The sequence below is a fragment of the Paenibacillus sp. J31R30 genome (genome assembly GCF_059692115.1).
Genome location: NZ_JCAUAV010000009.1, coordinates 173,015 through 224,963, shown reverse-complemented (window position 1 = coordinate 224,963; position 51,949 = coordinate 173,015). Strand labels below are relative to the sequence as shown.

At 43.1% G+C, this 51,949-nt stretch carries 46 protein-coding genes (1 of these 46 only partly in view); 36 read left to right on the top strand and 10 right to left on the bottom strand.

Going from position 1 to position 51,949, the window contains the following annotated elements; genetic code table 11:
• Positions 1 to 39 precede the first annotated feature (39 nt).
• Together AC58QO_RS25280 and AC58QO_RS25275 are read left to right on the top strand one after the other, a co-directional pair.
• On the top strand, positions 40 to 6,963 hold the full coding sequence (locus AC58QO_RS25280) for an immunoglobulin-like domain-containing protein (protein WP_497270396.1): 6,924 nt from the start codon (positions 40 to 42) through the stop codon (positions 6,961 to 6,963).
• A gap of 130 nt (positions 6,964 to 7,093) precedes the next feature.
• Entirely contained in the window at positions 7,094 to 8,107 is a 1,014-nt protein-coding gene (locus tag AC58QO_RS25275) for an S-layer homology domain-containing protein (RefSeq protein WP_497270394.1), read from the top strand.
• Positions 8,108 to 8,246: 139 nt separating this feature from the next.
• Here AC58QO_RS25275 and AC58QO_RS25270 read toward each other — a convergent pair whose 3' ends face one another.
• A complete protein-coding gene (locus AC58QO_RS25270) occupies positions 8,247 to 8,933 on the bottom strand; it encodes a hypothetical protein (protein ID WP_497270392.1) in 687 nt (228 codons plus the stop codon).
• A gap of 200 nt (positions 8,934 to 9,133) precedes the next feature.
• Between AC58QO_RS25270 and AC58QO_RS25265 the strand changes: the two genes are divergently transcribed.
• The gene (locus AC58QO_RS25265) at positions 9,134 to 10,210 is read left to right on the top strand and encodes an HD-GYP domain-containing protein (protein ID WP_497270390.1); all 1,077 of its coding nucleotides are present in this window, start codon (positions 9,134 to 9,136) and stop codon (positions 10,208 to 10,210) included.
• Positions 10,207 to 10,509 (top strand): response regulator transcription factor, encoded by a 303-nt coding sequence (locus AC58QO_RS25260; protein WP_497270389.1) that lies wholly within the window; start codon positions 10,207 to 10,209, stop codon positions 10,507 to 10,509. The genes AC58QO_RS25265 and AC58QO_RS25260 overlap by 4 nt, the downstream gene beginning before the upstream one ends.
• A gap of 125 nt (positions 10,510 to 10,634) precedes the next feature.
• Here the strand turns inward: AC58QO_RS25260 and AC58QO_RS25255 are convergent, their stop codons facing one another.
• On the bottom strand, positions 10,635 to 12,242 hold the full coding sequence (locus AC58QO_RS25255) for a right-handed parallel beta-helix repeat-containing protein (protein ID WP_497270387.1): 1,608 nt from the start codon (positions 12,240 to 12,242) through the stop codon (positions 10,635 to 10,637).
• Between the two features lie 301 nt (positions 12,243 to 12,543).
• Here AC58QO_RS25255 and AC58QO_RS25250 point away from each other — a divergent pair, with 301 nt between their 5' ends.
• Together AC58QO_RS25250 and AC58QO_RS25245 are read left to right on the top strand one after the other, a co-directional pair.
• Entirely contained in the window at positions 12,544 to 13,578 is a 1,035-nt protein-coding gene (locus tag AC58QO_RS25250) for an LCP family protein (RefSeq protein WP_497270385.1), read from the top strand.
• Positions 13,579 to 13,606: 28 nt separating this feature from the next.
• The gene (locus AC58QO_RS25245) at positions 13,607 to 14,125 is read left to right on the top strand and encodes a site-specific integrase (protein ID WP_497270383.1); all 519 of its coding nucleotides are present in this window, start codon (positions 13,607 to 13,609) and stop codon (positions 14,123 to 14,125) included.
• A gap of 207 nt (positions 14,126 to 14,332) precedes the next feature.
• Here the strand turns inward: AC58QO_RS25245 and AC58QO_RS25240 are convergent, their stop codons facing one another.
• Positions 14,333 to 14,704, bottom strand: a complete 372-nt coding sequence (locus AC58QO_RS25240) for a helix-turn-helix domain-containing protein (RefSeq protein WP_497270381.1) — start codon at positions 14,702 to 14,704, stop codon at positions 14,333 to 14,335.
• A gap of 88 nt (positions 14,705 to 14,792) precedes the next feature.
• Here AC58QO_RS25240 and AC58QO_RS25235 point away from each other — a divergent pair, with 88 nt between their 5' ends.
• The 19 genes from AC58QO_RS25235 to AC58QO_RS25145 all read left to right on the top strand — a co-directional run bounded on the left by AC58QO_RS25235 (position 14,793) and on the right by AC58QO_RS25145 (position 36,081).
• Positions 14,793 to 15,269, top strand: a complete 477-nt coding sequence (locus tag AC58QO_RS25235) for a hypothetical protein (protein WP_497270380.1) — start codon at positions 14,793 to 14,795, stop codon at positions 15,267 to 15,269.
• 16 nt (positions 15,270 to 15,285) lie between these two features.
• Entirely contained in the window at positions 15,286 to 16,047 is a 762-nt protein-coding gene (locus tag AC58QO_RS25230; RefSeq protein ID WP_497270378.1) for a tyrosine-protein phosphatase, read from the top strand.
• 173 nt (positions 16,048 to 16,220) lie between these two features.
• Entirely contained in the window at positions 16,221 to 16,955 is a 735-nt protein-coding gene (locus AC58QO_RS25225) for a YveK family protein (RefSeq protein WP_497270376.1), read from the top strand.
• Positions 16,936 to 17,616 carry a CpsD/CapB family tyrosine-protein kinase gene (locus AC58QO_RS25220; RefSeq protein WP_497270375.1) on the top strand — a complete coding sequence of 227 codons (681 nt, stop codon included), beginning with the start codon at positions 16,936 to 16,938 and terminating at the stop codon, positions 17,614 to 17,616. Before AC58QO_RS25225 ends, AC58QO_RS25220 begins: the two co-directional genes overlap by 20 nt.
• 271 nt (positions 17,617 to 17,887) lie before the next feature.
• A complete protein-coding gene (gene galU, locus AC58QO_RS25215) occupies positions 17,888 to 18,775 on the top strand; it encodes a UTP--glucose-1-phosphate uridylyltransferase GalU (protein WP_497270373.1) in 888 nt (295 codons plus the stop codon).
• Positions 18,776 to 18,818: 43 nt separating this feature from the next.
• On the top strand, positions 18,819 to 19,694 hold the full coding sequence (locus AC58QO_RS25210; protein ID WP_497270371.1) for a glycosyltransferase family 2 protein: 876 nt from the start codon (positions 18,819 to 18,821) through the stop codon (positions 19,692 to 19,694).
• Between the two features lie 19 nt (positions 19,695 to 19,713).
• Positions 19,714 to 20,886: a glycosyltransferase family 4 protein gene (locus AC58QO_RS25205; protein ID WP_497270369.1), complete on the top strand. Its 1,173-nt coding sequence runs from the start codon at positions 19,714 to 19,716 to the stop codon at positions 20,884 to 20,886.
• A gap of 23 nt (positions 20,887 to 20,909) precedes the next feature.
• On the top strand, positions 20,910 to 22,841 hold the full coding sequence (locus tag AC58QO_RS25200; protein ID WP_497270367.1) for a polysaccharide biosynthesis protein: 1,932 nt from the start codon (positions 20,910 to 20,912) through the stop codon (positions 22,839 to 22,841).
• Positions 22,831 to 23,448 (top strand): sugar transferase, encoded by a 618-nt coding sequence (locus AC58QO_RS25195; RefSeq protein WP_497270365.1) that lies wholly within the window; start codon positions 22,831 to 22,833, stop codon positions 23,446 to 23,448. The genes AC58QO_RS25200 and AC58QO_RS25195 overlap by 11 nt, the downstream gene beginning before the upstream one ends.
• Before the next feature lie 38 nt (positions 23,449 to 23,486).
• Entirely contained in the window at positions 23,487 to 24,659 is a 1,173-nt protein-coding gene (locus tag AC58QO_RS25190; RefSeq protein WP_497270363.1) for a DegT/DnrJ/EryC1/StrS family aminotransferase, read from the top strand.
• 36 nt (positions 24,660 to 24,695) lie between these two features.
• On the top strand, positions 24,696 to 25,769 hold the full coding sequence (locus AC58QO_RS25185) for an EpsG family protein (RefSeq protein ID WP_497270361.1): 1,074 nt from the start codon (positions 24,696 to 24,698) through the stop codon (positions 25,767 to 25,769).
• An 11-nt stretch (positions 25,770 to 25,780) separates the two neighbouring features.
• Entirely contained in the window at positions 25,781 to 26,845 is a 1,065-nt protein-coding gene (locus tag AC58QO_RS25180) for a glycosyltransferase family 1 protein (protein ID WP_497270359.1), read from the top strand.
• Positions 26,846 to 26,881: 36 nt separating this feature from the next.
• A complete protein-coding gene (locus AC58QO_RS25175; RefSeq protein WP_497270357.1) occupies positions 26,882 to 30,001 on the top strand; it encodes a lipopolysaccharide biosynthesis protein in 3,120 nt (1,039 codons plus the stop codon).
• On the top strand, positions 30,001 to 31,284 hold the full coding sequence (locus AC58QO_RS25170; RefSeq protein WP_497270413.1) for a nucleotide sugar dehydrogenase: 1,284 nt from the start codon (positions 30,001 to 30,003) through the stop codon (positions 31,282 to 31,284). Before AC58QO_RS25175 ends, AC58QO_RS25170 begins: the two co-directional genes overlap by 1 nt.
• Positions 31,285 to 31,312: 28 nt before the next feature.
• Positions 31,313 to 32,458 (top strand): glycosyltransferase, encoded by a 1,146-nt coding sequence (locus tag AC58QO_RS25165; protein ID WP_497270355.1) that lies wholly within the window; start codon positions 31,313 to 31,315, stop codon positions 32,456 to 32,458.
• 43 nt (positions 32,459 to 32,501) lie between these two features.
• Positions 32,502 to 33,443: an SDR family oxidoreductase gene (locus tag AC58QO_RS25160; RefSeq protein ID WP_497270353.1), complete on the top strand. Its 942-nt coding sequence runs from the start codon at positions 32,502 to 32,504 to the stop codon at positions 33,441 to 33,443.
• A 34-nt stretch (positions 33,444 to 33,477) separates the two neighbouring features.
• Positions 33,478 to 34,590 (top strand): ATP-grasp domain-containing protein, encoded by a 1,113-nt coding sequence (locus tag AC58QO_RS25155; protein ID WP_497270351.1) that lies wholly within the window; start codon positions 33,478 to 33,480, stop codon positions 34,588 to 34,590.
• Between the two features lie 85 nt (positions 34,591 to 34,675).
• Positions 34,676 to 35,755, top strand: a complete 1,080-nt coding sequence (locus tag AC58QO_RS25150; RefSeq protein WP_497270349.1) for a GNAT family N-acetyltransferase — start codon at positions 34,676 to 34,678, stop codon at positions 35,753 to 35,755.
• A 107-nt stretch (positions 35,756 to 35,862) separates the two neighbouring features.
• A complete protein-coding gene (locus AC58QO_RS25145) occupies positions 35,863 to 36,081 on the top strand; it encodes a hypothetical protein (RefSeq protein ID WP_497270347.1) in 219 nt (72 codons plus the stop codon).
• Between the two features lie 167 nt (positions 36,082 to 36,248).
• Here AC58QO_RS25145 and AC58QO_RS25140 read toward each other — a convergent pair whose 3' ends face one another.
• On the bottom strand, positions 36,249 to 36,677 hold the full coding sequence (locus AC58QO_RS25140) for a DUF2621 family protein (RefSeq protein ID WP_497270345.1): 429 nt from the start codon (positions 36,675 to 36,677) through the stop codon (positions 36,249 to 36,251).
• A 122-nt stretch (positions 36,678 to 36,799) separates the two neighbouring features.
• On the opposite strand from AC58QO_RS25140, the gene AC58QO_RS25135 reads away from it, so the two are divergent.
• A complete protein-coding gene (locus AC58QO_RS25135; protein ID WP_497270343.1) occupies positions 36,800 to 37,927 on the top strand; it encodes a deoxyribonuclease IV in 1,128 nt (375 codons plus the stop codon).
• Positions 37,928 to 37,962: 35 nt separating this feature from the next.
• Complete coding sequence (purU, locus tag AC58QO_RS25130) at positions 37,963 to 38,862, top strand: formyltetrahydrofolate deformylase (protein WP_497270341.1); 900 nt, start codon at positions 37,963 to 37,965, stop codon at positions 38,860 to 38,862.
• Positions 38,863 to 38,915: 53 nt separating this feature from the next.
• Here purU and AC58QO_RS25125 read toward each other — a convergent pair whose 3' ends face one another.
• Both AC58QO_RS25125 and AC58QO_RS25120 read right to left on the bottom strand, forming a co-directional pair.
• Positions 38,916 to 40,151 carry a DUF1501 domain-containing protein gene (locus AC58QO_RS25125; RefSeq protein WP_497270340.1) on the bottom strand — a complete coding sequence of 412 codons (1,236 nt, stop codon included), beginning with the start codon at positions 40,149 to 40,151 and terminating at the stop codon, positions 38,916 to 38,918.
• A gap of 16 nt (positions 40,152 to 40,167) precedes the next feature.
• Complete coding sequence (locus AC58QO_RS25120; protein WP_497270338.1) at positions 40,168 to 41,475, bottom strand: DUF1800 domain-containing protein; 1,308 nt, start codon at positions 41,473 to 41,475, stop codon at positions 40,168 to 40,170.
• A 184-nt stretch (positions 41,476 to 41,659) separates the two neighbouring features.
• Between AC58QO_RS25120 and tkt the strand changes: the two genes are divergently transcribed.
• Together tkt and ppnP are read left to right on the top strand one after the other, a co-directional pair.
• A complete protein-coding gene (tkt, locus tag AC58QO_RS25115) occupies positions 41,660 to 43,681 on the top strand; it encodes a transketolase (RefSeq protein ID WP_497270336.1) in 2,022 nt (673 codons plus the stop codon).
• Between the two features lie 78 nt (positions 43,682 to 43,759).
• Complete coding sequence (ppnP, locus tag AC58QO_RS25110; RefSeq protein ID WP_497270335.1) at positions 43,760 to 44,077, top strand: pyrimidine/purine nucleoside phosphorylase; 318 nt, start codon at positions 43,760 to 43,762, stop codon at positions 44,075 to 44,077.
• Between the two features lie 80 nt (positions 44,078 to 44,157).
• On the opposite strand, the gene AC58QO_RS25105 is transcribed toward ppnP, so the two are convergent.
• From AC58QO_RS25105 to AC58QO_RS25095, 3 genes are all read right to left on the bottom strand, one after another.
• Entirely contained in the window at positions 44,158 to 44,475 is a 318-nt protein-coding gene (locus tag AC58QO_RS25105; protein WP_497270333.1) for a hypothetical protein, read from the bottom strand.
• A 31-nt stretch (positions 44,476 to 44,506) separates the two neighbouring features.
• A complete protein-coding gene (locus AC58QO_RS25100) occupies positions 44,507 to 45,049 on the bottom strand; it encodes an ImmA/IrrE family metallo-endopeptidase (protein WP_497270331.1) in 543 nt (180 codons plus the stop codon).
• Between the two features lie 193 nt (positions 45,050 to 45,242).
• A complete protein-coding gene (locus AC58QO_RS25095; RefSeq protein ID WP_497270329.1) occupies positions 45,243 to 45,647 on the bottom strand; it encodes a helix-turn-helix domain-containing protein in 405 nt (134 codons plus the stop codon).
• Positions 45,648 to 45,812: 165 nt separating this feature from the next.
• Here AC58QO_RS25095 and AC58QO_RS25090 point away from each other — a divergent pair, with 165 nt between their 5' ends.
• From AC58QO_RS25090 to AC58QO_RS25080, 3 genes are all read left to right on the top strand, one after another.
• Positions 45,813 to 46,241, top strand: coding sequence for an ArpU family phage packaging/lysis transcriptional regulator (locus tag AC58QO_RS25090; protein WP_497270327.1), 429 nt, complete (start codon positions 45,813 to 45,815; stop codon positions 46,239 to 46,241).
• 232 nt (positions 46,242 to 46,473) lie between these two features.
• Positions 46,474 to 46,872, top strand: coding sequence for a phage holin family protein (locus AC58QO_RS25085; RefSeq protein ID WP_497270325.1), 399 nt, complete (start codon positions 46,474 to 46,476; stop codon positions 46,870 to 46,872).
• Between the two features lie 142 nt (positions 46,873 to 47,014).
• Entirely contained in the window at positions 47,015 to 47,146 is a 132-nt protein-coding gene (locus AC58QO_RS25080) for an N-acetylmuramoyl-L-alanine amidase (protein ID WP_497270323.1), read from the top strand.
• Between the two features lie 106 nt (positions 47,147 to 47,252).
• On the opposite strand, the gene AC58QO_RS25075 is transcribed toward AC58QO_RS25080, so the two are convergent.
• The gene (locus AC58QO_RS25075) at positions 47,253 to 48,536 is read right to left on the bottom strand and encodes an NAD(P)-binding domain-containing protein (protein ID WP_497270321.1); all 1,284 of its coding nucleotides are present in this window, start codon (positions 48,534 to 48,536) and stop codon (positions 47,253 to 47,255) included.
• Between the two features lie 203 nt (positions 48,537 to 48,739).
• On the opposite strand from AC58QO_RS25075, the gene AC58QO_RS25070 reads away from it, so the two are divergent.
• From AC58QO_RS25070 to AC58QO_RS25055, 4 genes are all read left to right on the top strand, one after another.
• Positions 48,740 to 50,095, top strand: a complete 1,356-nt coding sequence (locus AC58QO_RS25070) for a glucose-6-phosphate isomerase (protein WP_497270319.1) — start codon at positions 48,740 to 48,742, stop codon at positions 50,093 to 50,095.
• 165 nt (positions 50,096 to 50,260) lie between these two features.
• A complete protein-coding gene (locus AC58QO_RS25065; RefSeq protein WP_497270317.1) occupies positions 50,261 to 50,902 on the top strand; it encodes a YigZ family protein in 642 nt (213 codons plus the stop codon).
• A gap of 64 nt (positions 50,903 to 50,966) precedes the next feature.
• Positions 50,967 to 51,626, top strand: coding sequence for a TetR/AcrR family transcriptional regulator (locus AC58QO_RS25060; RefSeq protein ID WP_497270315.1), 660 nt, complete (start codon positions 50,967 to 50,969; stop codon positions 51,624 to 51,626).
• Between the two features lie 125 nt (positions 51,627 to 51,751).
• On the top strand, positions 51,752 to 51,949 hold the 5' portion of the coding sequence (locus AC58QO_RS25055) for a DUF1128 domain-containing protein (protein WP_497270313.1). 27 nt of this gene lie beyond the right edge of the window; 198 of the gene's 225 nt are visible here — the first part of the coding sequence; its start codon is at positions 51,752 to 51,754; the stop codon falls past the right edge of the window.

The following is a 51,949-nucleotide window of genomic DNA, read 5'->3' as shown; positions in this document are numbered from 1 at the left end:
GCAGCTGGCAATGAAGCGTCTGTATCACGTACGGTGAACGTGGTCGACCAAGCCGATGCCCACAGCTTCATCGCCAACGGAAGCAGCACACCTGTGAAGAGCGCATCAACCAAAGTTACGGTCGAAGGAAACGTAACAGGTCTGCAGTATCAATGGACGCAAAGTACAGATGCGCCAACTGGCACATGGACGCCATTTGCAAGCGACGACACCCTAATCAAAACCGGTGGAGACGGCACTTGGTACCTGCACGTGAAGTATATGAAGGGCAGCAAAGCGAAAAGCTTCGTTTCTGAAAGCTTCCTGCTCGACAACACCTTGCCTGAACTGACTTTGACAGGTGACGCTATCGTAGAAGTCGAGCTTGGCGGAACATTTAGTGACCCAGGAGCTACGACGGAAGCGGGTCTCGCAGTCACGCAAACAGGGACTGTGGACACGAATGTGGAAGGTTCATATACGATTGTGTACCACACGGTAGATGCAGCTGGCAATGAAGCGTCTGTATCACGTACGGTGAACGTGGTCGACCAAGCCGATGCCCACAGCTTCATCGCCAACGGAAGCAGCACACCTGTGAAGAGCGCATCAACCCAAGTAACGGTCGATGGAACAACGGTGACAGGCCTGCAGTACCAATGGACGCAAAGCACGGATGCGCCAACCGGGACATGGACGCCATTTGCAAGCGGCGATACCCTAACCAAAACTGGTGGAGACGGCGAATGGTACCTGCACGTGAAGTATATGAAGGGCAGCAAAGCGAAAAGCTTCGTTTCTGAAAGCTTCCTGCTCGACAACACCTTGCCTGAACTGACTTTGACAGGTGACGCTATCGTAGAAGTCGAGCTTGGCGGAACATTTAGTGACCCAGGAGCAACGACGGAAGCGGGTCTCGCAGTCACGCAAACAGGTACTGTGAACACGAATGTGGAAGGCGCGTATACGATTGTGTACCACACGTCGGATGCAGCTGGCAATGAAGCGTCTGTATCTCGTACAGTGAACGTGTTCGATCAAGCCGATGCCCACAGCTTCATCGCTAACGGAAGCACAGCGCCTGCGAAGAGCGCATCAACCAAAGTGACGGTCGATGGAACCGTAGCAGGTCTGCAGTATCAATGGACGCAAAGTACGGATGCGCCAACTGGTACATGGACGCCATTTGCAAGCGGCGACACCCTAACTAAAACCGGTGAAGACGGCGAATGGTACCTGCACGTGAAGTATATGAAGGGCAGCAAAGCGAAAAGCTTCGTTTCTGAAAGCTTCCTGCTCGACAACACCTTGCCTGAACTGACTTTGACAGGTGACGCTATCGTAGAAGTCGAGCTTGGCGGAACATTTAGTGACCCAGGAGCTACGACGGAAGCGGGTCTCGTAGTCACGCAAACAGGGACTGTGAACACGAATGTGGAAGGCGCGTATACGATTGTGTACCACACGGCGGATGCAGCTGGTAATGAAGCGTCTGTATCACGTACTGTGAATGTAATCGATCAAGCCGACGCCCACAGCTTCATCGCCAACGGAAGCGCTGCGCCTGCGAAGAGCGCATCAACCCAAGTGACGATCGAAGGAACCGTAACAGGCTTGCAGTATCAATGGACGCAGAGCACAGATGCGCCAACCGGTACATGGACGCCATTTGCAAGCGGCGATACCCTAACCAAAACCGGTGGAGACGGCGAATGGTACCTGCACGTGAAGTATATGAAGGGCAGCAAAGCGAAAAGCTTCGTTTCTGAAAGCTTCCTGCTCGACAACAGCGTGCCTGAACTGATTTTGACAGGTGACGCTATCGTAGAAGTCGAGCTTGGCGGAACATTTAGTGACCCAGGAGCAACGACGGAAGCGGGTCTCGCAGTTACGCAAACAGGGACTGTGGACACGAATGTGGAAGGTTCATATACGATTGTGTACCACACGGTAGATGCAGCTGGCAATGAAGCGTCTGTATCACGTACAGTGAACGTGGTCGATCAAGCCGATGCCCACAGCTTCATCGCTAACGGAAGCGCTGCGCCTGCGAAGAGCGCATCAACCAAAGTTACGGTCGAAGGAAACGTAACAGGTCTGCAGTATCAATGGACGCAAAGTACAGATGCGCCAACTGGCACATGGACGCCATTTGCAAGCGGCGATACCCTAACCAAAACCGGTGGGGACGGCGAATGGTACCTTCACGTGAAGTACATGAAAGGCAGCAAAGCGAAAAGCTTCGTTTCTGAAAGCTTCCTGCTCGACAACAGCGTGCCTGAACTGGCTTTGACAGGTGAAGCAATAGTAGAAGTCGAGCTTGGCGGAACTTATACAGATCTAGGAGCAACGACGGAAGCGGGTCTCGCAGTTACGCAAACAGGTACTGTGAACACGAATGAGGAAGGCACGTATACAATTGTGTACCACACGGTAGATGCAGCTGGCAATGAAGCGTCTGTATCACGTACAGTGAACGTGGTCGATCAAGCCGATGCCCACAGCTTTATCGCCAACGGAAGCGCTGCGCCTGCGAAGAGCGCATCAACCAAAGTAACGGTCGATGGAACTGTAACAGGCTTGCAGTATCAATGGACGCAGAGCACGGATGCGCCAACCGGGACATGGACGCCATTTGCAAGCGGCGACACCCTAACCAAAGCCGGTGGAGACGGCGAATGGTACCTTCACGTGAAGTACATGAAAGGCAGCAAAGCGAAAAGCTTTGTTTCTGAAAGCTTCTTGCTCGACAACAGCGTGCCTGAACTGACTTTGACAGGTGAAGCAATAGTAGAAGTCGAGCTTGGTGGAACTTATACAGATCTAGGAGCAACGACGGAAGCGGGTCTCGCAGTCACGCAAACAGGTACTGTGAACACGAATGTGGAAGGCGCGTATACGATTGTGTACCACACGTCGGATGCAGCTGGCAATGAAGCGTCTGTATCTCGTATAGTGAACGTGTTCGATCAAGCCGATGCCCACAGCTTCATCGCTAACGGAAGCACAGCGCCTGCGAAGAGCGCATCAACCAAAGTGACGGTCGATGGAACCGTAGCAGGTCTGCAGTATCAATGGACGTCGAGTGCAGATGTACTAAACGGCACATGGACACCATTTGCAAGCGGCGACATCCTAATCAAAACCGGTGGAGACGGCACTTGGTACTTGCACGTGAAGTATATGAAGGGCAGCAAAGCGAAAAGCTTCGTTTCTGAAAGCTTCCTGCTCGACAACACCTTGCCTGAACTGACTTTGACAGGTGACGCTATCGTAGAAGTCGAGCTTGGCGGAACATTTAGTGACCCAGGAGCTACGACGGAAGCGGGTCTCGCAGTCACGCAAACAGGGACTGTGAACACGAATGTGGAAGGCGCGTATACGATTGTGTACCACACGGCGGATGCAGCTGGTAATGAAGCGTCTGTATCACGTACAGTGAACGTGGTCGATCAAGCCGACGCCCACAGCTTCATCGCTAACGGAAGCGCTGCGCCTGCGAAGAGCGCATCAACCAAAGTTACGGTCGAAGGAAACGTAACAGGTCTGCAGTATCAATGGACGCAAAGTACAGATGCGCCAACTGAAACATGGACGCCATTTACAAGCGGCGACACCCTAACCAAAACCGGTGGAGACGGCACTTGGTACCTGCACGTGAAGTACATGAAAGGCAGCAAAGCGAAAAGCTTTGTTTCTGAAAGCTTCCTGCTCGACAACAGCGTGCCTGAACTGGCTTTGACAGGTGAAGCAATAGTAGAAGTCGAGCTTGGCGGAACTTATACAGATCTAGGAGCAACGACGGAAGCGGGTCTCGCAGTCACGCAAACAGGTACTGTGAACACGAATGTGGAAGGCGCGTATACGATTGTGTACCACACTGCGGATGCAGCTGGTAATGAAGCGTCTGTATCACGTACTGTGAATGTAATCGATCAAGCCGATGCCCACAGCTTTATCGCCAACGGAAGCGCTGCGCCTGCGAAGAGCGCATCAACCAAAGTTACGGTCGAAGGAAACGTAACAGGTCTGCAGTATCAATGGACGCAAAGTACAGATGCGCCAACCGGCACATGGACGCCATTTGCAAGCGGCGATACCCTAACCAAAACCGGTGGAGACGGCGAATGGTACCTGCACGTGAAGTATATGAAGGGCAGCAAAGCGAAAAGCTTCGTTTCTGAAAGCTTCCTGCTCGACAACACCTTGCCTGAACTGACTTTGACAGGTGACGCTATCGTAGAAGTCGAGCTTGGCGGAACATTTAGTGACCTAGGAGCTACGACGGAAGCCGGTCTAGTAGTTACGCAAACAGGTACTGTGGACACAAATGAGGAAGGCGCGTATACAATTGTGTACCACACGGTGGATACAGCTGGTAATGAAGCGTCTGTATCTCGTACAGTGAATGTGGTCGACCAAGCCGATGCCCACAGCTTCATCGCCAACGGAAGCAGCACACCTGTGAAGAGCGCATCAACCAAAGTTACGGTCGAAGGAAACGTAACAGGTCTGCAGTATCAATGGACGCAGAGCACGGATGCGCCAACTGGCACATGGACGCCATTTGCAAGTGGCGACACCCTAATCAAAACCGGTGGGGACGGCGAATGGTACCTTCACGTGAAGTATATGAAGGGCAGCAAAGCGAAAAGCTTTGTTTCTGAAAGCTTCCTGCTCGACAACAGCGTGCCTGAACTGGCTTTGACAGGTGAAGCAATAGTAGAAGTCGAGCTTGGCGGAACTTATACAGATCTAGGAGCAACGACGGAAGCGGGTCTCGCAGTTACGCAAACAGGTACTGTGAACACGAATGAGGAAGGCACGTATACAATTGTGTACCACACGGTGGATGCAGCTGGCAATGAAGCGTCTGTATCACGTACGGTGAACGTGGTCGACCAAGCCGATGCCCACAGCTTCATCGCCAACGGAAGCAGCACACCTGTGAAGAGCGCATCAACCCAAGTAACGGTCGATGGAACCGTAGCAGGTCTGCAGTATCAATGGACGTCGAGTGCAGATGTACTAAACGGCACTTGGACACCATTTGCAAGCGGCGACATCCTAATAAAAACCGGTGGCGACGGCGCATGGTACCTGCACGTGAAGTACATAAAAGGTACTAAGGAGAAAAACCTTGTCTCGGAAAGCTTTTTACTCGATAATACGGCTCCAACGATTTCGTTAGTAGGTTTATCCTCAATCGATGTAGAGGTAGGAGGAACTTATACAGATCTAGGAGCAACGACGGAAGCCGGTCTCGTAGTCACGCAAACAGGGACTGTGAACACGAATTTGGAAGGCACGTATACGATTGTTTACCACACGGTAGATACAGCAGGCAATGAAGCTTCTGTATCACGTACGGTGAATGTGGTCGATCAAGCCGATGCCCACAGTTTCATCGCCAACGGAAGCAGCACACCTGCGAAGAGCGCATCGACCCAAGTGACGGTCGATGGAACCGTAACAGGCCTTCAGTACCAATGGACGCAGAGTACGGATGCGCCAACCGGTACATGGACGCCATTTACAAACGGCGACATCCTAACCAAAACCGGTGGAGACGGCACATGGTACCTGCACGTGAAGTACATGAAAGGCAGCAAGGAAAAGTACCTTGTTTCGAGCAGCTTCTTACTCGATAACACAGCCCCAACGATTGCTTTGGAAGGAGCTGAATCAATGGAGGTGGTGCTTGGAGGTACCTATACCGAACCTGGCGCGAGTGCAACAGATAATATGGATACGATTCTCCCGAACGTAACGATAAGTGGAAGTGTAAATACGAATGTGTTAGGTGAATATTCTATTCATTACCTGGTAACGGATATAGCTGGTAATGAAGCCGAGTCTACACGTACTGTAAGTGTTGTAACCTATGGCTCTGTACACAACTTTAGTGTTAATGGAAGCAATGTCTCAGCGAAAAGCGTAACTACTTCAGTCACATTCAGCGTATATGCGACGAATCCAGTGTATCAGTGGTCACAAAGCATTGATGCTCCAAGCGGAGATTGGATTCCGTTTGAAGCAGGCGCACCGTTAACCAAGGATAACGGCGAAGGCAGATGGTACCTGCATGTGAAATATCGGACAGGTTCAGAGGAGCACGTAGCAGTGTCTAACAGCTTCCTCCTCGACAATACGGCCCCTGTGATCATTTTAACGGGTTCAAATCCAATGGACATTGCACATGGAAGCACGTATACCGAGCTTGGCGCAACAGCAATAGACAATGTTGACGGTAACATAGTGATTACGCCAACTGGCAGCGTGAACACCAGTGAGGAAGGGGCATATAACATTCAATACACGGTATCCGATCATGCTGGAAATACAGCAAGCATTTCGCGGACCGTGAACGTATTGCCAGTTGCCCAGACACAACTTTTACAAACCACATTGACGGGGGCTACTTCAGCTCAAGCAGGACAAAATTATCAGGTGACTCTTGGACTGAGTAACGTAGTTCAAGCTGTATATGCGCAAGATTTTATTTTGAATTACGATTCGAGTCAGTTTGAGTTTGTTTCTGCAGTCTCTGTAAGAGAAGGCATTCAGATTATTAGGACTTTAAGTGACGAACCTGGAAAGCTTAGATTCATCCTAATTAGCGAGGGGGCAGCCAATGCCTTTACGGGTACTTCCCCAATCCTGTCACTGACATTCCATGCGAAAAACTTGCTTGTTTCAACAACAGGTGCGATTTCGGTCACGAATGCGGTTATTGGGAATGGCCAAGGACAAGAATCATTAGTTGGATTGTCTTCGTTGCATGTACAGGTTGTAACTGGAATAGTCGGTGATCTTAATAAAGATGGGAAAATAAGTGTTGGCGATCTGGCTGTAGTAGCTGCTTTTTACGGTATAGATTCAACGAACGATGATTGGGATAAGGTGAAAGGTGCCGATTCCAACAACAACGGAAGAATTGATCTTGCCGATCTTGCAGCAATTGCGCAAAAAATTACAAATTAATTCCCTGTCAAAGGGAGTGGAGAATGATTCTCTGCTCCCTTGTTTTTCGAAAATAACGATACGAAATGTATCTAAAAGCGACATAGTATGCTTGTTCCATAATGAAATTCTTATATCTGGAGGAAAAAATATGATTCGGAAAACGATTTTGTTTGTAACTGCATTACTGATGTGTTGGGGTACCTATAGCCATGTTTTTGCAGAGACTCTTCCCACATTTACACTTGTTGTTCAAGGTGATGAACCTGGAAAGCAGCAGTTCACTGTTACGTTAAGGGGAGAAAATGTCCAAAATTTGTACGCGTATGAGGTTAAGCTTGCTTTTGATCCAGATAAGCTTGAACTTGTGAAGTCCGAATCCAAAATGGAGGGGTTCTCCGTATCTCCCGTTATCAAAAATAAAGAACTGATTTTAGCCCACACGAAGGTTGGTAAGGTGAAAGGAGAAAGTGGAAACGTAGATATCGAAACGATAGTCATTAAGCAGAAAAGCGCGGGAGCTTCGGAATTATTATTAAAATCCATCAACATGATCGATAGTAATTTGAGTGAGCGCGCGGTTACGGTCAATGATTCTATTTTTCTTGAAAATAGTTTCAGTGACTTAAAAGATCATTGGTCCAAAGATGATGTGATGTGGATGGTTTACAAACGGATTGTGAATGGTATGGATGATGAACATTTTAGTCCAGATACGAATGTCACAAGAGCCCAATTTGCTGCGATGTTAGCGCGAGCATTTAAGTTGAAAGCAAGTGCCAGCAAGCTGCCTTTTAGCGATGTTGAAACCAAGGATTGGTATGCTGACGCGGTAACAAAGACATATGCAGCCGGCATTATTCAGGGGACAACGGATACGAATTTCGCTCCAGAGAAGGATATTACTAGGGAGCAGATGGCAGCGATGCTAATGAGAGCGAAAGTCTACGTTTCCGGAATTAAGCAAACGGATGTAAGCATAAAAGGAGTACCTGCTCTTGAGGATGAAGGTGAAATCAGCGGTTGGGCGAACACGGTAGTGAAGCAAGCGATAGGTGCTGGACTGATGAGCGGAAGATCCAAGGGTATGTTCGCTCCGCAGGCATATGCGACGCGTGCAGAAGCAGCTGTTGTTGTAAAAAGATTACTATTGGGACAGAACTGATACTAATGGATCACATCCTGGCTGTTGCCGCAAGCATTTCGGCGTAAACGCTAGCGGCTAATAGGTCGCTTTAACGAAGCAAAGAAGCCTCTCTCCCACGCGCAGTGGTCCGAGAGGCTTCATTACGTTTATATTCGTATTAACAAGTAAACGAGTCGATAAAGCGCAAATCGATACCGAAGAACATCCATGAGAATCCCGTCCAGCGGAATCCAGAGATCGATGTCCGTCCAACGAACACTGGGAAATACCAGTATTGTTGTCCGTTGCTTTGCCATATATACGTGAATCTGAACAAGCAGCGGGAGATACCGCCTGGATCTACAGCGTATACGCCTGGCGCTTTAAGCGGCTTTTGCGGTATATGACTTGGCGGCGCAGAAGTTGGCGGTTGGTAGCCGCCAGGGCTTGATCCTGGTCCGGGACCACCTGGGAAACCACCCGGTCCGCCAGGGAACCCTGGTCCACCAGGGAAACCGCCGGGTCCGCCCGGAAATCCTGGGCCACCAGGGAAGCCGCCAGGGCCACCGGGGAAACCGCCAGGACCGCCTGGCATACCAGGGAAGCCGCCTGGTCCACCTGGGAAGCCAGGCATCATGCCGCCGGTTCCTGGGAAGCCGGGGATGCCGAAGCCACCAAGGCCGCCCAAGCCGCGTGGATCATAAGCAGGCACCCAACCGTAATATTGCGGTACGGGATAGCCGTAAGCGTATGGCGTATTTTGCGGATAATAGGCAGTTGGGTAGTCCGAGTCCGTTGCCGCGCTTTGTGAAATCTCATTATCAAGCTCTACGTCGCGCGGTTCTTGTTTCTTGTTCGATGCCATTCGTGAAGTCCTCCTTAGGTAAAAGCGGATAGTCGATACTTACTATATGCAGAGGAATAGACGGATGTCACGGATAGCGAATAACAAAAGTAAAAGGATCATTAGACCTATGAGTCATGGTGAAATGCGCGTGACTGGGAAATTTAACCTAGATAAAAATGTCGAAATATAGGTTAAAAATACCATATATATGAAGTAATATGTCGTATATAATTGAAAATGGAACGATTTTGAAATTACTGGAGCGGGATTTCTTGGGCGACCTACTGGGCAAAAGATTAAGATATGATGTGACAACAAGCTATGGGCTAGTCTTAGTCCCCATTCATACCGTTCTCAATCAAGATCACTTGGATTTATTTAAGCAGCATCGCATTGATACGATGGATATCGTAACTACAAGCATGCCAGATGGACAGCCGGAAACCGAAGCTTCTCAAGATGCAAATCGTCTTGTTCAAAAAGCGACACAATATGCCAAAGACTTATTCGAACGTATTCAGATACATAAGAAAATACCGCTGCTTGAGATCAAGCACGAATTAATTCCAATCGTCCAGCAGGCGGCCGAGAACCCTGATTTATTTCAATTGTTTCAATCCGTCAAGGCCAAAGATGAGTACACGCATCAACATAATATCGGTGTGGGCATCCTATCCACACTCATTGGTAAATGGATGGATTTAGCAGAGGCGGATGTCGCCTTATTATCCTTAGCAGCTACTATGCATGATGTGGGTAAAATCAAGGTTTCCCAAGAGATTCTGATGAAGCCAGGCAAATTAACATCAGAAGAATACGATGAAATAAAAAAACACACCATTCTTGGTTACAATATGTTGCGTGATACCGTGGGTATTAACTATCGTGTAGCCCTGGTTGCCCTACAACATCATGAACGAGCAGATGGCACTGGATATCCCTTGCAGCTGCAAGATAGTCAACTGGACAGAATGAGTCGAATCGTCGCCGTTGCCGACGTGTTCCATGCGATGTCATCCAAACGTCCCTACCACGAGATGATGCCGTTCCACGAGGTTGTTAGTCGCTTGAGGAAAGGGTTTTTCGGAGAATTAGATCCGCATATTGTATCCGTCTTTTTACAAAATATCATTTATAACTTAGTAGGCAGACAAGTACTTCTTACCGATGGACGCTGGGGCGAGGTCGTCTATATTAATCCAACAGATGATACGAATCCACTTGTGAAAATCGAAAATTCCTTTCTTGATCTCAGTCGAGAAAGACACATTCATATAAAGGAAGTTGTCATATGAAGCCAATGATCTCAGATCAGTCAGATGTATTAACTCAATTTTATTCCAATTACGGTCTGACCCAACGTGAAACCGAAATTCTTTCATTACTTGCGACATATGGTTACACGAACAAAGAAATTGCCGAAAATTGTTGTATCAGTGAGAAAACAGTGAAGATTCACCTTGCCAATATTATGAGTAAAATTGGCATTGGCTCCATGCGAAAGCTGCTAGCTTTGCTGTTGCAGCAAGCTTTGCTTGTTTCTCGAATAGGTACGAGTGAGTCTGTGCGTGTTGCGTCGATGGGAATGAGATAAGTAAGGGACAGAGAACAGACTAATTTGATCATATACAAAGAAATCTCTCTTAAATAAAATGGAGGTACCACCCAACCATTTATATAAGAGAGATTTCTTTTTTGTTTAATCGATTATTCATATACTTAGGATGCGTCAAAGGTTCCGTTGCCTTTTTTATTACGAGTAGCTAAACTACCCGAACTGCTTGTCATTACATATCCTGTAGAAGCCACTCCACCATTATAAGTGTCATTTCCTTGCAGTAGTGCACGTGCACACGATTCTACTACAATACCATTTGCTGGCTTATTTGTAAGTGTACCTTTTCTAACTTGGTTTTGTACAATTTGTACATCACTACTGCCTGATACGTAGATATTATTGTAAAGATTGTTTGTAATTTGTGAATTCTCGAAGCAAGAATTGGTTGCGATCATACTATCATTACCGTTTTCCATTCGAATTCCTGTCTTCAGATTGCGATTTGCTTTGTTATCCGAAATTTGCGTTTGCGGTGATGTACCAAAGCTATAGATGCCATTTCCCATGTTCTCAGATGCGATATTTCCATTAACCAGAGTCCCTACACTCAAGTAAATACATATTCCATCAGTCGTATTTTTATAGCAAACATTATTATTTACGAGATTGTAACTGCTCCCACTGATTGCGATACCTACATCTTTGTTACTCTTGCAGGTATTATCAGAAACCACGTTATAGTTGGAAGTGGTCTTCACTTTTATACCACATTGCGTGTTGGAGTTAGCTTGATTCCCTATCACAGAACTGTTTGTGGCCACTTCTAGCTGAATGCCATTCGCTAGATTGCCTGTACATATATTATTGCTAGCTATAATGTTGTCACACACATAGAATAGCAAGCCATGGTAGGCATTTCCAATTGAACTACACCCTTCTACGATAATGTTAGTAACAGAGCCAGACCCACTGCTTCCATCACAACCAAATCCAGATTCAGCATTCCCTATGAATTGGCAATTTGAGAATACGATATTCTTTGCAAAATAATTGGGTACAGGTTCAATATCTACGCCACGTGCAGGATCGGTTCCATTCGTATTTTTGAAAACACTACCATTTACTACCATGCCATCTGTATGAATGATTGACATACCTTGTCTTCTATTATTATCACAGACTACGTTATTGATCGTTACTCGCTTTGCCGGAGCAGGCTCGAAAGCTGCGCCAGAACCGATAAATATCCCGTCTCCCCAGCAGTCTCTAATTGTAACATTCTCAATTAAAACATCTATTCCACCTTGTATCATGATACCTTGTCCCCAGCTGCCCGTCGTGCCTGTATGTGTGGTACGGTCTCCTTGGATGGTGCCGCCAGTGATGGTAACGTTTGTACTATCAGGTATGCGTACAATTCCGTAAGTTTGAGAATTATTCGTAATCGCTTTTAAAATAGTTTTCTCACTAAGAATCAGTGTTGTATTGCTTGGCAAAGTAATCCCACCTGTAGTCGGATTATCCGTATCATTCGTAACCGCATTGATCATATATGTCCCAGCAGGTATGAAAACAACTCCTGCAGATGCATTAATTGCAGCTTGGATTGCAGCAGTATCGTCCTTCACGCCATCTCCCTTAGCTCCAAATGCTTTTACATTAACCCCGATTTCTTTAATTCTCGCATCATGCTCATTTATTGCGCTTACGATACTAGACTTATCTGTCGTTTTTAAGTCACTTAAATTCCCCACTGTTGGATCAGCCATAGTCACACTCTCCTTTTTTAGTATTTATTTACAATCTTCTAATTAAAATTAGTATATTCGATTTATCTCGTAATGTGATAGATATTAACCTGATTTTGGAATTATGGGTAGTTTGAGAGAAAGTGTCGAAATGAGGGGGAAAGAATGTTTGTACATTCTATTGACAAAATACACTTTGTATCATAAATTAGATACAAAGTGTATCTGAGACATGAGTACTTTATTCTCCAAAAAAGCATCACGAGTATGTAAGTGATGATACATTTTGTATCTAGAAAGAAAATCCAAAGGATGTGTCACGATGAAGCGTTGGGTACTGTACTCAGCAGGCTCCATCCTCCTTGGATTGGTCGGTGCAGGCGGCTACATTTATTTGAAATATGAACCTGAACATCATTTTGAACAGATGACAGTACCTGTTCTGAGTAGGCCGGCCGTTTCCATGGAAACGGCCCCCCAACCAGTGGAGCAAAGACCAGAGAAAGAATTAGCTAAAGAATCGGCAAGAGATCTAACGAATAACCCGGTCACAACCAAAGAACCGAAGGTCATGAAAGCATTCAATGTGTTGATTCTTGGCGTAGATGCCAGAGAGGAGGAGATATCGAGATCAGATGTGATGATGGTTATGCATGTCATTCCATCGAGTCGAAAAGTTAATCTTGTATCGATCCCTAGAGATACACGGGTCATGGTTAAAGATGTCGGTTTAACCAAAATAAACCATGCCCACATTCTTGGTGAATCCAAGGGAGGCAATCAAGAAGGGACACAAGCTGCTTTACAGGCAGCTAGTGATTTTTTACAAATACCGATCAATTACTATATGAAGACTGATTTTAAGGGGTTTGAAGATTTTATTGATACCATTGGTGGTGTAGATGTTGAGGTAGAGAATGATATTATCTTGTCGGATGATAGTGGGACTCTGACCAAAGGCAAGCAGCACATTAACGGTAAACTCGCACTAAGTCTAGCAAGAGAAAGGTACTCGTTCCCAAATGGTGACTTTGGTCGACAAGAGGAGCAATCCAATATTCTTAAAAGTGTGGCGAAAGAAATACTAAAACCCGAACATATTGGAGAAATCGCAAATTTGTTAATTAAAGTCAAGAAGGACATTTTGGATACCAACTTTAAGGATGACGATTTAATTAGCTTAGCTTGGTTATTTAAGGGTATGACGGAAGAGGATTTTAGTTATCGGCAGATCCCTGGACATAGTGGCTCGGAGTTGGATCCGCTGGTTGGCATGAGATTATACTATTGGATTCCAGATATGGTAGAAGTTAATGAACTTAGTCGTACATTTTTGAATGACAACGAACATAAATAAGTTAATTTGAAAAAGGAGCGTTGTTGCAATGCAAGTCGTTCAGCCTATTCGCGATCAAGAGAAGATCGAGCAGCTTCAAGAAGTATTAATTAGACAGTCACAACGAGATTGGCTCCTATTCACGATTGGAATTAATTCGGGATTGCACTTAAGTGACTTATTAATGTTGAGGGTAGGGGATTTGAAAGGAAAGAATCGCGTTACGATAAAAGAAGAAAAGACAGGTAAAGAGAAAAATTTTGTGATCACCAATCAATTGCGAGAATCTATCTTTGAGTATGTGAAATATATGGAAGATGGAGACTTCGTATTCCCTTCGCAACGAACAGGAAAGCCAATTAAGCGTATCCGTGTGTATCGCATTTTGAATGAAGCGGCCAAACAGGTTGGTCTTCATGATATTGGTACCCACACACTTAGGAAAACTTATGGATATCACTATTATCAAAAGACGAAAAATATATCTGTCTTACGCGATCTATTCAATCATTCTGCCCCCTCTGTCACCTTAAGGTATATTGGGATCAATGCGGATAAATCATCTTAGGACAGATACATTTCGTATCTTTACGAATGTACATAGTCGTTACATTAAAAAGATCATGCTAATAACTCGCATGATCAATTGAAGGAGAACTTATGGAGAATCGTTCGCAAGTCACGGTGGATATTAATAAGGTGCTACTACAATTGGGTATTGATCCAAATAAATTTATGTCGTTGTGTTTATCAGAATCAGAGTTGCAGGAGAATGCTATTCAAGTGAGCGTTCAGCCCGTACAAAAGCAATGAAACGACGTGCCTCGTTGGCAGACAACTTTTTCCCATCAACAGTTAAAGAGAATTTTTCAAGAATTTTTTCATCAGAAAGCTCCAAATTATCCACAAACTCCTGCACTTCTTGATCTAGTATGCGATCTGGTGAATCGGTACGACCAAGCAAGTAGTCTATGGAAACGCGGAAGAATGAAGCGAACTTATTGATAGTATCATAATCCGGCTCTCTACGAGATGTCTCATAGTGTGATAGCGCGGCTCTTGAAATGCCCAGCTTAGTGGCTAGATCTTCCTGGGTGAGAGCATGCTTTTCCCGCAGAAGGGCAATTCTGTCCCCGTATTTAGTCATGTTCGATTTCCTCACATTTCAATAAGAATAGTAATATTATAACCATTTACCAATATGTTAGACCTATTATACCAGTGTTAGGCAAGATATGAAAATGAAAATGTCAACTTGCGAAAAGGACGATGAGTTTATGGGGAGTCATGTCATCAAAAGGCGGAAATTTGACCTCAAACGTGAGTCTATGGTTCATTGCTTAATTAAGATTATACAAATCAATAATAAGAGAATTGAATCTAAGCATACCAAAGTAAGGATTACTGAAGCTAGCTGTCGTGGTATGAAGTTTCATTCTTCATTAGATTTGCCTATTGATGGAAGAATTATTTGGAACTTTCGATTACTGTTGAATGGCATGCCAATTTCAGCTGCTGGTGTTCTTATAGGAGCTCGTAAGTTGGACGAAGGATTCGAATATGAGTCAGAGTGGAATGACGGAGAAGAGCTTGGCCGTTATATTTTAGATTTTTTTAAGGAACCACATCATCTAATGTCCCAAGTCATTCAGCACTATGATTATTTTAATGCGCCGATCTCAAGTAGGCAAAATGTCGATTTGTTATGCTGAGAGAGGTGGGAGTCCAATGTTAGTTGATACTCATTTTCATATTCTACCAAATTTAGATGATGGTGCTGAATCTTTGGAAGAAGCTATTCTTATGGCTCGTTATGCAGAGCAGAACGGCATACACACCGTCATAGCCACTCCGCATCACGCAGATGGAAAGTACGAGAATGAGGCAGTTTTCGTAGATCATGCAGTCAGTTCACTTAATTTAGAGCTTAAGAAGCGTGAAATCGGGCTCAATATTCTTCCTGGCCAAGAAGTCCGCCTTTATAAGGGCTTGTTGGATGACTTGTCGAATGGAAAAATTCGCACTTTAAATCATACACAATATATTTTATTAGAACTTCCTTCGTATGGTGTACCTGATTATTTTGATGAGCTTTTGTATGAGCTGAGCATCCTTAAATTGGCTCCTGTAATAGCTCATCCTGAAAGAAATAAGGAGTTTATTAGATATCCAAATCGTTTAAGGGAATATGTTGAACGCGGGGTACTATGTCAAGTAACTTCTCATTCATTATTGGGATTTTTCGGAAGAAAAGTTCAAAGGTTTGCTTATAAACTATGCAAGGTAAACTTGGCGCATGTTATTGCCTCTGATGCACATAACACAAGTAATAGGCCAGGAAATTTAGCTCAAGCAATGGTTTACCTTCGTGTTTCTCTCGGTGAGGATCGGGCAGAATATTACAAGAATAATGCCGTCCGATTAATAAAAGGGGAAACAATTGAGCATCCATCCTTCAGCAGCAAGAAGAAATGGTTCGGTATCATATAGTCTTTAAACACTACTTGACAAGATACAATTTGTATCTTAATCTAGTTATAAGATACAAATTGTATTTATTGAATAGGTCAAAGGGCACGGGAAAATGCCAGGTCGTAACATTGATGATACAAATTGTAACAAAGTTTACTAACTCGTAGAGCACATCGTTAGAGGAGGGCAAAATGGGACTAGAACTGAAAGATTACTTGATGGTTATTAAGAAAAGGTTGTGGATGATTGTAAGTATCGTTGTCATATCTTGTCTGGCTACAGGGCTTATAAGTTTCTATTACATCCAACCGGTATATGCAGCTACTTCAAAGATTATTGTAAGTAAAACAAGTGCAGATCAAAGTTTACTTTCGATTGACTACGACAGCATTAGTACAAATATCATGTTGATCAATACCTATAAAGAAATCATAGGAACTCCGGCTATTCTGGATAAAGTTGTCGAAAAGTATCCTGAGTTAAAGTTATCTACAGAAGAATTAAGTAAAAAAATTAGTGTGAGCTCGACGAATCAAACACAGGTTATGAGCATATCTACGGAGGATCATTCACATACCCAGGCAGTAAAGATCGTAAATGCAGTCGCTGAGGTATTTAAGAGTCAAATTCCTACGATTATGAAGGTAGATAATGTAACCATTCTAAATGAAGCGAAAGAGAAAGCTAATCCTCGCCCCGCTAAGCCTAGACCTGAAATTAATATCATCATAAGCTTGCTCGCTTCTTTCTTAGTAGCAATAGGAATTTCCTTCTTGTTAGAGTACTTGGATGATTCGATCAAAACGGATAGTGATGTTGAAACTCACTTAGGTATTCCGACGTTAGGGGTCATTCCTAAAATTAAGTCTAGATCATACAAAAAAAGAACAGTAGGTGAGGGGACTTATGTCAGCGCAAATCAGTAAGAACAAAAATGTTCTCGTCACTAATATGAATTCCAAATCACATATTTCAGAAGCTTACAGAACATTAAGAACGAATATCAAATTCTCGTCTGTTGATCAGGAAATCAAAAAAATCCTAGTAACTTCATCTCAGCCAGGAGAAGGTAAGTCAACAACAGTTGCTAATTTGGCAATAGCGTTTGCTCAAGAAGACAAGAAGGTTTTAATCATGGATGCCGATTTAAGAAAACCTACTCTCCATCATTACTTTTTGAAATCTAACCGGACTGGGTTAACTAACATTCTTGCAAATCAGAATGCAATCACAGATGTGATCGTAGAAACAGGCATACATAATTTAACACTGATTCCCTCTGGACCTATTCCTCCTAATCCTGCGGAACTTTTATCCTCCAAACACATGCACTCGTTACTAGAGCAGCTTAGTCAAGAATATGATCTTATTCTAATAGATTCTCCACCTACACTCGCAGTCACAGATTCGCAAATTTTATCAACCATATGTGATGGTGTCCTAATTGTTATTCACTCCGGTAAAGTGAAATGCCGGGCTGTGAAAAAGACACTTCTGAATTTGAAGTTAGTTAAGGCAAATGTATTAGGTGTTGTTCTGAATCACAAGACGCATGCCAGACAACAATCATCTTATCTGTATTACTAAAGTAATTCGGCAAAACATAATTACTTTGTAAGTAATAGGTAATGTCTACTGCACCTTTATCACTGTAGACACTCGATCACGCTGTGGGCGTATAAGCGCCTTAGACATTATTGTCGATGGTGTGAAGTGAGGAGGGGTTAGATGCCCCACATTTTTTATAAAAAGTGTAGGTATTTTTTCTTACAGGCTAAGATGACATACCTAGACTTTTTATATTTTTCTCTTTGCGGGATAGATATAAGAATCATTAAGCACATAGGGGGTTACATGGATGAAAAGAGTACGAAAAGCGATTATTCCAGCTGCGGGTTTAGGGACCAGGTTTTTGCCAGCAACAAAAGCAATGCCGAAAGAAATGCTGCCAATCGTTGATAAACCTACTATTCAATATATTGTGGAGGAGGCAGTCGAATCCGGTATCGAGGATATCATCATCGTTACAGGTAAAGGCAAGCGGGCAATTGAGGATCATTTTGACAATGCATTTGAATTAGAGCAAGCATTGTTAGAAAAAAGAAAACTAGAGTTACTTGAAGAGGTACGGCGAAGCTCGAATATTGTGGATATCCACTACATTCGTCAGAAAGAGCCCAAGGGTTTGGGGCATGCTGTCTGGTGCGCACGAAAGTTTATTGGTGATGAACCGTTTGCAGTCCTTCTTGGCGATGACATTGTCAAGGCAGAGACGCCTTGCTTGCTTCAAATGATTAAGAAATTTGAGTTGTTGCAGAAGGCGATTGTCGCTGTAAAGCATGTTGCAGATGAGGATGTAAGTCGTTATGGAATCATTGCTCCAGGTGAAATACATGATCGACTTTGTGAAGTGAAATATATGGTAGAAAAACCGAAAAGGGATCAAGCGCCTTCGAATTTAGCCATTATGGGACGATACATACTGACTCCGAGAATCTTTGGCTTTTTGGAAAATACAGAAAAAGACGTAAACGGAGAAATTCAATTAACAGATGCGATTCAAAGACTTGCGGAGATTGAAGGTGTACATGCTTATGAATTTGAAGGCACACGTTACGATGTCGGTGAAAAGCTAGGCTTCATACTAACCTCTCTCGATTTCGCATTAATGAATAAAGAGCTGCGTAAGCCGCTTTTGCAGGCACTAGAAGAAATATTAAGTCGCTCGGGGAGTGCAGTCAGATAGTAGGCATCGTTCAAATTAATAAAGAAAAGAGCGGGGGCACAAAATGATTGTAACGATTGGTATTCCTTTTTTTAATGCAGAATCAACATTATTAAGTGCAATCAAGTCTATTTTTGCACAAACCTTTAAAGAGTGGGAATTAATTCTCTTGGATGATGGATCTACAGATCGATCGGTCCGTATTGCAGAGTCTGTATCGGATCCTAGAGTTCGTGTTATTAGAGACGGGCAAAATAAAGGCCTGCCATTCCGATTAAACCAGTTGTCGAAACTGGCTAAGGGAAAGTATTTAGCAAGAATGGATGCTGACGACTTGATGCACCCAGAACGAATAGCACAACAGATTGCTTATATGGAAAGTAATCCACATGTGAATCTAGTAGGAACCGGGGTCTATGTTATTAATGAAGAAAATAAAGTCACGGGTTGGAGATCTTTAGGGGAATTGGATTGTAATCCGAAGTCGGTATTAAGTAAGGGATTGTTTATTCATCCTTCCGTTCTAGGTCAAACCACATGGTTCAGAGAAAATCCTTATGACGAGTATTATGTTCGGGCAGAAGATCATGAGTTGTGGGTAAGAACCGTTGGACACTCCACATTCTACAAGATTGACTGTCCTTTATTTTTCTACCGTGAGAACAGCACGATCAACCTTCCAAACTATCTACTTAGTTGTAAAACGGATCGGGACATATTCAGAAAATATGGTCCGGAGATCGTTGGGGGGATGGGGACTAAGGTTCTTATTATGAAATCATACTTAAAAGGACTTACCTATATGTTATTTCAGCGCTTAAGTAAGGGGCGTGTTCTAACAGAAAAGAGAAATTATGCTGTGCCTGATCATGAATTGATGTCAGCAAGTCGTACTTTGTCTGCAATTTGTAATTTGGAAATTCCAATTCAGTACAATTGATGAAAAGGTGGGGGAACATGTGGGGGCACTGAAGACAAAAGTAGCGTTTCTGGCAACGGTTTACGGCCATTTGGAAAGGTTCCATCTTCCCTATATTGAGTTGCTGCAAAACCAAGGCTGCGAAGTACACGCTTATGCTAGAGGAAGTGTGAAACGGGCGGAATTAGAGAGTAAGGGAGTCATTTGTCATGATATCCCCTTTAAGAGGAATCCTTTTTATCCGAGCAATTTTCTTGCGCTTTGGAAATTAATCCAAAGTTTTAGGAAAGAAAAATTCAACTTTATTCATGTGCACACACCGGTAGCTGGTATCTTGGGTAGAATTGCGGGGCGAATAACGAATGTGCCATTTGTTATTTATACAGCTCACGGATTTCATTTCTTTAAAGGAGCTCCGCTAGTGAACTGGCTTCTCTACTATCCAGTAGAGTGGCTGATGTCTCGCTGGACGGACATCTTGATTACGATGAATCGAGAAGATGCGATGAGAGCTGAACGCTTTCCTGTCAGAGGCAGCTCAGAGTATGTTCCAGGCGTAGGGTTAGATATTAGTGAATATTCAAATTATGCGTCGGATTCATCTTCCACTAAAGATGAGTTGGGCATCCAACCAGATGAATTCGTATTACTCTGTATAGCGGAATTAAGCAAGAGAAAAAATCAACGGCAATTACTTGATGCCATTCAAATTGTAAAAGTAAATGGGAAGAAAATAAAATGCCTGTTCGCTGGCAGCGGACCTGAAGAAGCGAAACTAAAGGAATATGCCCGTCAGAAGGGAATCGAAGACGCCGTTTCATTCTTAGGCCAATATAAAGACATTCCCAAACTTTTAAAGGTTAGTGATGCCGTTAGCCTTGTGTCTTTTCACGAGGGATTACCGAGATCTTTAATGGAAGCAATGGCTGCTGGAAAGCCTTTGATTGCAACAGATATCCGGGGCAATAATGACTTAGTCATGGATGGACAGAATGGTTTTCTTGTTCCTGTTTCTGATTCGGAAGCTACAGCAAAAGCAATCTCTACATTAATAGATGACAATGAATTAAAACTAGCCATGGGAACTAGAAATCAGTCCAGTGTTAAACAGTATAGTTTGAAGGAAGTCATCATTACGATGAATCAAGTATATACTTCAGCACGATCACGCAGAGAAATGATTAGGCTTCAAAATGCTGATTTGGAAATCTGAAGAAAATGGGTGAATACATTCACATGGGAAATAAACTACGTCTATTCACATTAGGAATGCTGGATATTGGGATTGTGAGTCTCGCTGTATATCTTGCTTTTTTGGTTCGTTTTGATTTTGTTATCCCCGAACCCTATCTAAGGGTAGTACCTTTCGCAATAGTCATTCATATTATTCTTAATTTATCACTATTGTACGTTTTTAAGGCCTATCATCGGATCTGGCAGTTTGCAGGGCTAAAAGAAATGATATTAATTTTTAAAGCGACTTTTTTATCATCGGTTGGAGTACTTCTCTTAAACCTGGTTATACAGAGAGACACAAGTATTCTCCCAATTCCACGTTCTATTTATCTAGCATGGATCTATGTGTTTCTAGGGATAGCGGGTTCTAGATTAGTTTGGAGAATGATTCGGGAAATCAAAGCGAATATGCCGAGTTCGGAGAATTATGCCAATCTATTAATTGTTGGTGCAGGTAAAGCTGGAGTTAATATTGCCAGGGAAATTAATCAATCTCGGTACGCTTATATGAAACCAGTTGCTTTTATTGATGACGATTTGACGAAGAAAGGGTTAGAATTATTCGGTTTAAAAATTTTGGGCAATAGGTTCCAAATACCAGAAGCAGTTGAGGCACTTAATATTAAATATATTTTAATTGCGATTCCCTCAATTTCTAAATCAGAAGTTTCCAAAATTATTGATATTTGCAAACTAAGCAAAGCACAAGTTAAAATCCTACCCTCTCTTAACGAATTTATTAATGGAAAACCGATGATTAATATGATTCGCGAAGTATCTGCAGAGGACTTGTTAGGAAGAGATCCTGTGGAAATTGACTTGAACCGTATTACGGAGGATTTATCCGATCAAACCATATTAGTAACTGGGGCAGGGGGATCTATCGGGTCCGAACTATGCCGGCAATTATCAAAATTTAAGCCGGGACAACTACTCCTTTTAGGGCATGGTGAAAATAGTATTTATCATATCGAAGCGGATTTACAAAGAATGTATCCACAACAAAATGTGCTTCCAATTATCGCGGATATACAAGATCGCAATCGAATGGAAAGTGTTTTTGCTGAATTCAAGCCTGCGATCGTGTTTCACGCAGCTGCCCATAAACATGTGCCACTCATGGAAGCCAACCCAGTTGAAGCCATGAAGAATAATGTCATGGGAACGAAAAATGTTGCCGAACTAAGTGATTTATATGGTGTTTCCAAGTTTGTTATGGTCTCATCGGATAAAGCGGTCAACCCGACAAGTGTGATGGGGGCAACCAAACGCTTTGCTGAAATGATCGTTCAAGGCATGAATGTTGAAAGCCGGACTACGTTTTCAACAGTTCGATTCGGGAATGTGCTGGAGAGCCGAGGTAGTGTGATTCCATTGTTTAAGAGTCAGATTGAACGTGGAGGTCCTGTTACTGTAACGCATACGGACATGGTTCGATATTTTATGACGATTCCTGAAGCGGTTCAACTGGTCATTCAAGCAAGTGTTCTTGCTAAAGGTGGAGAAATATTTGTCTTAGACATGGGGGAACCCGTTAAAATCTTGGACATGGCAAGAGATTTAATTCGCCTATCCGGATATGAACCGGATACAGAAATTCCGATCGTTATTACGGGAATTCGTCCAGGGGAAAAGCTTTTTGAAGAGTTGCTAACTCTTGAAGAAGGGTTATCGGTAACAACGCATAATCGAATTTTCGCAGGAAAGGCTATGAATTTCTCGCGTGTGGAACTAAACAGCCTATTGTTGGAACTCGGAAATTTGATTCAAGACAAGGGGAACTCCTTTAATGAAATGCAAATTAAACGAATTTTGAAAAGAATGATTCCCACTTATCAAGGAATTGAGGAGGAAGTACTTGATAAGGAAGTTTATGCTTCCAATATTATGTTATTTAAGGGGAAAAGGAGTGCAGAATTGAATGTACTATAAATTGAAACGGTGTTTTGATATTGTAGGTTCGTTGACTATACTGACACTATTCTCACCAATGATTGCTGCGACAGCAATCATTGTTTTTTTGTCCCTAGGTAAACCGATATTATTTAAGCAGCCAAGACCAGGTAAAGCGGGTAAGGAGTTTACCATCTATAAATTTAGAACGATGCTCAATCTTTACGATCAAGAGGGCAAATTACTTTCAAATGAATTACGAATTTCCTCCATTGGCAATCGTATTCGAAAGTTAAGTCTGGATGAGTTACCCCAATTATTTAATGTATTGAAGGGTGATATGAGTTTGATCGGGCCAAGACCATTGCTAATGAGATATCTTCCTTATTTTACAGAAAGCGAAAATAAACGTTTTGAAGTAAGACCTGGAATAACAGGGTTAGCGCAAGTATCGGGACGTAATACGTTGTCATGGAATGAGCGATTGAAGCTGGATGTTGAATATGTTGAGAATCTATCTTTGGCAATGGATATCAAAATTCTATGGCATACGGTCTATAAAGTAATAAAAAGAGATGGAGTCATCGAGAATCTTGCTATGAAGTATGAAACTGCACTTGATAAAGAACGGTCTATGCATGTTTAACAAATAGAATTTCAGGTTTTCCTGGAAGGAGTGATCATATGTCTATCTCAAACAGTCGGATTTACCTGTCCCCGCCACATTTAAGCGGTCTTGAGCAGAACTACGTGGAGGATGCCTTTGCCTCAAATTGGATCGCACCATTAGGACCTCATGTCGATGAATTTGAGAAAGAAATCGCGGCATACTCAGGCTGCGAAGGAGCGGTGGCCGTATCCTCAGGCACTGCGGCTATCCAATTAGCGCTGCGTCTTGCTGGAGTTAAATTTGGTGATTATGTTTTCTGCTCCACACTAACTTTTGCGGCAAGTGCTTATCCAATTGTGTATTTAGGAGCCACTCCCGTATTTGTCGACTCTGAACCAGACTCTTGGAACATGTGCCCCAAAGCACTGGAAAGAGCATGTAGAGAATTAGAATTACAAGATAAACTGCCAAAGGCTGCTGTAGTCGTTAATTTATATGGCCAAAGTGCAGATTTCAATCCAATATCTCGCGTTTGTCGTCGCTATGGAATTACGATCGTAGAAGATGCCGCTGAATCATTAGGAGCCACCTATCTGGGAAAAGCAAGTGGGGGGCTTGGTGATTTCGGCATTTTTTCTTTTAATGGTAATAAAATTATTACCACTTCCGGCGGGGGCATGTTGGTTTCTAACAACGTAACTGCCTTAGAAACAGCTAGAGGTTGGGCGGCGCAATCACGTGATCCAGCAAGACATTATCAACACTCCCAAATTGGATATAATTATCGGCTGAGTAACATTTTGGCTGCAGTTGGCAGAGGCCAGCTGAAGGTTCTCGATCAACGTGTTGCGGCGAGACGGAAAGTGTTTGAGCGGTATCAACAATATTTGGGGAATGTACCGGGTATTAGCTTTATGTGGGAAATGGAGTATGGAGAAACCACTCGCTGGCTCACGACTTTGACCATTGACCCGGAGAAAACAGATGTTACTGCAGAACAAATTCTTGTTGCGCTGGAAAAAGAAAACATTGAAGCGCGGCCTGTATGGAAACCGCTGCATCTTCAGCCTGTTTTTGAAGGTTGCGCTTATTATCCTTATTCGGAAACCTATAGTGTCTCCGAGGAGTTGTTTACTCGAGGAATATGTCTTCCTTCAGGATCTAGCCTGACAGAAATTGAGCAAATGCGTGTTATTGAAATCATCCAGAAAAGTGTTTTGCGCATGAATATCAACTTGGTGTTGTAGATGCCTGCTTATGACTAGAACCTGGGAGAGGACTTCATGTTAATTTCATTATCTGTCATCTTTTTGTTATTCGTTTCTTCCATTTCACCTAAAGATACAATGATCAATAATAAAATAAGCAGCACGTTTATTCTGCTTTGCATGGCAATCATTATTACAATTAGCATCACATTTAGGAATCTTGTAGACGATGGTGATACGCTAAACTACGTCAATCGCTTCTTGGATATGAATGACTTAAGCCTTAGTGCTGCCATTGAAAAGTACTCAGGTGATCCCTTATTTGCGACATATCAATGGATATTGTCTCAATTCTCGGATTCATCGCACGTATTTCTACTTATTAACTGGCTTATTTTCCTAGTTATTTTTGTGATATTTATTTTTAGAATATTTGATTCTTGGCAAGCCGTTTACGTCATTTTTACGTATTCGATATTTGGCTTTTTTTACAACTTAGTCACGAACGTACTAAGACAAGGTTTAGCTTGCGCGTTTCTTTTAATGATCATTGTTTATTACCTGAAAGGAGACACCAAGTGGCTGCGCACCATTCTATTTTTTGCATGTGCATCTTTACTGCATTGGTCCGCAGTACCTTTCTTGGTCATTTTGTTACTTCTCAAAAGATTTGATATCAAATTAGGTGTAATACTTGGTATTTGGCTGGTCGCTGCGGTTGCCTTTTTGGGTAAACTTCAAAAAATGATACTGGGACCGGTACTAGCCTACATACCCAAAATTGATGAGTATCAATCAGCCTACGCGCTCACTTCATACTCCAATAAAACGAACCGAATCGATTTCTTTCTGTTTAGTTTATTTTGGTTGGTACTAAGTGTTGGCATCTATCACTTGTTTTTCCGAGATGATACGTATCAAAAGATGATTAAAGTGTACATTGCTTTTAATACGGTCTTCCTACTCATGGGATTCCTACCTTACACGGATAGAATCGCAATCTATTCATGGTTTTTAATTCCACCACTTGTTTGGTATCCCATATTAAAAAATAAAAACTATTATTGGCAACTGTCCTTTTTGGCTGTTGTTATTTCTTTATGTATTGGCTTTTACACAGGAACGATCAGACACTATCAATTATTTTGAAAGGATTACATATGACTAAACCCTATTGTCGTCTGAATATTTTTTCCAAGTCGGATCATATAAGCCAAATTGTAACTGGGTTTCACATGCTGGAGCGCGCAGGAATTATTGATTTACAAATAAGCAGCATATCGGATCATACACATCCGTCACCTCATATCGTTGAAGTCGAAATAAATGATCAACATAAGGTGGCTTACGATCTGCTGGATGGGTATAACATCGACCAAGATATTTTCCAGAATTACTTGCGGAAGTTCAATTTTTATTTTAAACGCAGCTTTAATCCTGAGTATCATCAAGATTTACAGGAAGCATCACAGATATACCCGCTGGGACTGAATTATCATGTGACAATTCATCGCAATAGGCTGGATCAGTTCTTTTTTTTGAATGACAAGAGCTTATCGAACGGGATCAAGAAGTTTGGGAAATCGATCACGGGCTATCATCAAAACTTTTATGTACACCAATTTGAAGATACTCCGCAAGTGGAGCACCAGCCGAAGATTTTATTTACAACAAGGACGTGGGATCCTAAAGAGAACGCTAGTAAGAACACTACCATGCATGAGGCCAAGAGTAAGGATGATCGCATTGCCATTAATGAAACGCGAGCCAAGTGTATAAGGCTGTTACGTAAGGAGTTCGGAGATCGATTTATTGGTGGATTTAGCCCCTCTGAGCATGCCGTGACGCATTATCCAGATTGTGTTGTAGACAAAGCGCTTACAAATCGCATTCATTTTATGAAACTAGTTAAACAGTCAGGAATTTGCATTGCATCAATAGGGTTACATGAATCGAACGGATGGAAGTTAGGCGAATATGTAGCGGCAAGCAAAGCGATCGTTTCAGAGAAGCTTCGTTATGAAGTACCAGGTGATTTTGCTAAAGGAGCTAACTATTTGGAATTCGTGAATGCCGAAGAATGCGTGGAACAAACGGTGCGTTTATCTGAAGACACGGATCTTGCCTATAAAATGCGAGTTAAGAATTATTTGTACTATCATAACTACGTGCGTCCAGATCGAATGGTACTTAATAGCTTGATGCAAGTATTAGCTAATTCTTAAAAAAATTAATGATGATGATCATGAGGGCAAATCCAAATGAGAACAAAAAAAGCATTTAATAATCTTGCTTCTAGTTTAATCCTACAATTTACAGTACTCATTGTAGGATTCATATTGCCGCGACTGTTTATTACGATGTATGGATCTGAAGTTAATGGCATGATTTCTTCGATTAAAAATTTCATGGCTTACCTGATGATTGTAGAAGCAGGTGTTGTGAACGCATCCATTTCGATTCTGTATAATCCTTTGTCCAAGCATGACAGTTCGGCTGTAAACGGAATTATATCGGCTTCGAAAACATTGTTAATGCGTTCTTGCTACCTGCTTATTACACTAACTGTCATACTTGCTATTCTGTATCCAAGCATTGTTTCAAGCAATATCGATCCTATGTTATGCGTATTTATGGTATTGATCGTAGGCTGCAGTGGGATTCTGGAACTAGCCATCATCAATAAATACTTGATTATTCTTACAGCTGATCAGCGAGGCTACGTCGTTACCAACATACAAACGTTAGCTATGATTATGAATGCTGTTATTAGTATTACATTGATTTATTTCAACTTCAGTATCCTATTCATATCTGCAATCGCACCGTTAACTGTCTTAGTAAGGGCAGTAATTCTACAACGATATATCAGGAAGCATTATCCAAATATTGACTATAACCAGCCATCCCCAATTAATACAATCGATCGGCGCTGGGACGCGCTTGTTCACCAGGTTTCTAGAATGATCATCTTTAATTCGCCGATTCTACTCGTTTCTATTTTTTGTGGATTATCAGAGGTTAGCGTATTAGCGGTCTATAACATGGTGATTTTCGGAATTGCATCTTTCATATCCGGGATGACCGAGGGAATTCTAGCAGGATTTGGAGATCTTTTAGCCAGGAATGAGCGGGGGACGCTTTTAAAAACATACAACAGTTTAGAATATATTTTCTTTCTAATTATCGCGTGGCTCTATACAACGACTGCCCTTCTTCTGATGCCTTTTATTAAAATGTATACATCGGGCATACACGATGCAGATTATATACGTCCTTGGCTTGCCGTATTGTGTATTGCTGTTGGTATATTTAACAATTATCGAGAGTTGTTCAAAACGATTGTTTTCTCTGCTGCTCGTTTCAAAGAAACGAAATATAGTTCTTTAGTTGAGGCTGCTATTAATATAGCGGCTTCTTTAGTATTTATCCATTACTTTGGTGTCGAAGGCGTGTTAATGGGAGCTATTTGTTCCAGCTTATATCGCAATATTATCCTTACAAAGTATGTTTCGCGACATATTTTACAGCGTTCACCTCTGTTGACCTTACGTAGAATTGCGATGAATGTCATTTTTTCTGCTGTTGCAGCAGCACCTTTTGTCTATGTTTACTCCATCCAAGTGACCGGTTTTATTAGCTTTGTACTATGGGGAATGACGGTCTTCACTTGGTCGTTAATTGTCATTTTCGGCGGCAATGCTCTAATGGATAAAGAGACGACGCGAGACATTGTTTTTCGTGTAAAGCTATTGTTTATGTCCAAGGTTAAATCGAAAACTAAAGCCAGCAAAGCGCCAGAGGCGTTTTTTCTTAAGGAGGCGTCTTCTATTTCTGCGATTCAGTTTGGAATTGTCGTTGGAGGCTATAAGGTGCCTAAGTGGGTCTATAATACGATTTCTACACTTGCATCGGATCCTAACTTACAAGTTCGCGTCATTATTGATCAGAGCAGAATAGCTCAAGGCATATTTGCTTGTGATGGGCTATTCGACAAGATCGAAAATGCGCTTCAGTCCGCCGCGATGAAAGTGATGTCCCGACGCATGCAAAATGCCTTCCTTCCTATGGATATCAGAAACCTAGATCAGGTTGAAGTGGTCGAAGGATACGCCAATATGGGACGTTATGACGAAATCCTTTCATTAGCGGGTCCTCTGTCTTCGAAGATTGTCTCTGAATTGAAAGTATTTCATTGTGCTGTGGCCACGATCTCGCTTCGTAATAATTATCTGTCAAATGACTATCAAGTAGGGAATCATGCTTTTGATCAGGCAGGCAATGGACTCGTGCTTTTTCAATATGAAAAAGAGGGATGGCAGTTCAAACAAGATATATGCACCACCATTACGCGTTCAAAGAAATGGATTTTGAACAATCTTAGTTTTGTTCTTCCCCACATCATTCCCGCTTTATTGGCGAAAGCTCGGTTAATGAGGAATGAAGGGATTCCTAAGAACAACTTGATTGAATCTTCAATTACGAAGCGTCGCAGAAAGTCATCCAAACTGATGAATTTTAGAAGGCAAATGCGATATGTAGCGGAAAAAATGATGCCTCAAGCTCGATGGGAACTCTGGTATGCAACAAGTAATATTGCATTGCATGACATATCCTCGTACCGTCAGCTGAGAGCGCCTGGCGGCGCCGAATGGGCGGATCCATTTGTTGTAAATCATGAAGGAAAGACATTTGTTTTTTTTGAGGATATTCCATATCGCGCTAAAAAAGCACATCTTTCTGCTGCTGAGCTTATGCCAGACGGAACCATGAAGTTATTTGAGAAAATTATCGTGGAAGACTTTCATCTGTCGTACCCTCAGGTGTTTAAGATTGGAGATCAATACTACATGATGCCTGAAACTCGCGGCGATCACTCCATCCGTATTTATCGTTGCGTGAGCTTTCCAGACCAATGGGTACTGGACAGGCGAATTATGATTGGAACTGACTGCGTTGACAGTACGCTATTTCAATACAATGGGAAGTATTGGATATTTACAAGTCACTATGCAGGCAACGATGGGCATAATCTGAGCTTGTATATCTATTCATGCGATGATTTATTCTCAGATGATTGGTCACCTCATCCACAGAATCCCATCATTACAGATATAAGGCGCGCAAGAATGGCTGGCCCAATATTCATGCAGAATGGACGGTTATACCGCCCGTCCCAATACTCGGAACATCGCTACGGGGAAGCACTTTATGTAAATGAAATCATTGAGCTTAATGAATTGACATACCGTGAGAAGGTTGTCGATCAAATAAGTCCACCCAAAAATCAAGGGATTGTTGGCTTACATACGCTGTCCGAAGCCAATGGCATTCGTTTTATCGATATTCTAAGGAGAGAGAAAGGTAGCGTGCTTATATGATGAATCAAATAATAGGGGTAGTAGGTTTAGGCTATGTAGGCTTACCTTTAGCAGTGGCTTTTGGAGAGAAGTACCCTACAGTGGGCTTTGATACGAATGAGCTAAGAGTTAAATCACTTCGACTTGGAAGAGATCACACCGGGGAAGTGAAAGAATATGATTTGAAAAAATCGCAAGTTAAATTTACGAATGACCCTACGGAGTTACAAAACTGTAGGGTCATTATTGTTGCTGTGCCTACACCGATTGATAACGCCAAAAAACCAGATTTAAACCCATTAATCAAAGCCTCAGAGACCGTAGGCGCGCATCTAAGTAAAGGTGCGATTGTTGTGTATGAGTCAACGGTATACCCTGGTGCTACCGAAGAAGTATGTGTTCCAATCCTAGAGAAATGTTCGGGTTTAAAAGCAGGATTGGATTTCAAGGTTGGTTATTCACCAGAACGTATTAATCCTGGAGATAAAGAACATACCTTTAAATCCATTATCAAAGTTGTATCTGGTCAAGATGAAGAAAGCTTGAATATCATTGCGGATGTGTACGGATCTGTAGTAGAAGCAGGAATTTATCGTGCACAATCGATTAAGGTAGCCGAAGCAGCCAAAGTGATCGAGAATACACAGCGGGATATTAACATCGCATTAATGAACGAATTGGCCATTATTTTTGATCGATTAGGGATAGATACGAAAGAGGTTCTCAAAGCATCCTCAACAAAATGGAATTTCCTTAATTTCACTCCTGGTCTCGTTGGTGGACATTGTATTGGTGTTGACCCCTATTACTTGACGTATAAAGCAGAAAGCGTTGGCTATCATCCGGAAGTAATCTTGGCTGGACGCCGAATTAATGACAGGATGGGACAACATATTGCTACTTCGCTTGTCAAACAGATGATTTTGAAAGGAATTCCTGTTCAACGTTCGAGAGTTGCGATTCTGGGATTAACGTTTAAAGAAAATGTGCCAGATATAAGGAATTCCAAAGTCGTGGATATCATAAGCGAATTACGACAATTTGGGGTTGATGTTTCCGTGTGTGACCCTTTGGCAGATTCTGAAGACTCGGTCCGAGAATATGGCATTGAGCTAACCAGTATTGAAAATCTGAGCTATTCCAATGATGCGGTCATCATTGCAGTACCTCATCGTGAATTCATATCCATGCGCTGGAACGGCATTATATCGTTACTGAGAAACAGCAGAGGGATCGTGGTTGATGTTAAAAGTTGTTTAGACGCGAATTCATGCCCTGAAAATATAACTTTGTGGCGGCTATAGATGGCTGCCAAATGAGGAGAATGTAACCATGCTTCATTCCAAAAAAGTGAGAATTCTCTATGTCATACCTCAAATCATAGTTGGTGGGGCCGAGAAGCAATTATTAGAAACCATAAAATACCTCGATAAAAATGTGTATGAGGTTTATGTTTGCTCCATTTATTCCTTAAATAGAAGTAATGAGGATTTAAAGAATGAGTTTTTGAAAGCAGGCGCTCAGATCATAGATATACACAAGAAATCTAAGTATGACATGTCGATCATTTGGAAACTATTCAAATTTTTGAAAAAGAATGAAATAGCGATTGTGCACTCATTTCTGAATAATATGTGGGCAAGAATGGCGGGAATTATGGCCAAAACACCCGTCATCATTGCTTCTGAAAGAAGTGTTGATAGTTGGTGGAAAACCAGACTTCATTTGATCGTTGATAGTTTTTTGGCTATGTTTACAGACCATATACTCGTAAATTCTGTAGCAGTGAAAAACTATTACACGGAGAACTTATATTTTTTAAATAAAAGTAAAATCAAGGTGATATACAACGGCATCGACGTATCTAAATATGATAATGGCAAAAATAATAGTGAAATAAAGAGTCGATTGGACTTAGATACTTCAATGCTAGTTGTTGGGATTGTTGCTAGCCTGAAGGAAGTGAAAGATCATTGGACCTTCTTTAATGCGGCTAGATTAATTCTGAATGAAATGAATAATGTTACGTTTCTGGTCGTTGGAGATGGGAGCATGAGGGAGAAGCTGGAGGCGTATACTCGACAGCTGGGTATCGAAGATCATGTGAAATTTCTTGGCTTGAGAGACGATATCCCAGGTATTTTGTCCGTCATGGATATTTCCGTATTATCCTCGTTGCAAGAAGGGTTCTCAAACTCAATCTTAGAAGCAATGGCTGCTCAGAAACCTGTTGTTGCAACGAATGTTGGTGGAAATGCAGAAGCGGTTGTAGATGGTGAGACGGGATATATCGTTCCCCCACAACGTGCAGATTTACTAGCAGAGGCTATTCTGAAGATTATGAAGGATAAGAAAACGTTAAAAGAGTTTGGGATCAACGGATACAAACGCGTGAAGGAAAACTTTATTAAGGATGATCGGTTTCAAGAATTACATGAGGTTTATCAATTTTCTTTAAAAAAGAAGGGAATTGGATAGGGACTGATCGCGCCCAAACCCAATATGCCAATTGGAGGAAACTATGACGAAGTGTTTAGTAACGGGAGGGGCCGGATTTATTGGCTCCAATTTAGTAGAAACATTATTAAAACAAAATTATGAAGTTAGGGTACTGGATAATCTCTCTACTGGAAAAAAAGAAAATTTAAGGAGCGTTATTGGGGACATCGAATGGGTAGAAGGGGATATAAGAGACCTCAATACTTGCCAGAAAGCATCGAAAAATGTGGATTACATCTTTCATCAGGCTGCATTAGGTTCGGTACCTCGATCAATCGTCGATCCACTTACATCACACGATAATAATGTCAATGGGACATTAAATATGTTGGTTTCCGCGAGAGACAACGATGTAAAACGAATGATCTTAGCCGCATCATCTTCTGCCTATGGAGATACAGCTGTTCTACCGAAGGTTGAAACAATGAATGTAACACCCTTATCGCCGTATGCGGTTACCAAATTGATTTCTGAGTTTTATGCGAATGTATTTTATCGGACTTATGGATTAGAAACGGTAACGCTTCGATATTTCAATGTATTCGGACCTAAGCAAGACCCGAATTCGCAATATGCAGCTGTCATACCCAAATTTATTAAATCCTTGCTTCAGAATGAGTCACCTGACATCCACGGTGATGGTGAACAGTCTCGAGACTTTACTTATATCGATAATGTGATGCAAGCGAATTTGAAGGCTTGCTTTGCGCCAGTAGAAGCATGTGGCAAGGTATTTAACATTGCATACGGCAACCGGATTACGCTCAATGAAGTCTTTTATACATTATGCAGTTTGATGGATCGTGAGATTAGTCCGACTTATGTAAAAAGTCGCCAAGGGGATGTTAAACATAGTTTGGCTGACATTGAACAAGCAAGACTCTTACTAGGTTATCAGCCAGAAGTAAACGTATTTACAGGATTAGAAAAAGTAGTCGAATGGTATAAGCAAACTGTCCTTTAACGAAATCAGAAATATAAACTTGGAGGTTGTCATGATGGGGAAAATTCGAGTATTAATCACCGGTGCTGGAAGCGGAGTAGGACAGTCAATCATTAAATCATTGAAAATGTCCGAATTAGATATCTTACTGATAGGTGCAGATATGAATCCTTTTAATGTAGGCACCTATAATTGTGATACGGGCTACTTACTTCCTAGTCCAACGAGTCCAGCGTACGAAGAAGAACTCATGCAGATCATCGAAGATGAACAAGTAAAGATTCTCTTCCCTGGCACAGATACAGAACTTCCGATTCTGGCGAAGATGCGAGATAGGCTGCTTAACGCGGGTTGCATTGCAGTCGTAGGAAGTGTGGAAAGCATTGAATTAGGTTCGAATAAATTTGAGTGTTATAACTTTTTTGAAAACATAGGGTTTCCATTTGTTAGTACTGTGTATGTAAAAGATATGATGAATTTATACGAGAAGTCGGGTCTTCCCATCATTGTTAAACCAACGGATGGTTCGGGTTCAAATGGCATCACCATTATTACCAACAAGGATCAACTGCACAATCTTGAGTTCCGAGATAGCACTTTAATTGCACAGAAGTTCCTTGTGCCGCAAAGCTGGAACAAATCACGCGAGGACATTACAGATCGAGATGTATATAAGAATGGCAGTTTAAACCAGCAGGATGAAATTTCCATTCAAGTTTTGATCGGACAGGATTCTTCCATCCTTGGTTGTTTTATGAGTAATAACGACTTAAAAGCCGGTTATCCAATGAAGATCATTCCTTTTAAAGATGACAAGCTTGAGAATCTAGTGTTTAAAATGGCAAAGGCTCTTGCTGATGTAGGTCTCGTCGGACCTTGTAATTTTCAATGCAGGATGACGGATGAAGGCCCCGTATTTTTCGAAATAAACACCAGATTTACTGGAATAACAGGAATGCGAGCAGCAATGGGCTTTAATGAGTGTGACGCTATCATCAGAAACTTCTTGTTGCGCGAAAGCACGGATTCCATACAAAAGCGCCTCATCTACGAAGAAGGATTAGTCTGTGCAAGATATATGACAGAAGTCATTATTAGAGAATCGGATTTACAGCAATTCGCATTATCCCGAGTTAGTTATGCCAAAGGAAACGCGATAAGTCTTTAAATTTCTTGTCATGTAATGAGTCGCCACCCAATTTCGATAAGGCATGGTGTGGCGACAATCGAAATATATTAATGGAGTGATATAGATGTTAACCGTTCCTGGCACTCAACATCAGTTTAAAATACTAAGATTGAGTGACCAAGCTCAATGGGAATTCTATTTAAGTAAATTTAATAGTAAGGTCTTTTGGAACCACAAGTATACAGGTTTGTATCTTAATGAGGGGGAGGCAGAACTAGCCGTATATGAGGATACAACAGGGATCGTTGTCTACCCGTATATAAAAAGAAAGATTAATAAAATGCTAGATCTAACTGGGGAGGATAACTACGACATTACTTCTTCGTATGGATATGGAGGCCCGCTAATCAAGATGTTTGCCGATGGTGATCAATTAGACTTAATGCGAAGTTTTTATCTGTATTTTGGTGCGTATTGTAAGGAAGGGAATATTATCTCGGAATTCGTTAGATTCCACCCTTTAATTCACAATAAAGATTTGTTTGAAACTTTTTTTAATATAGAAGAGATAAATAGAAACATCTATGTCGAGCTTAATCGTTTTGAGACGGATGAGGATGCACTAAAGAGTTACAAACATAACAATAGAAAAAGTATTCGTAAGGCTAAAGAACACGATGTCACGATAATCGTTGATGAATCTTCTAGGTATGCAAGTGAGTTTCGCCAAATCTATTATCATACAATGGATAGAAGTGAAGCGAATGATTTCTACTATTTTTCGGAAGACTATTTTAATCGGATTGACTCTCAATTATCTGGGAATTATGTTTATTTTCATGCCGTGTATGACTCGAAAATTGTTTCATCCGAATTATTTCTCTATGATGATGAATGTATTTATTCCTTCTTAGGTGGTACATTAACTGACTATTTTCATGTGTGTCCCAATAATCTATTGAAACACAATGTGATCTTATGGGCGATGAAAAAGGGGATCAAGTACTTTATGTTAGGCGGCGGATATACAAGTAATGATGGCATATATAAATATAAACAGAGCTTTTCACCAAATCAGGAAGCGGGATATTTTATTGGGAAAAATGTTCACTGCTTGGACAAGTACAATAAACTTTTGGATCTCAAAATACAAGAAGCTGGTTCCATTAATATGAACTACTTTCCAGCGTATCGAAGCGGATAAAAATAATGCAAACCCCTTGCATTGTTACGAAATGTAGCATATACTAATAATGCAATACATAATGTAACAACAAGCGACATTAGGATATGATTAGGAGGCTTACAGCGATGATTACTTCTTCATTAATATTTTGTATAGAATGCAATAAAGTATTGGAAAGAGGAAATGCAGAATTGATTTTCAAAACTGGTTTCTATAAATCACGCATGCCATTGGGGCATTGCAAGGAATGCGCCTGTGAAGGACATGGAGTGGATATTGCCATTGTAAGTGTTTCGGGGCAAGATTACTCCGATTTTTCTGCGGCTACATCGTATTTTGCCTAGATGTTCATCCATGTCTGATGCAATCTGGAGGATGTCTGCTGTTGCAACTGAGCGTTTATTTTCGCAGCAGCAGGAACCGAACAGATTTTTTATTTTAGTAAAATGTAAGCGCATTCATTATAGCGTAAAAAATACCTCCTTACTATAAGGAGGCTATTTACTTGCATCTAATTCAACAAATGTTTAAACGCACTATAATCAATCTGCTGCTTCTCCAGAAAGCTCGTCAAACTTCGATAATCTCGCTTCGGCGTTGCTAATATATATCCCTCGATACAGTGCTCTCTAGTAACTTCCTTCGCGTTCGCCTCTAAGGCAACTTGTCCAATTCGCGCAGCGATCGAATGCTTGGCAATATCACGGAAGGCCGTTGGAACAGGTGAAACCAATTGGTCGAGAAATGCTTTGGAATCTGCTGTCCATAGATGACGTGAGCTGTCCACGTAATGATTCTGCCAATCCAGCTTCGATTTGCCATCCTCTTTCGGGAGTACCTTAATAAACTTGCGAAACATGAAGAATCCGCCTATGGACATGAATAAAAGCAGTACGCATACCCAGAAAATGATGAAATACATGAAAAAATCATTTGCCATTTATTTGTCACCTCACTAATTGCTTCAAATAGATAGTAAGAATTATACCTTATTTCTAGATTTCTTGCGACAATACGAGTAAAATAGGAAGGTAGCAGCTACTAATAAAGGAGTTATGAACTATGCCCAAAATTGGATCACACGTTTCATTCTCAGATAAAGGCTTACTAAATGCAGCAGAAGAAGCCGTTTCTTACGGCTCATCCACGTTCATGATATACACAGGTGCACCGCAGAATACGCGCCGCAAACCGATTGAAGAGCAGTATATTGAAGAAGGCAAGGCTATGATGGACAAGCATGCGATGAATGAAATCGTTGTCCATGCGCCATACATTATCAATTTGGGTTCTTATAAGGATGATACCTTCGAGCTCGCTGTACGCTTCCTTCAAGAAGAAATCCGTCGGACGGATTATATCGGTGTGCGCAATATCGTGCTTCATCCAGGTGCTTACACGGACAAGGATGCGGACTATGGGATTGCCAGAATTGCAGAAGGTCTGAATGAAGTACTTGCTGGAGTGAAAGATACGAATGTCAACATTGCTTTGGAAACCATGGCAGGCAAAGGGACAGAAATCGGCCGCAGCTTTGAAGAAATTGCTGAAATCATGGAGCAAGTTGAGTTCAATAATAAGCTGACTGTATGTATGGATACTTGCCATATTCACGATGCTGGCTATGATATTGTGAACGATTTGGACGGGGTTCTGCGTCATTTCGATCGTACGATTGGCTTAGAAAAGCTAGGCGTTATCCACTTGAATGATAGCAAAAATCCACGCGGAGCCAGCAAAGACCGCCACGCACCGCTTGGATCTGGTTGGATTGGCTTCGAGGCTATGAACAATATCGCGAATCATGAGAGCTTGCAGCATTTGCCGATGATTCTCGAGACGCCATGGATTGGGAAAGAAGACAAAACACAACGTCCGATGTACGAAGCGGAAATTGCGTTGCTATCCGGTAACTTAAGCGGCCGTTTTGGCGGCGAGTTCCTAGATCATGTGGAGAGAATCGACTTTTTGATGAACAAAAAAGATATTCACTTCCGTGATTTCGTTCTAAAGACATGGGAACTGCTCAAAAACGATGCCAAAGCGAAGAAAGCGGACGGACGCGAGCCGTTGGAGCGCTTATACGATATTCTTCACGAAGAACAACTTTTCGCTGATCTTAGTGAAGAACAAATTAATCAGCGTTTGATTGTCTGGCTTGCTGGAAATGACATCTTGAAGAAGGCTTAGCCTTCACTCAGTCCGAAATCGCTAGGGGGATAAACATGGAAGCGGGAACCACGAATAGCTCAGTTCGCCGGGAGAGCGAATTGATGAATAGAGCAAGAATGCTGATTTCTTGCCCGGATCAGCCAGGGATTGTTGCAGCCGTATCGCAATTTTTGTTTGAATATGGCGCGAATATCGTGCAATCTGATCAGTACACGATGGATCCAGAGGGCGGAATGTTTTTCATCCGGATTGAGTTCGATTTAGCTGAGTTAGCGACCCGAGTTGAGCGGTTAAGAACGGACTTCTCAATCGTTGCTGATAAGTTCTCTATGGATTGGAGCCTTTCGCTGGCAAGTCAGAAGAAGCGGATTGCGATTTTCGTATCGAAGGAAGACCATGCGCTGCTTGAGCTGTTATGGCATTGGCGTGCAGGGGATCTCAACGCAGACATCGCGATGGTGATCTCTAACCACAATGATATGCGCTCACTGGTTGAGCCGTTTGGAATTCCATTTCATCACATTCCAGTTACCGCGGCTACTAAAGCGGAAGCGGAGCAGCGCCAGCTAGAAGTCATTGGTGAAAGCGTGGATGCGATTGTGCTTGCGCGTTACATGCAGATCGTTTCTCCTTCGTTCATCCAGCATTACGCGAATCGTATCATCAATATCCACCACTCCTTCTTACCTGCTTTCGTAGGTGGAAAACCTTATGCTCAAGCGCATAACCGCGGGGTGAAGATCATTGGAGCTACGGCGCACTATGTGACAGACGAATTAGATGGCGGACCGATTATTGAGCAGGATGTTCAGCGTGTAAGTCACCGTGATAATGTCGAGGATTTGAAAAGAATAGGTCGCCATATTGAACGGATCGTACTTGCAAGAGCAGTAGCTTGGCATGTTGAGGATCGGATTATTGTTCATAATAATAAGACGGTTGTTTTTAACTAAAAAGAGCTGCGTCCGTTTACACTGGACGCAGCTTTTTTTCGAGTAGTAACCTTTCAAATAAAACCAAGATTCTCATATCTCCTGCCCAATACCGCATTGGCATCCCCACGTAACCAGTCCTCGATGATCGTGTAGTACACTTCTCTGAAATCGACTTCGTATTTCAAATCGTCTCCATCTAGCTTAGTTAAGCTTGGATTAGCGCCATATAATCCACCTTTCACTTGTCCGCCTAGTACGAATACTGGCGCGGCTGTCCCATGGTCTGTTCCACTGCTGGCATTTTCTTTCAAACGACGGCCAAACTCGGAGAATACGAGGGTTACTACATCTTGTTCCAGTCCATTTTCCTTTAAATCCGAGTAAAACGCATGGAGTCCTTGATCCAACTCGTCTAGGGTCACTGCATGCTGCTCACGCTCATTGGCATGATCGTCAAACCCTCCTAGTTGTGTGTAATAGACGCGGGTGTCAGAACGGGCGGCAATTAACTTGGCAGCCAGTTGAAGATCATTGGCAATATCAGTATCCGGATAGGATACATGGCTAGAGTAGGAGGATACCATAGAATGAATCGTATCTACATTTTGAAAGGCAGAAGTCATGTGAGCCGCAGTTACACGTAATGCTTCTTTTTGAGGTTGTTTTTGATACATATGCTGCAGGGCTTGTGTCATTCGCAGTCTGTCATTTTCATTGGTTTCAGAGGAAAAAGGATAGAACTGTTCGATGGATGTTATGGAAGGGATATTAACGCCTGGAGCGTTGAAGGACAACTGCGCATACCCTCCAATTTGAATTGCCGGGAGAGGTTGATTATCTAGTGATGATACGATATAACGGCCAAGCCATCCGCTATCTGAGAACTTCTCGGGCATAGCAGTTTGCCAAATATCCATCGATCGGAAATGGGAGAAATTCGGGTTCGGATAGCCTACACCTTGAATAATAGCTAGATTACCGTCGCGAAAATAGCTATGCATATGCGAAAGGCTGGGGTGAAGGCCTAGTTGATTATCTATGGCGAGAACTTCCTTTTGCTCATACCCAAGGGAAGGCCGATTGTCGTAATAGGTACCATCCCCATAGGGGATAAGCGTATTGAGCCCATCGTTACCTCCTGAAAGTTGTACAACAACCAGTACAGGAGATTTACTTCTTTTCCTCAATTTGGTGTGTCCTGTTAGAAGGGCTCGTCCTTTCTCAGTAGCAAGCAGAGTACCACCAAAGCTTAGGGCGGCAATGAGTGCCGTACTCTTTTTAAGAAAATCTCTTCTAGTCAGCCTCATATGGTTCCGATCCCTCCTATTTCACGTGACTTTCAGGACAAGCTAAAATCAACTGAAGAAGTTGACGTTTGATGGTATCCGAAAGTACGAGACTATCCTGCGCATACGAGGTAAGCCCCTGCATGGTACTGCTGTTCAATCTACCTATCCGAAGCTTCTTACTCCATATCCGCAATCTTTCCTCGATTGAAACTTTCGCTGTTGGTTTATAGGAATCGAGAAGAAACCAGGAGGAAGGAGCTTGGAAAGCTGCATTTTCTGCAAATCGTAAGCGTTCAAATACATAGTTCGTGTAGAACCAAGATTCGTTTCCTACCCATCCAGCCACATTTGGCGGTGCGAAAAGCTCTTGTCCCATATGTGCAAGGGCTTCAACCATACTTTTGGAAGGAGTCAAAGACAGTGCTCGAGCGATACCGACGACATAATCAACAGGTGATTTAATCAGTGACATGTACTGCCCCTCGTCATAGAATTCATCGGAAATAAAGATCTCATAAAGTACATCTTTGATTTGCTTGGATTGTGCGAAGCGCGAGGCTACTTTGGCCCTCCATACAGGAGAAGGATTGGGAGATGCGAAGGACTGCAGTAGCTTCAATGTAATGAAATCATAAAGCGCTGGTTGCGCAAGCAGAACGTTGATCACATCTTGGTCACGCATGTTTCCTTGTTTTCCAAGCATCGTTTTCATTTGATTATCATGTTGCTTAGGGTCAAACACGGCTTGTTCACGATCATCATCGTATCGCCATCCCGTGAATGCCCTGGCAGCTTCTTTCACATCTTCTTCGGTGTAGTGACCCCTGCCTAATGTGAATAGCTCCATGACTTCACGCGCATAATTCTCATTTGGACTATCCTTGCGATTGTCCCCGATATCGAGCCAAATCATCATGGCTGGATCTCTCCCGACAGATGTTAATAATTCACGAAAGGATCCAAGAGCCTTTCTTCGAAAGAGTTCATTTTGAACGACCATAACGTTGACATCTTCCACTTTACGAATGGACGTTGCGAAGTGATTATGCCAGAACAGTGTCATTCTCTCGATTAATGGTGTATTGCTATTTATGATCCTGTGTACCCAGTAAATTTGTTGATCGATCAGTTGGTCAGATTGTAGTGAACGCCCCTCGTCTAGCACGTCTTCTATTGAGGGAGGTCTACTCTGTTCATTCGACACAGCAACCCCATTCACCAATCGAGACACCGTCTCTTCCCTTCCCAGAGTCAGGCTCGCTGCTATGTCCTGATCACTCGCTCCAAAAGCAGCCCGATTAAACAAATGGATGATTTCTCTCTCCGTCCAATTCTTTGCCATAATGCACCTCTTGTCCCAAGGCTATGACTATATATATTCATTTTGTATGAAAATAATGATGTTTTAACGGGTTATTGTGGCAAAGCCTTAAAGCAAATGGTACAATAATGCAAGCGAGAAAAGCCACTTGTATGTACAAGTTAAAGGCTGACGAAAATACAGAAATCATGGAGGGAATTATCGAATGACTGTATCAAACAAAACAATTGAACAATTAGCCGTCGACACGATCCGTACACTCGGTATCGACGCGGTTGAGAAAGCTAAATCAGGCCACCCGGGTATGGTAATGGGAGCTGCGCCAATGGCTTACGTGCTGTGGAAGCAGCATATGAAGCACAATCCTTCGAATCCTAAATGGGTGAACCGTGACCGTTTCGTTCTATCTGCTGGACACGGATCCATGCTTCTATACAGCTTGCTTCACTTATGCGGTTATGATCTGCCAATGGAAGAGATCAAGAACTTCCGCCAATGGGGAAGCAAGACCCCTGGTCACCCAGAGTATGGTCACACAGCTGGTGTTGACGCAACTACGGGCCCACTTGGACAAGGTGTGGGAATGGCAGTCGGTATGGCAATGGCTGAAGCGCATTTGAGAGAGACGTACAACAAAGAAAACTTCCCAGTAATTGACCACTACACGTACGCGATTTGCGGCGATGGCGATATGATGGAAGGCGTTTCCTCCGAAGCCGTTTCCCTTGCAGCTCACTTGAAATTGGGCAAATTGATCATGTTGTACGATTCAAATGATATCTCGCTGGATGGCGAATTAAATATGGCGTTCTCTGAAAATGTGCATGCACGTTTTGAAGCTTACGGCTGGCAGGTTATTCGCGTAGAAGAGCAAAACGATCTTGCTGCGATTTCCAAAGCGATTGCAGAAGCGAAAGCTGATACAACGCGTCCTACGTTGATTGAAGTGAAAACGACAATCGGTTTCGGTTCCCCGAACAAAGGTGGTAAAGGCGGACATGTGGGTCCTCACGGTTCACCACTTGGCGGCGACGAAGTGAAATTGACGAAACAAGCTTACGGCTGGCCTGAAGAGCCGGATTTCTTAGTGCCGGATGAAGTTCGTGCGCACTATGCCGAAATTCAAAAGGAAGGTTCTGCAGCTGAACAAGCTTGGAGCCAATTGTTGAACGACTACATCAAAGCTTATCCAGAGCTTGGCAACCAATTCAGCGCGGCTGTAAATGGTGAACTGCCTGCAGGTTGGGATGCTGATCTTCCGAAATACACAACAGCTGATAAGCCGATGGCTACGCGCGTTGCTTCTGGTAATGCGATCAATGCTGTTGCAGGCAAATTGCCGCAATTAATCGGGGGTTCCGCGGATCTAGCAAGCTCGAACAACACGATGATCAAAGGCGAATCCAACTACAGCGCTAGCAACTATGCTGGACGCAATGTATGGTTCGGTGTTCGTGAGTTCGGTATGGGGACAGCAATGAACGGTATGGCACTTCATGGTGGAGTAAAAGTGTACGGAGCAACCTTCTTCGTATTCTCAGACTACCTGCGTGCATCGATCCGTCTTGCAGCGCTTATGCAGCTTCCTGTTATTTACGTATTAACACACGATAGTATCGCGGTTGGTGAAGATGGGCCGACACATGAGCCGATTGAACAACTTCCGGCGCTTCGCGTTATTCCGGGCATCACCGTGATCCGTCCTGCTGACGGTAACGAAACGTCTGAAGCTTGGCGTTATGCAATCTCCGAAGCCAAAGGTCCAGTTGCGCTTGTCTTGACTCGTCAAAACTTGCCGATCTTGGAAGGTACGGTTGAAGGAGCCAAAGCGAACCTAAGCAAAGGTGGATATGTCGTATCCGATGCTGCAAATGGTCAACCAGATGCACAAATCCTAGCAACAGGTTCTGAAGTACAGCTAGCTGTGGCTGCTCAAAAATTATTGCAAGCCGAAGGCATCAACGTTCGCGTTGTTAGCTTGCCGAGCTTGGAATTGTTCGAGAAACAATCCAAAGAATACAAAGATTCTGTTATCTTACCAGGCGTGAAGAAGCGTCTTGCAGTTGAGATGGCGTACCCACTTGGCTGGGAGCGTTATACAGGCGATGAGGGTTCAATCCTAGGAATTTCTACTTTCGGAGCATCCGCACCTGGGGATACAGTTCTTAGAGAATACGGCTTCTCACCTGAGAACGTTGCAGCACGCGTGAAAGCTTTGTTGGGCTAATAAAATTGCAGGGGCTCAGCTCGTCTGAGCCTCGGCTTGCACTTATTCGTAGTCATTTTAGAGGGGGAAATATTAACCATGTCCAGCTTTGAAAATGTAACCGTACTTACGAAAGCCAATGTTTATTTCGATGGAAAAGTAACGAGCCGCACTGTGCAATTCGCAGATGGCACGAAGAAGACGCTAGGCATCCTGCTTCCAGGTGAATACGAATTTGGAACAGATGTGAAAGAAATCATGGAAATCCAAGCGGGCGAGCTGAACGTATTGCTTCCAGGCAGCACAGAGTGGATTACGATCAATGGTCAAGGTGAATTCACAGTACCAGCGAACACGAAATTCAAGCTCGAAGTGAAAACTGTGAGCGACTATATTTGTTCTTATATCGCTGAGTAATACCGCGGAGAGTCGAACGCTTCAAACACAAAAACCATACAACCATTTGGACTATATGTTCAATGGATGTATGGTTTTTCTCATTTGGAAGCCCAGCTATAAAAGGATCGGATCTCCATTTGCAGCACCTCTTCGATGTCGGTCATGCGAATCCACAATTGCTGAATCATAGGCTGATCATCGAGTAGGAGCGTATGTCGTTGCTTAATTCGCGAGAGGCTGATGCCAAAAGATGCAGGACGTGCAGCATTGACGACGAGGTCCTCCAGCAGTACGGTTATTCCGGCTTCTAGGTCGGGAATTTCTTCGAAATGAAGTTGTTGAAAAGGAGCGCTTATCGGGATGTAAAGGGTGGTCTTGCTAAAGTCGAGTTCGGTAGGCCGAAAACGCAGCGCCATGATCGATGGCTGTATTCTCTCTTCATGAAAGTCATAAAAGACGGCTAGCTTGACGATCAGCCATTCCTCCTTTTCGCTTTAAATGCTCGAGTTTGCTCATGATGGCGCGGGTCGCGTCAGACCAGTTGGCTGAATTGTATGTACTTAATTGAGTTTGTGTAAATTGCTGATATTCATGATCTAGAATCCCTTGCAGGACGCGCCGCTGGATTTGTTCGATCCTTTCATTAGCAAGTCGATAGGTTACCTGAAATTCTTCAGCAAGAAAGGCGACCATTTCATTCTTCTGTTCGGGCAGCGACAGTTTCTTCAGCATGGACATAGGGATAGCCGCGTAGAGCTGAAACGAGGATGCATCCTGCTCTTGCCAATCGACGTAGCGATCAGGCATCACCATCTGGTTGCCGGAATGGCGCAACACATGACAGAGCTCATGCAGAAAGTCTTCCCACTGCTCCTTAACGGATAAACGGCGGTCAACATTGATGCTGAATAGTCCATCTTTTTCGATAGCCATACTGTTCATATCCATACAGTAAATCCAAATATGCAGTTTGGCAGCTAAGTTCGTCATGTTGAGCTGAGCTGGCGAAGTGATGTCATGTTGCTGATATAAAGATTCTACCCATTGTTCAAGGGGAGTAGCTTGGTAATGAGTGAACAGGTGAAAACACCTCGCTTTAAGAATGTATGTTCGGTTATTTGCGGTAAAGAAAAGCCCGCAGGGGCTTGGCTTCATTTACATTGTAGTTTAAAGAATACCCTGATTACTGCTGACTGTCAGGTGTTCGGGACTGCTGCTGCTCTTTGATGAAGTTCCAGAAGCGCAGCATCTCGTCGCGACGCTCTTTGGGGGCGTTCTTGAAGTCTTTAAAAAATAAGCTGACATCAGGGTCATCGACGTCTTCAGGAGCAGCCGCAGATAATCCGTCGAGTGACTCTTCTTCCGTCGGAGCAAAGCCTGCGAGCAGAAGTAACTCGTCTTTCTCAGCAATACGAAGCGCATCAGCTAAGGATATAACCGTTTCCCTTGAGGGACTGAAGCGGTTATTTTCTATGGAGTTAATAAACGAATAACTAACACCGGACCGTTCGCCAAGTTCTCTGAGGGAGAAATTGTTCATCTTCCGCAGATCACGGATTCGGATGCCGAATTGCACCATATCTTTCATCGTTTGATCACCTAAATCTATTGTAAATGGTGAGTGGTGCAAAAAACAAGAGCATAGCGCGAAAAAGTTTTGATTCTCAAAACTTTTTGTGTTGAAATTTTAAACAAGACAACGTATGATGTGTTTAGAATTTCAAAACGACAAATTTTAGGAGATGGTCGAGGAATGGCAGAACGTATTTTCCATATAGAGCAAGAACAGATTGATCGCCGGGCAACACGCAAAAGGGTGGAAAGTGTGCTTGAAGTCGTACGCATGTATCGAACTCTTGGGTATTTGCGGAGAGAAAATGGAGCCGTGTCGAGTAGGAATGAGTTGTTCAAAGTGGCGGAGCAGGCGGTTGCCTACGATATTGGTTCAGAGGAGGAGCACTTGCTAGGTGTATGCAGGGAAGTTGAGCAAGCGATTTCTCGGCTAGAGGAGCAAGAGCAAGGAATTATTCAGGAACGGTATTTAAAGCGGGACAAGACGTTCGATTTCTTACTGTTTCATGAGTTGAATTTGAGTGAGCGTACGTATCGTCGGATGAAGGCAAGAGCAATCGAAAAGCTGGCATACATGCTGCGGCTGGAAGTGAAGGTGCAACAAGGATGATCCAGAATTGGCAGTTTTTTGGCAGTTCGCCCCGTTTTAACGCATGATAAGATCGTTGTGTAGCCAAGTAAGGGAGGTGATCCTGCTAAGTGGAAGCACAAGAAATCGTTCCTGAAAGATCCATCGTAGCTGAGAGGTAAGGGGACACGCGGAAGGAGTGAAGCATACGTTTTGAAAAGAAAAAAATGTTTTGAATTTCAAAACAAGAATGAGCGGAAAGGGGGTGAGAGAAATGAATGATTTCAATTTCAACCTGATTTCAGCCACCCTCGGAGCAATCGCAACCTACACGTTCGGCGGGTGGAGCGAACTTATTGGGCTCTTCCTCATGGCGATACTCGTCGATTATGTTACCGGCATTGCCGCCTCGATCAAAGAGCAGCAAGGACTTAACAGCCAAGTTGGCTTTTGGGGCCTTGCACGCAAAGGACTGATGCTGCTTGTCATTATGCTGGCGCATCGCATGGATATCCTCTTGGACACAGACCTGATGATGACAGGTGCAGTCTATTTTTACTTAGCAAATGAATTCATTTCCATTACTGAAAATTACGGACGTTTAGGGCTGCCGCTTCCTGTCTTTTTGAAGCAGATGATTCAAGTTTTGCGAAGCAAAGGGGAGGGGTTATGAGCAAGACTATCGGCAAGCAAGTTGGGGACTGCATCAAGCAGGATACGCAACAGACCTGCAATATGCAGAGAAATTGATTCGTATTATAGAGGGGAGCAATCTGACTCGTTATGATCAAGTTGAAGAGGAAAGGGAGTATTTGATGAGTTCGGATGATGCCAATAAAATTATTAACTTTTTGTCTGCAGCTTGGACGAGCACGGAAGATGTCGAAGCGAGGGTAAAGTTTCACAGGCTAGCCAATGAGCTTCGCAAAGTGTCAGGGCAGATGTGAACTGCCAACTGCAAGAATCTTCAGGTCTTCTGCACGCTGCTAAGATCTTAGAATTAAAAAGAACACCGCCTCTTCCATTGAAGCACGGTGTTCTTCGTATCAGTACCTAAACGGCACTCGCAATATGATCCTCGATATACTGCTCCAACTTAATTCGTACGTATGGCGGCAGTCCTGACAGCATACAACCATAACGGTAGCTGCGTCCTTCAGTCTCAATGCGAATCACACGTCCGGTGATTGGCGGTAATCCAGCTTCCTGCGGGAAATGGATGACAACGAACATATCCGGGGCAAGCAGTACGTTCGTTAAGATCTGCAGTCCGCTTTCGGATAGATCAAATAGGTTGCCGTCGATGTTTTGCCCGGAGAACGAGCCTTCTTGCTCCCATTGATAGATGGACAGCTTCAGGTTAATATCCAACTGCACGCGCGTGTTTTTACGGCGTTCACGACCAGATAGAGGCGAAGCCGGTCTACTCTTCTCCACCATAGGCCCGTTAGGCTTAATAACCTGCTGACCCATCCATTCCTCGTAGCACTTAATGACAGCGCTGAGATCCTCTTCACCTAAGCCTTTGCTTAGGCCGATTTGGAATAGATTTGTAGCGGATTGCAGCATCGGCGTCGGTAATTGAAATTTACCGGTAACTTCTTGTGCGAGCAGCAAATCCTTCAGCATCAGCTTCAATGAGAATTGATTACTGAAATCACGATCGAGAATTTTCTCGCCTTTGAGCTCGACTTGCTTGCTATTGGCTCCGCCTGAGCGGGCGATTTCTAAAAATTGACTCGGGTTAATCCCTGCCTTGGTTGCGATAGACAAGCCTTCAGCAAGCCCTGCAAGGTTAATGCCCACCATCGTGTTGTGAGCTAGCTTGGCATAAGAGCCTGAGCCGCTCGGCCCGAGGTAAAGTGCTTTGCTGCCAAGTACGTGGAACAAGTCCAGCTGCTCCTCAAATACTTCTTGGCTGCCGCCGACCATGAACGTAAGGGTACCAGCTTCAGCAGCAGGCTTCGTGCCAGTCACAGGTGCGTCGAGGAAATCGACGAAATGCGCCGCGAGCTCTTCCGCCAGCTGTTGACTTGTTTGGGGAGATACAGTACTGGAGTCAATAATGGTAAGTGCCGGGTGGATACCGCTTAGAATACCTTGCTCACTATAAAATGTTTCGAGAAGCGCAGCATCATTGCTGAGCATCGTAAATAGGACATCTGAGTTACGAGCGACTTCGGCAGGCGTATTGCCAGCTTCAGCTCCCAGATGCACAAGCTCGTCCACCTTTTCAGCAGTGCGATTATACACTGTTACCATAAAACCCTTTTGAATAAGGTTAGCAGCCATGGGCCTACCCATTGTGCCAAGTCCAATAAAGCCGATACGTTTCATGTCCCTCACCTCTAATTTTATTTTATCATGGGAATTAATACCTGTGAATTACTTTATAGGGATCTTCGGCCTCCGACTAAAGTCTCTCCGCTTACACGATCACTCATCATTGAAGTTATTCAATATAGGATCGCTCACTTGCTTTTGGACAAGCAAATAAGTATGCTAGGAAAAGGTAAAAAATAGAGATGGAGGCGAACCTAATGAGTAAAAAGCTACAATTCGATTACAGTAAGGCTTTATCCTTTTTATCCCAACATGAGGTCGATTATTTGGCGGCACAAGTTGAGCTAGCGCATAATCAGTTACATAACAAAACAGGTGCAGGCTCTGATTATTTAGGCTGGGTGGATCTTCCTGAGAACTACAATCGTGAAGAGTTTGCCCGCATTCAAGCATCCGCGAAGCAAATTCAATCGGATTCCGACGTGCTTGTCGTGATCGGTATTGGCGGTTCTTATTTAGGTGCGCGTGCCGCACTTGAAATGTTGTCTCATTCTTTTTATAACATCTTGCCAAAAGATAAACGTAAAACACCTGAGATTTATTTCGTGGGAAATAATATCTCTTCGACATATGTCACGCATTTGCTTCAATTGCTCGAAGGTAAAGATTTCTCCGTGAATGTGATTTCCAAATCCGGTACGACAACTGAGCCAGCGATTGCTTTTCGTATTTTCCGCGAACTTTTGGAGAAGAAATACGGGAAGGAAGCAGCTCGCAAGCGTATCTATGCAACAACAGATCAAGAGAAGGGCGCTCTCAAAACTTTGGCAACAGCTGAAGGCTACGAGACTTTCGTCATTCCGGATGATGTTGGTGGTCGTTACTCCGTGTTAACTGCGGTTGGTTTGTTACCAATTGCAACGGCTGGCATTGACGTGGAAGCGATCATGAAAGGTGCGGCAGATGCGCAGCAAGAGTTCTCCAATCCGAAACTTAGCGAGAATCAAGCCTATCAATACGCGGCAGTTCGTAACACCCTGTATCGTAAAGGCAAAACGATCGAGATCCTTGTAAACTATGAGCCATCCTTGCACTTCGTTTCGGAGTGGTGGAAGCAATTGTTCGGGGAGAGCGAAGGCAAGGATTACAAAGGAATTTATCCTGCTTCTGTAGACTTCTCAACCGATCTTCACTCCATGGGACAATTCGTTCAAGATGGCAATCGCATTTTGTTCGAAACGGTGATCCAAGTTGACCAAGTGGCTGATCATATCACGATCGGTACGGATGCAGATGATCTGGATGGACTGAATTTCCTTAGCGGTAAAACGATGGACTTCGTGAACAAGAAAGCATTCCAAGGCACGATGCTTGCGCACACAGACGGTCAAGTACCGAACCTGATCGTAACATTGCCGGATATGACGCCTTACTCTTTCGGATACATGGTCTACTTCTTTGAAAAAGCCTGCGGCATCAGCGGTTACTTGATGGGTGTGAATCCATTCGATCAACCGGGTGTTGAAGCGTACAAAAAGAACATGTTTGCCCTCTTAGGCAAGCCTGGCTATGAGAAAGAAAAAGCGGAGCTAGAAGCTCGCTTGCAACAATAATTTTCAACTTAAGTGAAAAACGATCAATCCTATCGGATAGGTCGTTTTTTTGCACCTTTTTTTCCATTATTTATGTGGTAAATTTTCTTTCTATATTGTCGAAGTCCAAGGTTGTGTGTAGAATATAGTGAAACAGTTGTTTCCTTCTACCGAGAAAGGTTGGCTATGCTAGCACATTACAAAACAATCCATTCGTATGGTTCGTCTGAGATTATCATCAAGAAGTCACGTTTCATCGGTCATGCTAAACCCGTAGAGTCAGAAGAAGAAGCAATCCAGTTTATTGAAGCGATCAAGAAAGAACACAGGTCGGCGACGCATAATTGCAGTGCGTATGTCATTGGCGAGCGGGATCAAATCCAGAAGCATTCCGATGACGGTGAGCCCAGCGGTACAGCAGGGAAGCCGATTCTGGAAGTGATGAAGCATCAAGGGCTCAAGAATACCGTTGTCGTAGTTACTCGTTATTTTGGTGGCATCATGTTGGGTGCTGGCGGACTCATTCGTGCTTATACGGATGGAGCTGTGGCAGGCATTGAAGCAGGAAAGCCGATTTATAAAGTAAATCATCAGCTCGTGCTGATTGAAGTCGATTATACATGGTATGGCAAGCTGGAAAATGAACTTCGAAATCAAAAGATGCTGTTAGGTGATATACAATTTACGGACAAAGTAACCGTTCCTTGTTATCCGTTGGCAGCTGAAGCGGAAGCATTCATGAATTGGGCAACTGATGTTACACAAGGTCAAAGCTTGATCGTCGCTGGAGAGAATGAATACATCGATCATGAGAGCTTGCCTGAATAGGCAGGCTCCAGATGAGACAGACACAATAAAATTACATATGAGCTGAGGATGCGGAGGGATAGGAATGGCTAGGAAAGCAGTCGCACAAGAGCTTAGCAGAGAACGAATTCTTACTGAGGCGCGGGAATTATTCGCTACTTTCGGCTATCGCGCTTTAACGATGCGAAGCATTGCTAAAGCAATGGGGTACAGTCATGGGGCGTTATATTACCATTTTAATGAGAAAGCTGAATTATTTTATGCACTAATTAAAGATGATTTCGCCTTGCTGCTGCAGCGTCAGCGGGAAATGATTGTTCGTGAGCATGGGTTTAGCGTGAATTTGCTTCAGAAGTTAATGATGGAATTCGTCTGGTTTGGTTTAAGCAATCCGAATCATTACGAAATGATGTTTATGATTAACGAGCCGGAACTACAGCAATACTCGCGTACCGAACAAGCTCAGTGCTTGGATATGTTTGCTACTGTCATTCGTGAAGTATTGGCAGATCAACCAGGAGCTGAGAGTCGCAAGTTTACGCTTCCGTGGAATTTGTTTATGTCATTACATGGCTTTATCTCCTATTGTATTCAGTTTAAGCTATCATACGAGGAAGCACGCAAATTGGCAGATGAGCATATCCGACTGATCTGTGTTAGTCTGGATGTGGATTCGATTGAATTACAGCGTCCGCTAGTCAAAATGGTGGGGCAGCAGCATGTACGGAAATCATTTGTTATATAGATGAAATGAAGGAAGCGAGACGCCCTGTCTTTGCTTCTTTTTTCATTTTTGAGACAAACTGTATTTTACATTACCCTGCCTGTGCTTTAAAATGATGGAAAGACAGCGATGGAAGGATGATTACGATGGATTTGAATATATGGTCGGAAGAGAACGTTGAATTTATGTTTGAAGGTATTACGAGAAAGCTGCGCATGGCAACGGGAGGTTCCATTAAAGCCTCCAATGTGAAAGAAGAGAAGTATGAGGATTTGAAGGATCTTTATAATATGGTTACGAGCAAGGATCGCTTCAGCATTAGCGAGATTGATGCGATTACAACA

Excerpts from the sequence above, each read along its gene's own strand:
- AC58QO_RS25275 (WP_497270394.1), top strand. The coding sequence starts at position 7,094 with ATGATTCGGAAAACGATTTTGTTTGTAACTGCATTACTGATGTGTTGG.
- AC58QO_RS25270 (WP_497270392.1), bottom strand. The coding sequence starts at position 8,933 with ATGGCATCGAACAAGAAACAAGAACCGCGCGACGTAGAGCTTGATAAT.
- AC58QO_RS25265 (WP_497270390.1), top strand. The coding sequence starts at position 9,134 with ATGTCGTATATAATTGAAAATGGAACGATTTTGAAATTACTGGAGCGG.
- AC58QO_RS25260 (WP_497270389.1), top strand. The coding sequence starts at position 10,207 with ATGAAGCCAATGATCTCAGATCAGTCAGATGTATTAACTCAATTTTAT.
- AC58QO_RS25255 (WP_497270387.1), bottom strand. The coding sequence starts at position 12,242 with ATGGCTGATCCAACAGTGGGGAATTTAAGTGACTTAAAAACGACAGAT.
- AC58QO_RS25250 (WP_497270385.1), top strand. The coding sequence starts at position 12,544 with ATGAAGCGTTGGGTACTGTACTCAGCAGGCTCCATCCTCCTTGGATTG.
- AC58QO_RS25245 (WP_497270383.1), top strand. The coding sequence starts at position 13,607 with ATGCAAGTCGTTCAGCCTATTCGCGATCAAGAGAAGATCGAGCAGCTT.
- AC58QO_RS25240 (WP_497270381.1), bottom strand. The coding sequence starts at position 14,704 with ATGACTAAATACGGGGACAGAATTGCCCTTCTGCGGGAAAAGCATGCT.
- AC58QO_RS25235 (WP_497270380.1), top strand. The coding sequence starts at position 14,793 with ATGAAAATGAAAATGTCAACTTGCGAAAAGGACGATGAGTTTATGGGG.
- AC58QO_RS25230 (WP_497270378.1), top strand. The coding sequence starts at position 15,286 with ATGTTAGTTGATACTCATTTTCATATTCTACCAAATTTAGATGATGGT.
- AC58QO_RS25225 (WP_497270376.1), top strand. The coding sequence starts at position 16,221 with ATGGGACTAGAACTGAAAGATTACTTGATGGTTATTAAGAAAAGGTTG.
- AC58QO_RS25220 (WP_497270375.1), top strand. The coding sequence starts at position 16,936 with ATGTCAGCGCAAATCAGTAAGAACAAAAATGTTCTCGTCACTAATATG.
- galU (WP_497270373.1), top strand. The coding sequence starts at position 17,888 with ATGAAAAGAGTACGAAAAGCGATTATTCCAGCTGCGGGTTTAGGGACC.
- AC58QO_RS25210 (WP_497270371.1), top strand. The coding sequence starts at position 18,819 with ATGATTGTAACGATTGGTATTCCTTTTTTTAATGCAGAATCAACATTA.
- AC58QO_RS25200 (WP_497270367.1), top strand. The coding sequence starts at position 20,910 with ATGGGAAATAAACTACGTCTATTCACATTAGGAATGCTGGATATTGGG.
- AC58QO_RS25195 (WP_497270365.1), top strand. The coding sequence starts at position 22,831 with ATGTACTATAAATTGAAACGGTGTTTTGATATTGTAGGTTCGTTGACT.
- AC58QO_RS25190 (WP_497270363.1), top strand. The coding sequence starts at position 23,487 with ATGTCTATCTCAAACAGTCGGATTTACCTGTCCCCGCCACATTTAAGC.
- AC58QO_RS25185 (WP_497270361.1), top strand. The coding sequence starts at position 24,696 with ATGTTAATTTCATTATCTGTCATCTTTTTGTTATTCGTTTCTTCCATT.
- AC58QO_RS25180 (WP_497270359.1), top strand. The coding sequence starts at position 25,781 with ATGACTAAACCCTATTGTCGTCTGAATATTTTTTCCAAGTCGGATCAT.
- AC58QO_RS25175 (WP_497270357.1), top strand. The coding sequence starts at position 26,882 with ATGAGAACAAAAAAAGCATTTAATAATCTTGCTTCTAGTTTAATCCTA.
- AC58QO_RS25170 (WP_497270413.1), top strand. The coding sequence starts at position 30,001 with ATGAATCAAATAATAGGGGTAGTAGGTTTAGGCTATGTAGGCTTACCT.
- AC58QO_RS25165 (WP_497270355.1), top strand. The coding sequence starts at position 31,313 with ATGCTTCATTCCAAAAAAGTGAGAATTCTCTATGTCATACCTCAAATC.
- AC58QO_RS25160 (WP_497270353.1), top strand. The coding sequence starts at position 32,502 with ATGACGAAGTGTTTAGTAACGGGAGGGGCCGGATTTATTGGCTCCAAT.
- AC58QO_RS25155 (WP_497270351.1), top strand. The coding sequence starts at position 33,478 with ATGGGGAAAATTCGAGTATTAATCACCGGTGCTGGAAGCGGAGTAGGA.
- AC58QO_RS25150 (WP_497270349.1), top strand. The coding sequence starts at position 34,676 with ATGTTAACCGTTCCTGGCACTCAACATCAGTTTAAAATACTAAGATTG.
- AC58QO_RS25145 (WP_497270347.1), top strand. The coding sequence starts at position 35,863 with ATGATTACTTCTTCATTAATATTTTGTATAGAATGCAATAAAGTATTG.
- AC58QO_RS25140 (WP_497270345.1), bottom strand. The coding sequence starts at position 36,677 with ATGGCAAATGATTTTTTCATGTATTTCATCATTTTCTGGGTATGCGTA.
- AC58QO_RS25135 (WP_497270343.1), top strand. The coding sequence starts at position 36,800 with ATGCCCAAAATTGGATCACACGTTTCATTCTCAGATAAAGGCTTACTA.
- purU (WP_497270341.1), top strand. The coding sequence starts at position 37,963 with ATGGAAGCGGGAACCACGAATAGCTCAGTTCGCCGGGAGAGCGAATTG.
- AC58QO_RS25125 (WP_497270340.1), bottom strand. The coding sequence starts at position 40,151 with ATGAGGCTGACTAGAAGAGATTTTCTTAAAAAGAGTACGGCACTCATT.
- AC58QO_RS25120 (WP_497270338.1), bottom strand. The coding sequence starts at position 41,475 with ATGGCAAAGAATTGGACGGAGAGAGAAATCATCCATTTGTTTAATCGG.
- tkt (WP_497270336.1), top strand. The coding sequence starts at position 41,660 with ATGACTGTATCAAACAAAACAATTGAACAATTAGCCGTCGACACGATC.
- ppnP (WP_497270335.1), top strand. The coding sequence starts at position 43,760 with ATGTCCAGCTTTGAAAATGTAACCGTACTTACGAAAGCCAATGTTTAT.
- AC58QO_RS25105 (WP_497270333.1), bottom strand. The coding sequence starts at position 44,475 with ATGGCGCTGCGTTTTCGGCCTACCGAACTCGACTTTAGCAAGACCACC.
- AC58QO_RS25100 (WP_497270331.1), bottom strand. The coding sequence starts at position 45,049 with ATGACGAACTTAGCTGCCAAACTGCATATTTGGATTTACTGTATGGAT.
- AC58QO_RS25095 (WP_497270329.1), bottom strand. The coding sequence starts at position 45,647 with ATGAAAGATATGGTGCAATTCGGCATCCGAATCCGTGATCTGCGGAAG.
- AC58QO_RS25090 (WP_497270327.1), top strand. The coding sequence starts at position 45,813 with ATGGCAGAACGTATTTTCCATATAGAGCAAGAACAGATTGATCGCCGG.
- AC58QO_RS25085 (WP_497270325.1), top strand. The coding sequence starts at position 46,474 with ATGAATGATTTCAATTTCAACCTGATTTCAGCCACCCTCGGAGCAATC.
- AC58QO_RS25080 (WP_497270323.1), top strand. The coding sequence starts at position 47,015 with ATGAGTTCGGATGATGCCAATAAAATTATTAACTTTTTGTCTGCAGCT.
- AC58QO_RS25075 (WP_497270321.1), bottom strand. The coding sequence starts at position 48,536 with ATGAAACGTATCGGCTTTATTGGACTTGGCACAATGGGTAGGCCCATG.
- AC58QO_RS25070 (WP_497270319.1), top strand. The coding sequence starts at position 48,740 with ATGAGTAAAAAGCTACAATTCGATTACAGTAAGGCTTTATCCTTTTTA.
- AC58QO_RS25065 (WP_497270317.1), top strand. The coding sequence starts at position 50,261 with ATGCTAGCACATTACAAAACAATCCATTCGTATGGTTCGTCTGAGATT.
- AC58QO_RS25060 (WP_497270315.1), top strand. The coding sequence starts at position 50,967 with ATGGCTAGGAAAGCAGTCGCACAAGAGCTTAGCAGAGAACGAATTCTT.